A 45,157-nucleotide genomic window follows, 5' to 3' on the forward strand; every position below is an offset into this window, starting at 1 on the left:
ATTCTCGCGCATCCGGCGCGTCGTGGGGCCGGACGGGCGAATCCGCGCGGTGGGAGCGGCGGTTGCCGGGGTCAGCCGACGAGGCGGTCGAGCAGAAGCCGGTTGAATCGGATCAATCGGGCGTAATCGGCGCGGGAGATGCGTTCGTCCGTGCCGTGGATGCGCTCCAGATCGGCGGCGGTCAGGATGATCGGCGCGAAATTGCAGCGGGTGGCGGCGAGATCGTCGTAATAGCGGGAGTCGGTGGCGCCCGGGACGACGCCGACCGTGACGGCGATGCCCGGCGCCACTTCGCGCGCGACGGCGGCGACGAGATCGAAGTCCGGCCCCGCCGACGGGTCGGCCGAGGGCTCGGAGGTGGTGCCGTCGAGTTCGATGGATACGCCCTTGTCCCGCACCACCTTCCGGCAGTGGGCCAGCACGTCGGCCACCGAATCGCCCGGCAGGATGCGGAAGTTCACGAACGCCTCGGCCCGCTGCGGCAGCACATTGGGCTTCACGCCGCCGCTGATCATGGTCGGCGCGGTGGTGGTCCGCACCAGCGCCTCGGTCTGCGGCCGGGCCGCCAGCACCCGCGCCGCGATGACCCCGGCCACGTGCACCAGCCCGAGCAGGGTCCGGCGCGGTTCGGACATGAATTCCCGCACCCGCGTGAGCATGTCGACCGCGACCGGCGTCAATCGCAAAGGGAACGGATGATCCTGAATCCGCGCCACCGCCCGCGCCAGCCGCCCCACCGCGGTCTGCCGGCCCGGCATGGACGAATGCCCGCCCACATCGGTCACCGACAGCCGAACCGTCGCGAACCCCTTCTCGCCCACCATGATCGTGGCCACCGGCACGTCTATCCCGTCGGCCACGCCCGTGGTGATCACGCCGCCCTCGTCGACCAGCAACCGGGCCCGGACACCGGCGTCACGCAACCGCTGCGCCATCCGTCCCGCGCCCTCGGCGCCGAAGATCTCCTCGTCGTGCCCGAACGCGAGATACACCGTCTCCCTGGGGCGTACACCCGCGCCCAGCGCCCGCTCGACCGCCTCCAGAATCGCCAGCAACCGGCTCTTGTCATCGATAGCCCCACGGCCCCAGATGAATTCGTCATCCACCACGCCGTCGAACGGCAGATGCGTCCACGCCTCCAGATCGTCGACCGGCACGACATCCATATGCGCCAGCAGAATCGCCGCCACAGTGTCATCCGGCCTGTCGGCGGCCGCCCAGCGGTACAGGCGGCTGTGGCCGAAGGTCTCCCAGGTGAGGTGGGTGTGGACCAGCGGGAAGGACTGTTCGAGGTGGGCGATGAGGCGGTCGAATTCGGAGGGGTCGATGCGGTCGCGGTTCTCGTAGGAGACGGTTCGGCAGCGTAGCGCCGCGGCCAGCCGCTCGGCGGTGGCATCGTCGACGGCGCGGGCGTCGGTCGGCGCGGTGCTGGTCATCGGCCTAGCCGCCGGCCCTGGGCGGGAAGTTCACGGTCACACTGGCATTGTTCACCACATCGGGGGGCAGCGAGACCGACTTCTCGTTCCGCCACTTCGGAATGGCCTCGCTCAGATCGCCGGGCAGATCGGGGGTGCGGATCGCGGCGAGCAGCGGCAGGTGGATCTGGGCCGTGGTGACGGTGACCGGTGCGAAGGCCGGTGGGTGCGCCCACACGTCGTCGACCACGTCGGTGATGCGGATGCCGATCCGGTGGCCGGCGGCAAGGGGCCAGTCCTGGGCGAGCAGCCGGACCTGGGCGGTCGGGGTGACCGGGGCGATGCCGCGGGTGATGACGGTCGCCCGGTTGTTCGGGTCGATGTCGTAGACCTCGACGGTGACGGCCGCCGCGGCGGGACCGTCCAGGCCGAGGGTGGCCGTCGCCTGACCGGACAGGTGCTGGTCCTGGTCCAGAGGCTGGGTCACGGTCCAGATCTCGCGGTCCGCGCCCGGGATGAGGCCGCGGTCGTTGTAGCGTCCGGTGCGCAGATCGATGTCGACGGCGTGGCTGTCGGCGGGCGGCCACGCGGCCTCCGAGCGCCACCGGCCGTCGAACTGGCCGACGGTGATCCGGGGTCCGGGCACCGTCACGTCCTTGCCCGCCACGTGCCGGTCGAAGAACGCCAGCAGCTCGGTGGCGAAGTCGGGTGAACCGCATTTCTCGGTGCAGTCGCGGTGACCCCACTGCCCGAACCAGGCCCTGTGCTCGCCCGGGCCGAGCGCGTTCCACAGCGGGAAGACCCGGTCGGGGCGGGTGTTGTAGTCGACGAAGCCCTGGCTGAGGAACAGCGGAATGGTGTTGCCCCGCACCTTCTCCACCAGATCCCGGTCCCGCCAGAATGCGGAATTCGCGTCGTGGTTGGTGGTTTCGGCGAGGTAGTGCTGATAGCAGGCCGGATCGATGCTCGAAGCATTCGCCTTGTACTCGGCCGAATCGGTTGGATACGCGGGCGTGGAGGCGATCATCAGATGCTCGAAGCCGGCGAGATCGCCGGGCCGGAAACCGTTCTCACTGATCGGCTTGAGCGAGAACTTCCAGGCGATGCCCTGCATGTAGAGGTAGGTGTTGGGATCCACGACCGGTTCGAAGGCGGCCACCGCCGCCAGACCGGCGGGCTGCTCGGCCAGTCCCATGAGCCCGGTCCAGCCTTCGTAGGAGGTGCCGGCCAGCCCGACCCGGCCGGTCGACCACGGTTGTCCCGCAGCCCATTCCACCGCGGTCTTCACATCCGACCGCTCGCCCGGCCCGCCGAAATCGGGACAGCCGTTGGAGCCGCCGAACCCGCGCAGATCCACGATCACGTAGGTGTATCCGGCCTGCAGGAACATCGACGCCGGCAGATCGTCGGTGGACGGCCCGCCCGCGAGCCGCGGTTCGCTCAACCGCATGAGGTGCGCCCGGTACGGGCTGACGGTCATGATCACCGGTGTGCGTACATCGTCGGCGAGTCCGACGGGTCGCAGCACGTCCGCGTGCAATCGCGTCCCGTCCGGTGCGGTGATGAACTCCTCGTGCCATTGATACTGCGCCTGGGCCCCCGCCCGCCCCGGCACCGCCACAACCCCCACCACCAGTAGCAGCACGCTGATCAACGCGCGCCACAACACCATCCGCATGCTCACCATAGTGACCTTGGTGCTTGCGGCCGCCGCGATCCAGCCCCAGGAACCGGGGTGCGCGGTCCGCTTCCCGGTCGCCTCGCCACGCCGGGTTTGACCCTCCCGTCGCGGGAGACCGCATCCTCGAATCGACCCCGAGGAAGGAGCACCCATGAAACTGGACCTGGCCAAGACCGACAGGCACTACTACGACGCCCCCACCGAACCCGTCCTGCGTACCTTCCGGCCCTGCAACTACGCCACGGTCAGCGGTGTCGGCGCGCCCCTCGGCGACGCTTACACCGAGGCCGTCTCGACCCTGTACCGAGTCGCCTACGGCGCCAAGAAGATCGCCAAGGCCGAGGGCAACGACTTCGTGGTCCCCAAGCTGGAGGGCCTGTGGTGGGTCGAATCGGACCGCCCCGCCCTGCAGGTGCCGCGTGACGAATGGCACTGGACGATGATGATCCGCATGCCCGGCCCGGTGACCCCGGACATGGTCTCCGGGGCCACTTTCGAACAGCTCACCGAGGGCGACGCCATCCAGGTCATGCACCGCGGCCCGTACGCCACCGAGCCCGAGACCCTCGCCCGCATGGAAGCCTTCATGGCCGAACACCACCTGACCATGAACGGCCGCCACCACGAGATCTACCTCTCGGACCCGCGCCGGACCCAGGACGCCGCCATGCGCACCCTGCTTCGCCACCCGGTCCGGCCGCTGTCCTGACGGGGAGCTCTGACCGTGGCATCTCGCCCGGTTCCCTACGCTGAGAGCTCCCCCCGGTGATTACACGGGACGGAGGTTGATCATCTTGCGGAGGCGGGCGCGGTCGCGTTCGAGGCGGCGGGCCTCGTAGGCGATGGGGAAGTAGCGGACGCGCTCGGGGAGGAGAGGGACGGTGCGGCCGATGGTCCAGCCCAGGACGCGCAGGGCGCGTTCGTCTTTCGCGGTCCATTCCAGCCCGAGCTTGTCGCGGATGGCGTCGGGGGTGGTGCCTACGGTGAAGAAGTACTGGAGACGGCCAACGGGTTTGGTCGCGACGCGCCACACCGGGTGCAGGGGCGCGGGAATCTGCTTGGGCGGGGCGATGTTCCGGATGACCTTCAGGTAGTCGTAGGCCACATTCGTAGGTACCAGGTGGTTTTCGATCTGGTCCTCGAACCAGGGCAGCCAGTCGGCGTAAGTGGGTGGAATCTCCTTGGGGGCCACCGAGAAGTTGCGCATGAGCTGCACCACCTCCTGGTAATAGGACTCCTTCTGCGCCTCGGTCAACTGATCGCTGGAGAAGTACTTGTTGCCCTCGGTGAAGGCGAAGATGGCGGTGTGGAGCACCCAGGCCCAGGGGCCGGAGGACAGGGCGCGGTGCTTGACGCCCTGTGCGTCCGTGGAGTTCAAGGTGGCGTGCATCTTTCGCAGCCGGTCGGCTTCCGCGAGCCCCTCTTCGCCGCCGTAGATCCACATCATCACCGAGGCGATGCTGCGGGCCGCCCGGCCGAGTGCGTCGGTGCGGAACGTCGAGTGCTCGTCCACCACCGCGGCGATCGAGGGCTCCATGGTCTGCAGCAGGAATGCCGAGCCGGCCGTCAGCGAGAAGGTGACGAGTCCGGTGTCCTCCCACATCCGGCTGCCGGGTCCGAACGGGCGGCGTTCGGGGCGTGCACCTCGGGACTCGTGGTCGAGCGCGACGGCGGCGGTCATGGTGGATCTCCTTTGATCAACCGATCCTGTCGACTGCACAGGACGACAGGATGAGAGAGTTACTAACAAATCTTCTCATCATGTCGCGCGCGTGGCAACCGTCACTCGAGCATCGGTCCTCGGATCGAGATTCGGAGCGAGGTCGCATTGTTGACGGGCCTTCGCTTTCTGGCCACGATGTAAGTCGTGGCGAACGGCGGGCAAACTGCTGTTCGAGCATCCGGCCATGCATCACCAACCCACCCCGCTCGGAGGGGTAGCCGTCGTAACTGCTTGACCCGGAGGAGTTTTCGATGAAGCGTGAATCCGAATGCGCCACCCTCCACCGCGATCGAACCGCGTGGCGGGAACTCCAGGAGTTTCTGCCGCCCCGGTTGCGGATCACGGCCGAAGACGACCTGCCGGCCGAGGAATTCTGGGAGTGGAAGGGCAACGATATCCACCTCGATCAGTACCTGAACCCGCGCGCCCCGGCTGCTCGAGGAACCCGGCCTCACCCAGATGCGGGAGTCCATCGACGCATTCGTCCGAGAGGTCACCGGCACCAACCCCCGAACCGAGAGAGCTGGGTGCGCGCATGGCGAACGTAGAGGAGACGGTTCCGGCGAGCGTCCCGCGCAAGAGCGTGCGGGTGTGGCTGGCTCCGGCCGTGGTGGTGTCGCTGCTGATGGCGCTGCTGGCCACCATGTATCTGGCGTATGTGGTGGATCCGGCGAAGCATCTGCACGCATTTCCGATCGCGCTGGTCGATCAGGACTCCGGTGATGTGATCGGCGGGCAGCCCACCAATGTCGGCAAGCAGATCAGTGATGCGCTCGTGCAGCAGATTCCGGGCGACAAGGTCGATCTGCGGGTGCTCGGCATCAACGAGGCAGAGCACCAACTCGGCTCGGGGAAGGTGTACGGGGCGATCGTCATCCCGAGTGACTTCACCAAGCGGCTCGGCATTTTCGCCGCCGCGAGCGTGGTGTCCGGGGACGTGACGCAGCCGCAGATCACGGTGTACACCAATCCGCGCGCCGGCACCTTCAGCGCCCAGATAGTGCAGAGTATCGCCGGTACGGCGTTGAAACAGGCCAACGACACTGTCGGCCAACGTCTCACCGCAACGGTGAACACTCAGTTGCAGGCGCCCGCCGGGGCTCCCGCGCCGCAGCTGCCGGGGCTCAGCAAGCTCATGCTGGCCGCGCCGATCGACGTGACCGTCACACCGTTCCATCCGCTGCCCAGCGGCACGGGTAACGGCCTCACCGCCTTCTTCTACACGGTGATGGTCCTGCTGGCCGGGTTCACCGGCGCGATGGTGATCAATGGAATGGTCGATTCCGCACTGGGTTTCGCGCCCACCGAATTCGGACCCTGGTACGTCCACTATCCGCCGGTGCCGATCTCCCGGTTGCGGACGCTGTTCCTCAAATGGGGCATCATCACCGGTGTCGCACCCGTGGTGGCGGCGATCTTCATGGGGATCGGGCACTGGCTGGGCATGCCGATCGACCGCCCGCTACTGCTGTTCCTCTACAGCACGTTCGGCATCATCGCGGTCGGAGTCACCGCCCTGTCGATCGTGTCCGCGCTGGGGACCCTGGGCATGCTGGTGAACCTGGTGCTGTTCATCGTGCTGGGCCTGCCGTCGTCCGGCGGTACCGTCCCGGTCGAGGCGATCCCGAAACCCGTTGCGTGGCTGTCCGATTTCGAGCCGATGCATCAGGTGTATCTCGGGGTGCGCGCCATCCTCTATTTCAACGGCGACGGCTCGGCGGGGCTGAGTCACGCATTCTGGATGACCCTGCTGGGTTTGCTGATCGGTCTGCTGGTGGGCCTGGTGGTGACGGGCTACTACGACCGCAAGGAACTGCATCGCGCTCCGGCGATGTGATGCGGGTCGCTCCGGATGGGGTGTCTTCTCTGTCTGGGACGCACTGTTGACGGACGCCGCCTGGCGGGACACACTTGGTACCGTCGGTATCGGTACCGGCGGTACCAATAGGGAGTCTTCCCATCGTGAACGTCACTACAACCAGCGAGCAGCTCTATCCCGAACCCCTGATCTTCGACCCTGATCGCTATGGTGGCGGCAAGCCCGACTTCGCCTCCTGGCTGCCCTGCGGCGGCGGCATCGGCTGCCGTCGGTGAGCCCGAGAGCTGATCGGATGTCGGCACCGGCGCCCCGGCGGACGAGAACCGCCGCGACCAGGAAACGACCCCCGACCCGGCGTTCCATGATCTTGAACGCCGCACTGGACGCCTTCGCGCACGGTGGCTATCACGGCACCTCCATGTCCGATATCGCGGCGGCCGTGGGTATTTCGGCGCCGGCGCTGTACCGGCACTTCCGCGGTAAGCAGGAACTGCTCGGGCAGTGCCTGCTGGTCGGCCTCGACGACACCCTGACGCGGGTCGAGGCTGCGCACCGGGCCGACCCGTCGGGGGCGGCGGTACCGGCCGCTCTGGTCCGGGTCGCGCTCGAACTGCGTGAGCTGCCCAGGCTGTGGCAGTTGGAGTTCCGCAATCTGACGCCCGGTGACCGGACCGCGGTGCTGCTGCGCGCCGCCCGGCTCACCGGATACCTCAGGCACTGGATTCGCGGCTGCCGTCCCGAACTGAACGTCGCCGATGTCGAACTGCTGAGCTGGTGTGTGCTGTCGGTCGCGGTCAGCCCGTCCTATCACCGGACCGAGCTGCCGCTGCCGATCGCCGCGCAGCTGCTCGAATCCGTTGTCGCCGAAGTGATCCGGACCGAACTGCCGGATCGGACGGCGGGACGTCCGCCGACGCGATCCGCGCGGCTCGACGGTGCGAATACCGCACTGGATCGAGCGCTCCGGTCCGAGCGGATGCTCGCCGAGGCCGCCCGGCTTTTCAGCACCCGCGGTTTCGCCGCCGTCGGCATCGAGGACATCGGCGCGGCCGTGGGGGTCTCGGGACCCGCGCTGTACTACCACTTCTCGAACAAGGCCGAGCTGCTCGACCGGATCGTGCGCCGCCAGGACGAGTGGCTGCAGTTGACGCTGGTACGGGCGGTCGCGGAGACCCGCAGCGCCGAGGCGTCGATGCGCTCGCTGATGCGCAGCTTCGCGCGATTCGGCGTCGACGAACCGGACCTGCTGGCCATCACCGTCAGCGAAACCCGCCACCTGCCCACCGACGCGGTGCAGCGCTACCGGCGCGTCCGCCTGGACGGCATCGCCCAGTGGGGGCGCATGTTGCAGGCGGTCCGGCCCGAGATCCCGGCGGCGGTGGCGCGGCTGCTGATCCGCGCGTCCACCACGGTCGTCATCGAGGCCGTGCGCAATCCGCGGTTGCGGTGGCGTGACGATCTCGTCGACGTCCTGGTTGCTGTCGGCGAGCGGATCGAGGCGGCCCCGATCGGCGTCCGTGCGGCGGCCCGGTGAATTACACCACTTAGCGGCCATTCACTTAATCGATTCGAATTGCCTGCTACCAGTGCGTGAATGGCGTGAATTGATACGGGTTCCTTACTTATCGGTCATTAACAAGCCATTGTCAGCCCGTTCCGTTTCTCGAAAAGTGGTGACTCGTGAGCCATTACAAGAGCAACGTCCGCGACCTCGAATTCAACCTGTTCGAGGTGTTCGGGCTCGGGACCGTCCTGGACGCGGGCGCCTTCGGTGACCTCGACGCCGACACCGTGCGCACCATGCTGGCCGAGGCGGCCCGTCTCGCCGAGGGGCCGGTGGCGGCACCCTACGCCGAAACCGATCGCACGCCACCGGTTTTCGACGCGGCGGCACACGCGGTGCGGCTGCCCGAAGACTTCAAGCAAGCCGTCCGGGCCTGGTACGACGCGGACTGGTGGCGGGTGGGCAAGGCCGAGGAGATCGGTGGGATGCCGGCGCCCGCGATGGTCTCCTGGGCCATCTCGGAATTCGTGCTCGGTGCGCAACCGGCCGCCTACATGTACCTGATCGGCCCGATGATGGCCAATGTTCTCCACGGCGTCGGCACCGCGCAGCAGCGCCACTGGGCGAAGTTGATGACGGAGCGGAACTGGGGCGGCACCATGGTGCTCACCGAGCCCGACGCGGGCTCCGACGTCGGCGCGGGCCGGACGAAAGCCGTTCGGCAGGAGGATGGTTCCTGGCGGCTCGAGGGCGTCAAGCGCTTCATCACCGGCGCGGATTCCGACGATCTGTTCGAGAACATCGCGCACCTGGTGCTGGCGCGGCCGGAGGGCGCCGGTCCCGGCACCAAGGGCCTGTCCCTGTTCTTCGTGCCGAAGTTCCACTTCGATCCGCAGACCGGTGAGCTCCGCGACCGCAACGGCGTGTTCGTCACCAATGTCGAGCACAAGATGGGTCTCAAGGCCTCGGCCACCTGTGAGCTGACCCTCGGCGGGCACGGCGTTCCCGCGGTCGGCTGGCTCGTGGGCGAGGTGCACGACGGTATCGCGCAGATGTTCAAGGTGATCGAGGAAGCCCGGATGATGGTGGGCACCAAGGCGATCGCCACGCTGTCCACTGGCTACCTGAACGCGCTGGACTACGCGAAGCAGCGGGTGCAGGGCGCGGATCTGACCCGGCAGGCCGACAAGACGGCCCCGAAGGTGACGATCATCAACCACCCCGACGTGCGCCGATCCCTGCTGCTGCAGAAGGCCTACGCCGAAGGGCTGCGGTCGATCTACCTCTACACGGCCGGACATCAGAATGAGGTAGTAGCGCAACACATTTCCGGCGCGGGCCCGGAACTGGCCGCAGCCGTCAACGACCTGCTGCTGCCGATCGTGAAGGGGGTGGGCTCCGAACGCGCCTACCAGTATCTGGCGGAATCGCTGCAGACCCTGGGCGGTTCGGGCTTCTTGCAGGACTACCCGATCGAGCAGTACATCCGCGATGCCAAGATCGACTCGCTGTACGAGGGCACCACCGCCATCCAGGCGCAGGACTTCTTCTTCCGCAAGATCGCCCGCAATCGCGGCGTCGCCCTGGGACACGTGCTCGCCCAGGTGCGCCGGACCGCGGAAGCCGCCGGTCCGGAGCAGCTGAAGCTCGCCAAGGATCAGCTGTCGGTCGCGCTGGAACGGGTCCAGGACATGGCGGGGATCCTGACCGGCTATCTGCTGGCCGCCGGCGAACAGCCCGACGAGCTGTACAAGGTCGGTCTCGGCTCGGTCCGCTTCCTGCTGGCGGTCGGCGACCTCCTCATCGGGTGGCGCCTGCTCGCCGGCGCCGAAACCGCCCTCACCGCACTCGATTCGGACCCGGCCGAGACCGATCGCCGCTACTACGAGGGCAAGGTCGCCACCGCGACATTCTTCGCCCAGCAGGTGTTGCCCGGACTGGACGCCGACCTCGAGGTCCTCGCCGCGCTCGACAGCGAGATCATGACCCTCGAAGAATCGGCTTTCTGACCCCGGTGCGGAGTCACGAGTGGGCCATCGTCGAGTTCGCCCTGATCTGGCAGCCGTACGGTGGCCCCAACCCCGGGGACATCCTGGTCGAGTTCGGCATGACCGAACCCGTCTTCCGCGCGCGGATCCGTGCCGCCCTCTCGACTCGGGGAACGACGGCCGAGGAACCATTCCTCCGGCATGCGCGCTCGGCACTCTGGCCGTACCTGCGGGCGGCAGGTGTCGCCCGCTAGGCGGGTTGCAGCTGGCGGAAGGCGCGCGGGCCCATGCCCTTCCAGCGTCGGAAGGCCTGCGAGAAGCTCGACACCTCGAGATAGCCGAGGCGCTGCGCGATTTCGGCGACCGGCAGGCCCTGGGCCACCAGCATTTCTTCGGCGAGGCGTTCCCGTACCTCGTCCAGCAGGGCGCGGTAGCAGGTGCCCTCCTGGGCGAGGTGGTAGCGCAGGGTGCGTTCGCTCAGGTGCAGGGAGTCCGCGATGGCGACCGCGTCGGGGGGTTCGGTCAGGTGCTCGAGCAGGATATTGCGAACCTGTCCCGCGATGCCGGTGCGGGCACGGCGGCGGTCGAGCAGTTCGCGGCAGTGCTGCATGGCGATCGTGGCGGTTTGCTCGTTCGCCTGCGGCAGCGGGGCGTCGGCGAGCGCGCTGTCGAAGGCGATGATGTTCTCGTCCGCGTCGAATTCCGGTCGCATGCCGAAGATTTCCTCGTAGCGTGGCAGGGTGTCGGCCGGGGGAGCGGGGAAGGCGAAACTCACCCGGGTCAGTGCGGTGGGTACGGCGAGCAGATCGCGGTGCAGGGTCTGGATTCCCGCCATGTCGCGCTCGATGGTGAAGCGGCGCAACTCCGGCGGGATGCGCAGCGGTTCGAGGGCCAGCTCCAGACTCGCACCGGATTCCCGGTGGGTGGTCTCGCTCAGGGAGAAGCTCAGTTCGGCGAACTGGAAACCGACCCGGATGGCCGAGCGCAGGGTGGGGCTGCTGATCAGTGCGAAGCCCCACAGTCCGTAGGAGGTGAGCCGGAATCGGGTTCCCGCCGTGATTCCGAGGCCGGGCGGATCGCCGAGCTCCCGGACGAGGTTGGCGATGATGGCCAACTCGTCGGCCGCATCGACCTCCCCGCTGGGATCGGCCAGTTGCGCCTCGGTGATACCGCTTGCCCGCAAACAGGTTTCGGTGGAGAGCCCGTGCTCCTCGCCGAGCCGGGTCATGAGCAGTGCGCCCATCGTCGAGCGCGGTACATCCCAGTGAACCACGGAGCTCCCATGAACCGGTTGGACATGTCCTTGCCGATTCTAGTAACTCCGTGGTTCCGGGACGCGGTCCGTGTGACCGCGTGCACTCGCTACTGCGTGTACTTGGTGACGAACTCGGCGATGGCGTCCTGCATCTGCTGCAGGCCCGGCTCCTCGATCGGGTAGTGGCCGGCGTTGTCGAGCATGACCGTTTGCACCGGCACCTTGGTGATCGGATCGAGCACGGGCGTGCTCAGGTGCAACGGCGACCACCGGTCCTCGGCGGGCTGGGTGAGCAGTACCGGGCAGGCGTCGAAGTCCGCGGGTTCCACGGCCGGCTGGTAGCTCATGTAGGAGTCGAGGAACCGGATCGGCACCGAGTTGCCACCCGAGGTCTTGTCGCGGGTCATAACCTTCAGTGCCGCTTTGTCGTTCACCAGCGCGGACATCTTGGAAGCCAACGTCATGGGGTACTTGAACCCCTTGGCCGGGGTGTGGGCCAGTGCACCCATGAGCGGCCCGCCCAGCCGGGCGGTGACGATGTCGTGCGCGGTCTCGTCCTTGACCTGCTGACTGCGCTGGTCGAGGAAGGTCATGCCGACGATGCCGCGCAGCGTGCCCTTGGGGGCCTTGGCCGCCACGTGGTAGGTCAGCATGCCGCCCGCGCTCAGGCCGTAGAGCACGATCGGCCGATCGTCGCGGGACTGCTCGTAGGCCAGGAAGTCCACCACCAGATCGACCCAGTCGTCATAGCTGGGGATGGTGCCCGGCGCGAGCCGGGTCAGGCCGTAGCCGAGGTTGTCGAGGGCGACGGTCTCGAAGCCGCGCTGCGCCAGCGGTGCGCCGAGAATGAGGCTCATCTGCCGGCCATTGGTGCCGACGCCGTGATGCAGGACGACTTTCGCCGCGGCATTCGGATTGCGGTAACGGTCCAGGTGAACGGTATTTCCGCGCCATTCCCAGAAATCTTCTTCGGGCGCGGTGGTGTCGTCCAGACGTAGCCGGGGCGGCAGGAATTCCTGCAGGTCACGCCAGGCTTGCTGGTCCCGGTAGTACAGGGTCTCGGTCTTGGTGGTCATCGATTCGTCCTTTCGTTGAATACTGTCGGCGTCCGTCCGGAATTCGATTTCGGTATCCGGTTTCGCGATTCATCGAGCTGATACGAATTTATGAATTCCGGACGGTTCGCCACAGGTTGCGGACGGCCGATGAGTTACTCGATTCGGCAAAGGGGGTCAGGAGCGGGTGAGGACATGGGCATTCGTTGCTCCGGGGTCAGCAGGGGGTGGACTGTTGCCACCCGCAGCCCAGGCCGCAGGTGACGACCAGGGTGGATTCCTTCTGCGGATTTCGGGCGATCAGGGTGAGCCGGGCTCGGCGGGCTGCGAGGCCACGCGCGATCTCCTTGCCGATGCCGTTGGTCGCTCTGGTGATCACGATCTCGGCATTGCCGACGGAGCGTAGGGCGGGTGGAAGTTGAATCGGCGACGTCGCGCGCTACGCCGCAGGGCTGCCGCCCGCGCAGGTCAAGAGGCGGCGGCGAGCGGCCGGTCGAAATCGATGGTGACCCCGGCGGCGGTCGCGGCCCGCTCGATGATCGCGCGCACCACGGATTCCGTCACCGCGACGAATTCCTCGGCCGGGCCGGGCATTTCGGCGGCCGACCACCAGTTCGCCGCGCCCTCCACCGCCCCGACGATCATCGAGGCGTAGAGGGATGCGTCGACCGTCGTTGTGGCGCCGGACGATTCGATGATCAGGACGACCAGATCGGCGACCTCGGCGCGGATCGCCTGCCAATTCTCGAGCGACTTGGCCGCCGGGCTCTCCGTGCCGAGGAACAGGAACCGCGCGATCTGCGGATGATCCACGATCAGCGCGGCGTATCCGGCGAGCGCGGCGTGCAGCATTGCCCCGGCGCTGCCCGCCGGCTGCCGGCGCACCTCGGCCAGGCCGTGCACGATGTCCTGCTTGGCCCGATCCGCGATGGCGAGCGCCAGATCCGCCTTGTCGGCGAAGAACCGGTAGAGCGTGGGTTTGGAGACCTTCGCCTCGGCGGCGATGGCGCGCATGCTGGCCTGCGCTCCCTCGGCCTCGATCACGCGGATGGCCGCGTCGATCAGGGTGCGCCGCATCTCGACCCGATGTTCGGCCCATCGTTCGGTCCGGGCGTCGCCCACCATCCACCTCTCCGACCGTCTGGGAGCAACGTGTTCAGCGCGAATTCACGTCTCGACCAGCGATGTTAGCAGGGCTCGAACGTCCGTCCGCGGCTCGGCAGGCCCGGCTACAGCACCACCGACAACGATCGCGCGGCGCTGAAGTCCACCCCCTTCGGTGCGCAGTGGCCGTCGTGGAGAGCGTCGACGCCGCCCAGGCCGGTCGACCGCGCCGCTTCCTGATCCAGCGCGGGGAATGCCCGGCGTCACCAGGCTTTACGCAGGTGAGCCCTGTGTGGAGGGGGCGGTTTCCTGGCGTCGGTGTGGACCTCCGGTGGCAGAACTGGCCGCAGCGGCGGTGCCCAGAATCAAGGCCGCGCCATGAATATTCGCAGTTGCAGCGAGGACCAGGCCGACAAGCACGAGCAGACCGGCTACCGGCCGGCGAAGGTCCAGGCCACGCGCCGCCATCAGATTCGCGGGCCCGACGAGCAACGCGCATACCAACACCGCAGGCAACCACGCTTGGTCTCCCAGGGTGGCGAACATGGCTGCGCTCCATAGCATTACGACGGTCAGCGACCAACGTGGCAGGCGTTCGTCCCGCCGCCACAACGCCACTGCGAGCCCTCCGGCAAGACCGCAATCGGCGATGGAGTTCCCACCGCCGACCGGCTGCCAGGCGTACGCGATGAACTCGACCACCAGCCCGATCCCGAAATACTGGACCAGCCAACGGGACTGCGGGAGCACCTGCTCGGCAAGCATGCCGAGCGCCAGCAAGAACGCCAGGTTCACTGCTGCGCCGCCGAATCCGCCATCCTGCACGAACAGTGCTGTGCCCGAGCGCCACCAATCCCCCTGTAGCCCTGAGGGAGTCCGCTCCAGGTGCGCCAGCCTGCCTGGGACGAGCCATTGCAGGACGTTCACCACGGCCGTCACTGCGAATACTCCGAAGGTCAGTTTCGGGAACCGCCGCAACCCCATGGATTCGAGAATAGGCACGCCCGAGGCTAGCCGTAGCGACGCGAAAAGCCGGATGGCGGGAACCGGCCGGGTAAACCCGGTCCACGCCATCCGGCGTTCACCACCCGCCGCCGGGTGAGTACGGCTGCCGGTCGCGCGGAGTGGCATGGGTAACCGCGCGCGCCGGGTGGCGGGCGACGTCGTCCGATCCTGGATCGAAAACCGGACGGCGATCGGGGCGTGACTAGGTCACGATGCGCAGCGGATGCTCGATGAGCTCCTTCAACTGCTGCAGGAAGCGGGCCGCGACGGCGCCGTCGATGGAACGGTGATCGGCCGACAGCGTGACGCGAAGGATCTTGCGCGCCACCACCTTCTCGCCGTCCAGCTTCAGCTCGTCCTGGGCCGCGCCGACCGCGAGGATCGCGGACTCCGGCGGGTTGATGACGGCGGTGAACTGCTCGATGCCGAACATGCCCAGGTTGGAGATGGTGAAGGTGCCACCGGACATGTCCTCGCCGCGCAGCTTGCGGTCGCGGGCCCGGGCGGCCTTGTCACGGCCCTCGGCGGCGATGGCGGACACGCTCTTGCGGTCGGCGTCGTGGATCACCGGGACCAGCAGGCCCGCCTCGGTGGCGACCGCGATGCCGATATTGATCGCGTTGTGCCGCAACAGCTTGTCGCCCGCGAAGGAGACGTTGACCGCCGGATCCAGGCGCAGCGCGGTGGCGACCGCCTTCACCAGCAGGTCGTTCACGCTGACCTTGCCGGAGCCGGTCTCCTCCAAGGTCTTGTTGATCTGCGCGCGGAACGCGAGCAGCTCGGTCACATCGATCGCACTGGTCAGATAGATGTGCGGGGCCTGCTGCTTGGACTCGGTGAGCCGCTGGGCCGAGACGCGCTGGATGGTGGTCAGCGGGATCTCTTCGTAGTCGCCGGTGGCCGGAGCGATCGCGGGAGCCGGGGCGACGGGAGCCGGGGCGACGGGAGCCGGGGCGGCAGCGGCCGGAGCGGCTGTGCTGCCCGCGTTTTCGACATCCTGCTTGGTGACGCGGCCGCCGGGGCCGGTGCCGGTCACGGCGGCGATGTCGACGCCGAGTTCCTTGGCGACCTTGCGGGCCAGCGGCGACGACTTCTTGCGCTCACCGGACTCGGCCGGAACCGCAGGGGCACTGCCGTTTCCGGCGGGAGGAGCCGAATTTTCCTGCGCGGTATCGGCCGTCGGAGCCGGAGCCGGAGCCGCGGGGGCGGGGGCGGGAGCCGCGGCCGGAGCCGGAGCGGACGCCCCGCTGCCGTCACCGAGAATCGCGATCGGCTCGCCGATGGCGACGGTGGTGCCGGGCGCGGCGATGATCTGCTCGAGCACGCCGTCCTCGTAGGCCTCGAGCTCCATCAGCGCCTTGTCGGTCTCGATCTCGGCGAGGATCTCGCCGGCCTTGACCTGGTCGCCGACCTGCTTGAGCCAGGCCGAGACGATGCCCTCCTCCATGGTGTCGGAGAGCCGGGGCATGGTTACTTCAGGCATGATTCCTTCCGGTTCTCAGCGTCGCTTGCCCACGGCGGCAAGGGTTTCGAGGGCGGCCCTGTACAGGGAGTCCGGCGAGGGGAGCGCCAGCTTCTCCAGGGGCTTGGCGTAGGGCAGCGGCACCTCGGCCATGGCCACCCGGCGCACCGGGGCGTCGAGGTAGTCGAACGCACCGTCGGAAATGGAGGCCGCGACCTCCGCGCCGATGCCGTAGGTCAGCCAGTCGTCCTCGCCGATGACGGCGCAACCGGTCTTCTTGACCGAGGCGACAATGGTGTCGCGATCCAGCGGCCGCAGGCTGCGCAGGTCGACGACCTCCGCCGAGATGCCCTCCGCGGCAAGCTTTTCCGCGACCTGGGTGCACACGGTGGCCATGCGCGAGTAGCCGATGAGCGTGATGTCGGTGCCCTCGCGGGTGACCGCGGCCTTGCCGATCTCGGCGGGCGGCAGGTCGTCCGGCACCTCGCCCTTGGTGTTGTAGAGCGAGAGGTTCTCCAGGAACAGCACCGGATCGTCGTCGTCGATGGCGGCCTTGAGCAGCGCCTTCGCATCCGCGGGCGTGCTCGGCGCGACCACCTTCAGGCCCGGCACGAACGCGTAGTACAGCTCGATGTTCTGCGAGTGCGTCGCGCCGAGCTGCTGGCCGCCGCCACCGGGGGTGCGGATGACCATCGGCACCGACGTCTGCCCGCCGAACATGCCGTAGATCTTGGCGGCGTGATTGACGATCTGGTCCAGCGCCAGCAGCGAGAAGTTGATCGTCATGATCTCGACGACCGGGCGCAGGCCCAGCATGGCGGCGCCGATGGCCGCGCCGACGAAACCCTCTTCGGCGATCGGGGTGTCGCGCACCCGCTTCTCGCCGAACTCGGCCAGCAGGCCGGCGGTGATCTTGTAGGAGCCCTCGAAGACGCCGATCTCCTCCCCGATGAGGAGGACGTCGTCGTCGCGCCGCATCTCCTCGCGGAGGGTCTCGCGCAGCGCTTCACGGTAGGTCATGACAGCCACGGTGATGTCCTTAGGCGGTGAAGAGCGGATCGCCGGGCAGGCGATGGGAATCGCCCGCGACCGGGGTCGCGTAGTTGTAATCGAACAGGGTGGCCGGGTCCGGGTGCGGGGACTGATCGGCGAAATCGACCGCGGCGCGGACGCGTTCCTTGACGTCGGCCTCGATGGCGGCGGCGGAATCCTCGCCCAGCACGCCCGCGTCGAGAAGACGGTTGTGCCACAGCACGATCGGGTCGTGCTCGACGGCGGTGGAGACGGCGTCCTCGGTGCGGTACTTGGCCGGGTCGACGACCGAGTGGCCCTTGAGGCGGTAGGAGACGGCCTCGAGCAGCGCGGGCTTGCCCTCGCGGCGGGCGGTCTCGATGAGATCGCTCGCAACCTCGCGCACGGCCAGCACGTCGGTGCCGTCCACACGCTCACCCCGCATGCGGTAGGACGACGCACGCTTCCACAGATCCGGTTCGGCGGAGGACTTCTCGACGGTGGTGCCCATGCCGGTCTGGTTGTTGATGACCAGGAACACGACGGGCAGGTTCCACAGCGCCGCGATGTTCAGCGACTCGTGGAAGGCGCCGATATTGGTGGTGCCCTCACCCATCTGGCACACCACGACGTCGTCGCCCCCGCGGTAGTCGATGGCCAGCGCCGCGCCGATGGCGAGCGGAACCTGGCCGCCGACAATGGCGTAGCCGCCGAGCAGACGGGTCTCGGTGTCGTACATGTGCATCGACCCGCCCCAGCCCTTGGAGGTACCGGTGGAGCGGCCGTACAGCTCGGCCATGACGCGGCCGGGCTCGATGCCCTTGGCCAGCGCGTAGCCGTGCTCGCGGTAGTTGGTGAACAGATAGTCGTTGGGGCGCATGGCCTTTCCGACGCCGACGACGGTGGCTTCCTCACCCAGGTTGAGGTGGCAGTAGCCGCCGATCTTGGCCTGCTGGTACGCCTGCGCGGTGCGCTCCTCGAAGCGGCGGATGAACAGCATGTCGGTGTACAGCTCGCGCAGCGTGTCCGCATCCGCGCCGCCGAAATCGGCTCCGCCGAGGAGGTTTTCCGATACGGCCGCGTCGGCGGCCTGGTCGGCCGGGCGGGTCGCCTTGCGCGCCGTCTTGCGCGGCGCGGCGGTGGTCTTGGTCAGCTCCGCTGAAGTGGTCGTGGTCATGACGGAGCTCCTCAACGCTTCCGGGGCGGCGCGACGTGAACCGGCAGGCCCAGCCCGACCAGGGCGGCCTCCATGCCGATCTCGCCGAGGGTGGGGTGGGCGTGAATGGTGTCGGCGAGCTCGTCGAGGGTCGCCTCCAGCGAGATCGCCAGGGCCCCTTCGGTAATGAGATCGCTGGCCGACGGGCCGATGATGTGCACGCCCAGCACCTCCTGGTGCTGCTTGCCCGCGACGATCTTCATGAAGCCTTCTTGATCGCCGAACGACTTGGCCCGGCCCAGTGCCGCGAACGGGAACTTGGCGGTGATGACGTCGTGGCCCGCGGCTTTCGCGGCGTCCTCGGTGAGGCCGACGCTGGCGATCTCCGGGTGGGTGAAGGTCGCGGCGGGGATGACGTTGTAGTCGATGTGGGCGTCGTGGCCGGCGATGGTGTCGGACGCGACCAGGCCCTGATGCGAGGCGACGTGCGCGAGCAGCGCCTTACCGGTGACATCGCCGATGGCGTACACGTGCTCGACGGCGGTGCGCAGTTGCGCGTCGACGGGGATGAAACCCCGTGCGTCGGTGTCGATTCCGGCGACGTCCAGGCCCAGCCCGGCGGTATTGGGGCGGCGGCCGACGCCGACCAGCACCACGTCCGCGGCGAGCTCCTGCGCCTGCGGGCCGCCGACGGTGACGGTGAGGCCAGTGCCGCCCTGGGCGATGGCGGTGACCGTCGCGCCGGTCAGCACCCTGATGCCGCGCTTGGTGAACGAGCGCACCAGGGCGGTGCCGATCTCCTTGTCCTCCAACGGAACCAGGCGATCCTGCATCTCGACCACGGTGACATCGCTGCCGAACTCGTGGAACAGGTTGGCCCACTCCGCGCCCACCGCGCTGCCGCCGATGACGACCAGGCGCTTCGGCACCTCGGTGAGGCCGAACGCGCCGTCGGAGGTGATCACGCCCGGCAGATCCGCGCCCGGGATCGGGAGCACGGCCGGGATCGAACCGGTGGCGACGATGACATCCTTCGCGCTCACGGTCCGGACGGCGTTCGCGGTCGGGGCGGCGGCGTAGCGCGGGCCGCCCTCGAAGATCGGGGACGGACCGGCCTCGACGATCTCGACCGTGGTCGGCGACGTGCTGTCGACCTTTTCGAAGAAACGCGCGTGGCCCTCGATGACGGTCACGCCATTGGCCTTCAGCAGACCCGCGACACCGTCGGTCAGCTCCTTGACGATGCCGTCCTTGCGCTGCCGCACCGCGGCGTAGTCGAAGCGCAGATTATCGGCGTAGATGCCGAAATCGGCGGCGTGCGCGATGGTGTGGAAGACCTCGGCGGAGCGCAGCATGGCCTTGGTCGGGATGCAGCCCCAGTTCAGGCAGACGCCGCCCGGGCGTTCCTTCTCGGCCAGGGCCACTGTCAGGCCCCGCTGGGCGGCGCGGATGGCGGCGACGTAACCGCCCGGACCGCCGCCGATCACCAGAAGATCGAATTCCGGCACTCGTGGTGCTCCTCGTTCTCGATTGCTCTCGTAACCCGCCATCGGTTGTGATGCGAGTCATTCCGATCGAGTCTGTCGGTCACCAAATGCACAATCAATGCACTGGAAGCCCATATATGACAGGGCGCGGCTGGGCGCAGAGCACAATTAGTACCCGTGAGTAGCGGGCTTTCGGCGGCTCAGTCGCGGTCGGCGCCGGCCAGTCCCAGGGCGGCCAGGGCGAGGGAAAGCTCCAGGTAGGCCCGCTGCCCCTCGAGCGGGCGGCCGAGCAGCAGGGTGATGCGCTGCAGCCGGTTGATGACCGTGTTGCGATGGCAGTGCAACTTCGGCGCGGCATTGGCCGCCGAGCAGTCCTCGGCCAGCCAGACGGTCAGTGTGCGCAGCAGAATGTCGCGCTCCTTGGGCGGCAGGTCCAGCACCGGGCCGAGGGTGCGCGCGACGAGCAGATCGGTGAGATCGGGGGAGCGCAGCAGCAGCGCCTCCGGATAGCGCTCGTCCAGCGAAACCAGCAGCGCCTGCTGATCGCCGGGCACGGTGTCCAGCGCGAGCACCGCCAGCCCGTGCGCGGTATCGATGCCCGCCAGGCCCGGCACCGCCGGCGAGACCCCCGCCCGCCCGCGGATCAGCGGCCGAAGCTGGTGCAGCACAGCCGAACTCCCGCGATGCTCGAGCGACACCAGCCCCACCGTGGAATCCACCCGCTCGTGCCACACCGAGCGGATCCCCGACACTCCCAGCGCCGCCTCCGCCCCCATGTGCAGCCGCGGCCCGCCCTCACCGCGCGCCACCACCACCAGATACGCCCCGTTCGCGGGCAGATTCAGCTCGCGTCCCGCCCGCGCGGCGAAGGTGGCGTCGTGCGCCCGCCCCGCCAGCAGATCCTCGATCAGCGAATGCCTGCGCCGCTCATCGCTGCGCACCCGGTCGAGTTCGGTGTTCCGGTACGAGGTGACCAGCGCCGACGACATGCCGTCGACCACCGCCCACATCGCCGAACCGACCTGCCGGGTCTCCGCCGAGCCGATGTCATCGGCCTTGTCCAGCAACGCTTCCCAGACGATCTGGCCGCCCAGCCGGAAGGTCCGCAGCATGGCCTCCAACGGCACGCCCTGCTCGGCCCGCCGCCGCCCGATGGCCGCGGCCACATCGTCCCCGTCCGGATCCGGCGGCTGCCCGCCCAGCAGATCCAGGATCCGCGTCAGATACCGCCGGCACCCGTCCCGCAGGTCCGCCCGCGGCACCGCCGTGTAGTCCGTCCACCCCGGATTGTCGGTGAAGATGGCCGCGATCAGCTGCTTGGTCAATGCGGGCACCTCGGCCTGACACGCCGCGGCCAACCGCTGCGTGCCGACCGCCGGGATCGGATGCCTGGGTGCCGCCATGACCCTCAACCTACGCCGGGCCCGCGGCCGGCCGCCCCAGCCGGGCCGGTCAGCGGGTTTCGACGTTGCCCAGGACCGGCTTGATGTCGAGGACGGGGGTGCCGTCGATGGCTTCCAGGCCGGCTACGCCGAGGACCTCGGGGGACACCGTGGTGATGGTGACCTCGTGCAGGCCGATCGGGTTGGGGCGGTCGGGGGAGCGGGTGGCGAAGACGCCGGTGGGCGGCCGGGTGCGGTCGCCGCGGGGACGGACCGCGAGGACATCGCGGCTCCCGGCGTGCAGCCAGGTGAGCAGGACGACGCGCATACCCGGGTGCAGATCGGCTGCGGCCGCAGCGAATTCGGGGGCGAGGACGATATCGGCGGGTGGGGCGTCCTCGTCGGCCTGGCGCGGTGCGCCGGTGCGGTCGGTGAGCGGGGAGCGGACCCGGCCCACCGGTCGCACCTCGAAGTGATCGGGGTTGTCGGAGAGTTCCGAGGACAAGATCGTCTGCTCCTTCCACCGTGGCGATGCGGCGGCCATGCCGTGCCGGTCGAGGCCGGTGTTCCGGCCATTGCCGTTATAGCCGACGTGATGGGCGGCGTCCATGATCGGATCTTCGCCGCGGGCGATGGCGAATCGGCTCTCGACCCCTCCGAACTGGTGTTTCATCGACGCTGTCACATTCGGCCCGGTTGCTCGGTCGTGGAGATGTGGGCCCCGATTTTCCGGACGCGCCCGCACGGTTCGGATGGACCGACCGGTCGTGATCGAGGAGACTTCGGCAATGGGCAACGAGCGTGACGAACTGGACCTGGTGGCACGGGAATTCGAGCTGCAGCGCGGGCGGCTGCAAGCGCTCGCACAGCGCATGCTCGGCTCCTCCGCCGAAGCCGAGGACGCCGTCCAGGAAGCCTGGCTGCGGCTGAGCCGCTCCGAGACCGATGAGATCGACAATCTGGCCGGCTGGCTCACCACCGTCGTCTCCCGCGTCTGCCTGAACATGCTCCAGTCGCGCGGCACCCGGCGCGAGGACGCGCTCGCGGACTACGACGCGCCGGAAGCCGCCTTCGGCCCGGAACAGGAAGCGCTGCTGGGCGATTCGATCGGCGCCGCCCTGCTGGTGGTGCTCGACACCCTGACCCCCACCGAGCGGCTCGCCTTCGTCCTGCACGACATGTTCGCCGTCCCGTTCGAGGACATCGCCCCCATTCTCGGCAAAACCGCCGCCGCCGCCCGGCAACTCGCCAGCCGCGGCCGGCGCCGCGTGCGCGGCGTCGACGAGATCGCCGTCGACCGCGAACGCCAGCAGGAAGTGGTCAACGCCTTCCTGACCGCCTCCCGCGGCGGCGACTTCGCCGCCCTGCTGGAACTGCTCGACCCCGACGTGGTGGTGCGCGCCGATGCCATCGGCGTCACCATGGGCGCGGACCCCGAAGTCCGTGGCGCACAGGCGGTCGCGACCACCTTCGCGGGGCGTGCCAAGGCCGCTCGCCCGGCCCTCGTCGACGGCCTCGCCGGCCTGGTGTGGTCGACCGGGGGCACCCCGCGCGTCGTCTTCGATTTCACCGTCGTCGACGGCCGCATCACCGCCATCGAAATGCTGGCCGACCCCGATCTGCTGGGCGACCTGAATCTCGAAATCCTCGGCTGAGAGCGGCCGTCAGGGAATCGTCGATCCGCGCACCGGCGAGCAAATCTTCACGAGAGATTAACGGCCACACCGATGTTCGATGGGCAGAATGAATTGTCGAACATCCTGACACGTCGAGGGGAGTGCAATGAACGCAATGGCCGCTCCGGCGCCGGCTGCGTCGATTCCGGTCTTCGACTCGGTATCGCGGCGGGTGCGGGAATTGTTTGCCCGCCAGCTGCTCCCGTCGCGGGAAAGCGACGAGCGAATGCTGGCCCGCACGCCCCTCGCCGTACTCGGCCCCGCTCCGATGTCCCACCAGCGGTAAGCCGATCACCCGGAAACCGCGACGGTCCTCCAGTCGACGCCGCCGCGGTTTCCGCTGATCGGACTGGGCGCCACGGTTTTTCGCCGACGCCATGTTTTGACGGCGTATGATCGGCCGCGATGGGCACCCGGAGCCAGCCCCTGCAAGTTGTCACAACCGACTGGGACGTGTTTGTGCACGGCCTGGCCGGCTGCCTTGCGAAATTACCCTCCCGCGCCACCGTCATCCTCGCCGCGACCGGCAATCGCTACGTGCAATTCCAGCAGTTCGACATCAAACTCTCCGCCGAACTCACCGGCAATTACTATCTCGCCGAACCGATTTCCGAGACCGCCGACCGCCTCCTGCGCGAGCTGGGCTGGACCGCGCCCACCCTCCAGCACGAAATCGAGAACTGGCGCCGCACCATGCACTGGCCGATCACCCGCACCGGCTTCGAGGACCTGGCCCGCTCGGCCGCCCGCGGCCTGCACGAGGCCCTCGGCGTCCCCACCCCCGACGACCTGCGCGCCACCGGCTGGACCGAGGCCACCGCCCTGGACCTCTCCGCGTTCGCCGCGCCACCCCGCCCCTGATCTGCCCGCGGCCGGGGCATGTCCGGCGCTTCAGGTTCACTCGGGCCAGGTGGCTCGACCCCAATTGATCAGGGACACCATGTCGTCGCCGCTCGCGAGGGCATGGTCGAGGTCGCCGTCGACGCTCTCCGCGCCCGATACGACACCGCACAGCCGGACATCGCCGTCGTCGAACCAGGAGAAGAAGATCTCACTCGCGTCGCCGTCATCGAGGCTCGCCCCGGCCTCGATGTACCAGTCGTCGTCGTCCTCGTGATCGTGTTCCACGCTCTGGTTGATCCATACCGCCGGACGCGTCCCGCCACCCATGTCGGCCGGGTAGCCGATGCTGTGCCAGACCTGGAGCCCGCGCCAGTTGTCCGCGAACGAGGTGGCGCCCAGGAACCCGAGCCGATGGCCCATGGGCTCGAACAACCGGCACAGCATGAAGTCGTGCCCGGCGCCGTATTCGGTGTCGCGCCCGCCGTTGTAGTGCGCCAGATCGCTGACATTGCTCGAACCGAACGGCGCGTTCGGATCGGCACCGCTGTCGAAGTGCGGCGAGAAGGTCATCCACCAGCTGCCCCGGGCGATGCTCTGGCTCGGCCGCAGCTGGTCCGCGGTCAGCACGAGCCGCGCGCCGACCAGCACGCCGGATCCCGCCATGCCGTCACTGTTGGTGACCCGCCCGGTCAGAATCCACGGCCAGGTGTGATCGGTCAGCAGGTGCCGCCGATCGCCGGAAGACGCGAACGGCGGCCGGCAGTCACCGGTGAGTCCGCGCGTATGCGCTTGCAGCGCAACGGTTTCCGTGTGTGGGCGGGTATGAACCGGCATATCCTTCGGCAGGAATCCGGCCAGTTGCTCCGGTGCGTACTCGCCGCGTCCCCGGCGCGGCAGTGCGACCACGCCGCGACCGGTCCGGTGTGGCGTCGCCGCGGCTCTGGACCGGCCGCTCCGCTCGAACTCGCCCGCGCAGGTCTCGAACTCCGCGGCAGTGAGCCGTCGGCGTTCCGAGAGACGCTTCATGGTGCATCCCTCCCGAAATGAGTGACGAACAGGGTTGTGACGACTACGATCCTGCGCCGAACCGGTCGCACCGACACGGGTAGCGCGATACCCGAATCGGGCGGTTGTTGCTACTCGCGCGGATCGGGCCGCATCCTGGCCGCGAGCCGCTTTCCGGATGACCAGGGCCCCGCCGCAGCTGCTGCGACGGGGCCCGGTGGTGGTGGGCTCAGCCCACCAGGTTGTGGTGGAGGCGGAGGATGGTGCCGGCGTCCAGGCCCAGGCCCTTGGTGAGGAAGTGGTCGAAATCGCCGTACTGCTGGTTCATCTGGTTGACGGCGGTGTCCAGGTACTCGTCACTCACTACCTGCAGCGGGATCAGCAGGTCGGGGTTCTGCATGATCCCGGCCGCCTTCAGCTGGGCCCGCTGGGCGGCGTCGGCCGCGGCACGGTACTGGTTGGACAGCAGGTAGTCCTGGCGCGCGATGGTCTCCGGTACACCTACCGCGCGCAGCAGCACATACGTCATCCAGCCGGTCCGGTCCTTGCCCGCCGTGCAGTGGTAGAGCGTCGCCCCGTTGGCGGCCGCGATGTCCTTGATGGTCTGACCGAACTTGGCCACCGAATCCGCGCTCAGGAAGCTGACATAGGCGTCCTTCATCATCTGCTCGGCCTTGCCGTCGCCGAGCGCGGCCTGCTGCTGCACCGGATCCTTGGATCCGATGGCCTGCGCCATCTTCAAGTACATGCCGCCGTCGTCGATGGGTCGCGCCACCGCGGTCAGCCCGGCCGGCAGCCGGTCCGCACCCTGCGCCTGCACCTCGGCCTGCGTGCGGAAGTCGATCACCTTCTGAATGCCCAGCGTGCCCAGCTTCTGGACATCGGCATCGGTCAGCTTGTTCAGCGCATCGGCCCGAATCACCTTCCCGGACCGCGTCGGGTCCCCGGTATAGGTGACATACCCGCCCACATCCCGGACATTCACCGCCCCCTGCAGCGTGATCTGAGTGGCATCCGCCCGCATGATCGGCGCGGCCACAGCCGTCGGCAGCCCTCCTACGCCGAACACCGCGGCGGCAATAGCAGTCAAAGCGAACACTGAAACACGAAGTCGTGCAAAACGTTTGGTTTTCACAGCCCGGGACGCTAAGGGTGCTTACGCGTCCCCCGCAGTCCTACCCACGGTTCCTCCCACCCACCGAACCTCCCACCCCACCCACCGGGACCACGCCTGGTCCGCCCCCAATGCTCTTGCACCCCAGTGAATTTCGCGCAACCATGTGCGAGTTTCCTGGCCTGACAGCCCTCGGAAGTGTCACGGGGTGGCTTCGAGGATTTCCTTGAGCTTCTTCAGATCCTGACGATTGGCATGCCGCATGGCCGGCACCATCAGCGGGCCGACGAAACGGGAGAATCCGGCAGGCTCACCGCGATTGCGCAGAGTCACCGTGGTGGCGCCGCTCGCGGTGTCCTCGAACGCGTACGTGGTCTCCATCGGAAACGGCCCGTCGGCAGTCCGCATGACCAGCAGACGGCCCGGCTCGAACTCGGTCACCGCGTAGGTATAGGCGAGTGAACGACCCAGGAACCGAGCCTCGAACGCCATCTCGGACCCGATCGCCAGCGGTCCCGGCGTTCGCACCGCCACCGACCCGATGTTCTTGTACCAGACCGGGGCATTCGCCGGATCCATCGTGTACTCCGCGACCCGCGCCCGGGGCCGCGCGATCTCGATCGTGGTCACCACGTCCACAGGCATGGGCCGATCATAGGCCCGCACCCGGTCGTTCCGGGGTAGCGCACTACCCGCGTAACCGGCCCATTCACCAGGCGCAGGCGCGCCGCGGGCCAGTCTGTCTCGGCTCCGGCGACGTATGGAAAAGGGCGGAGCCCCAACCGCGGTGCGGTTGGGGCTCCTGAGATCGCTTGCGACCCGACGATTTACACGTCGAAGTACAGCTCGAACTCGTACGGGTGCGGCCGCAGGTTGACGGGCGCGATTTCCTGGGTGCGCTTGATGTCGATCCAGGTCTCGATCAGGTCCTCGGTGAACACGCCACCCTCGGTGAGGTAGTCGTGGTCTTCCTCGAGGCGGTCGATGACCGACGCCAGCGAGGTGGGGGCCTGCGGGATGTTCTTGGCCTCCTCCGGCGGGAGCTCGTAGAGGTCCTTGTCGACCGGGGCCATCGGCTCCAGCTTGCGCTTGATGCCGTCCAGGCCGGCCATCATCATGGCGGCGAAGGCCAGGTACGGGTTACCCGAGGAGTCCGGCGCGCGGAACTCGATGCGCTTGGCCTTCGGGTTCGAGCCGGTGATCGGGATACGGATCGCGGCCGAGCGGTTGCGCTGCGAGTACACCAGGTTGATGGGGGCCTCGTAGCCCGGCACCAGACGGTGGTAGGAGTTCACGGTCGGGTTGGTGAACGCCAGCAGCGACGGGGCGTGGTGCAGGATGCCGCCGATGTAGTGACGCGCCAGATCCGACAGGCCCGCGTAGCCGGACTCGTCGTGGAACAGCGGCTTGCCGTCCTTCCACAGCGACTGGTGGGCGTGCATGCCCGAGCCGTTGTCGCCGAAGAGCGGCTTCGGCATGAAGGTAACGGTCTTACCCTCCTGCCACGCGGTGTTCTTCACGATGTACTTGAACAGCTGCAGGTCGTCAGCGGCGCCCAGCAGGGTGTTGAAGCGGTAGTTGATCTCGGCCTGACCGGCGGTGCCGACCTCGTGGTGGCCGCGCTCCAGGTCGAAGCCCGCGTTCTGCAGGTTGGTCGAGATCTTGTCGCGCAGGTCGACGTAGTGGTCGTACGGGGCAACCGGGAAGTAACCACCCTTGTTGCGGACCTTGTAGCCACGGTTCGGGGTGCCGTCGGCGTTGTACTCGGCGCCGGTGTTCCAGGAGCCCGAGATCGAGTCGATCTCGTAGAAGGCGCCGTTCATGGCCGAGTCGTAGCGGATCGAGTCGAAGATGTAGAACTCGGCCTCGGCACCGAAGTAGCAGGTGTCGGCGATGCCGGTCGAACGCAGGTACTCCTCGGCCTTACGCGCGATGTTGCGCGGGTCGCGGGAGTAGGCCTCGCGGGTGAACGGGTCGTGCACGAAGAAGTTCATGTTCAGCGTCTTCGCGGCGCGGAAGGGATCGATCCGAGCAGTGCTGTAATCGGGCAGCAGCAGCATGTCCGACTCGTCGATCGACTGGAAGCCGCGCACCGACGAACCGTCGAAGGCGAGGCCCTCTTCGGCGAGATCAGCGGTGAACGCCTTCGCCGGGATCGAGAAGTGCTGCTGCACACCGGGGAGGTCGGTGAACCGAACGTCGACGTACTCGAGCTCCTCCTCCTTGATGTACTTGATGACCTCGTCGGCCGTGCTGAACGCCACTTAGTACTCCTTACGGATCGGTTCCCAGCCAGTGGTGACTGCATGGGTTCGTCGCGACCACACGGTATGGACGCGGTGTTTCCCTGCAATCAAGGCTGTGTTTCGCCAGTGTTACACGCACTGCTGGCCGGGGGTTCGGCGGTGCCCCCGGGTTCGCGAAGACGCCGCAGCGGTCGCCGAGCAATGCTCGACCAGCAGGGACATCCTGCCACCGACCTGCCCGAAGCGGCTGTTAAGACTCTGAAAAATTAGGGGCCTTGCCAAGTCCGGCCCGGCCATCGTGACAATCCTCACCGTCGGGCATCCACCTGGCAATCTCGGATGCCGAGCGATTGCGCGGCCGTCCGGGACCGGGTGAACAGCTAGGACGCACCCATATATGGTTCCGTCCTCGCACCCCGACCGGCAGGGGTGCGAAACCGGCCCGCCGACGCCGCATAAGCTGGGCCCATGGCTCGCATCACCGGTTCCTGGCTGTCCGGACCGAACGCCGAATCCGGAGACAACCCGCCCGGTGACTACCAGGGCAAGGAACTCGGCCTGCCGCCGTCCGGACCCGGCGCGCTCGCCCCCTTCACCCGCCGCGTCCTGGCGCTGCTCGTCGACTGGTTCATCTCGATGGGCCTGGCCGCGATCATCGTGCGGCCCAATGCCGAGCACATCATCTCGAAGATGACCATTCCGAAGGGCCAGCAACCGCCCTCGCACTTCGAGGTCATCACCCAGGCGCTGTCGACGCCGACGCTGCTGGTGTGGTTCGTGCTGGGGATCGCCGCGGTCACGCTGTTCGGCTTCACGCCCGGGCAGTACTTCCTGAAGCTGCGGGTCAGCCGGGTCGATGCCGAGGCGCCGGTCGGTTTCATTCGCGCCCTGGTCCGGCAGCTCATCCTGCTGTTCGTCATCCCCGCCCTGTTCACCGACAGCGACGGCCGCGGCATGCACGATCGCGCCACCGGCACCGCCCTCGTCTACAGCCGCTGACCCGCGCCGCGGACTTCCGCGCGGATTGATTCGAACCCCAGCACAACGCGCGCATCAGCCTGCGCCGGGCCTGTGACCTGCGATGCTGTTGGTGCAGTGTGCGGCAGGACGTTGCCAAATGTTCACCGCAGTTTGCTTTGGATCGGTATGGTGACGGCGATTTGCCGTGACGCAGCCGCCAGGTTGACGTCGGGCGGATAGCTGATGTTGTGCTGATGGAGGATCGATGGTCGAGGGCTACCCGGCTGCCGCGTGGAGAATCAGCCGGCGGTCCCTGTTCGCGGCCACCGGCCTGCTCGGCCTGGCCGGCGCCTGCGCGGCCGTCAGCGCGGGCGGCAATGCGGCGGTCGACCCGGCGGAGATCGGGCAGACCGCGGCCGGCATCACCCCCGTCGTCCGGGTGGAACGGGTCTACTCGGCCGCCCGCCGCCGCGACGTGGACCTGGTCACCATCCTGCCGCCCGGCGTCCCCACCGAGAACCTGCCCGTGTCGCTGCTGCTGCACGGCCTGCACGGCACCGCCCGCACCGCGGCCGTCGGCAATATCGGCGACGTGCTGGCCGCCGGGGTCGCCACCCGGTTGTCCCCGGCCTTCGGTTTCGTGGCGCTCGACGGCGGCGACAACTACTGGCACGACCACGGCACCGGCGACGATCCGATGTCCATGCTGCTCAACGAGGTTCCCGGCTGGCTGGCGCAGCGCCGCCTGGGCGCACCGGGCGGCCTGCCGTTCGCCTGCACCGGCACCTCCATGGGTGGCTTCGGCGCGCTGGTGTACTCGCGCCGCCGCTTCGAACAGGGCCGGCCGCTGAAGGCGGTTGCCGCCATGTCGCCGGGGCTGCTCACCTCGTGGACCGAAATGGCCAAACGGAACGCCTTCATCGACGCCGATCAGTGGGCGGCACTCGACCCGCTGCGCAATCTCGACAAGGCGGGCCCTGCCCCCGTCGGCGTGTGGTGCGGCGACCGCGACCGCTTCATCGACGGCTGCCGCCGCTACATCGCCACCGCCCACCCCGAGGTCGGCCTGGTCACCCCGGGCACCCACACCGACGAGTACTGGCGCACTGTCACCCCGGACGTCGTCCGCTTCCTCTCCCGCTACGTCGGCTGATCATCCGGTACGACCCCGCCGGGCGTGCGAGCGTCAGTGCTTGTGGCCGAACGCATTTCGGAAACGAACGAGGCCCGCGTCCTGGGGACGCGGGCCTCGAAGGTTCCGGTGGTCAGCGGCGGCGGATGCTGCGCTGCACGCCGCGCATCTTGGCGCCGCTCGGCAGCGGGCCCTTGGGAAGGGCCGGGCCGCCGCGGGTGGCCAGCGCGGACAGCCGGCCCTCGATGAGGTCCATGCGCTTGGTGTCGATATTGCGGGGGAGCTTGGTCAGGTAGCGCTGCAGTTCCTTCAGCGGCACCTGGTCCTGCTCGTTGCCGATCACCACGTCGTAGATCGGGGTGTCGCCGACCAGGCGGGAGACCTTCTTCTTCTCCTGCGCGAGCAGGGATTTCACGCGCTGCGGCGAACCCTCCGCGACCAGGATGACACCGGGCAGGCCGACCACGCGGTGCACGGCGTCGAGCTGGGTGGTGGCGGCGACGCCGGGGGAGACCCGCCACTTGCCCTGCAGGTTGTCCAGCACCCAGGCGGCCGCGCCGGCCTGGCCCTCGGCCTTGGCGTACACGTTCTTCTGGACCCGGCGGCCGAAGATGATGAACGCGGCCAGCGCGCCCAGCAGCAGGCCGATCGGCAGCAGGAACCACTGCATGCCGAAGATCAGGCCGATCACCAGGAACAGCACGGTCACGCCGACGAAGGCGCCGATCATCAGCGGCAGCAGCAGCTTGTCTTCCTTGCGCTGCATCTGGAATGCCTGCCAGAGTTGCTGGCGGCGCTCCTTCGACGCCTGTTTGCGCGCCGCCTTCGCCGCGGCCTTCGCTTCCTTCGACGGATTACCGCCCTTGCCTGCTGCCATGGCGTCCAGCTTAATGGCCGGGTGCGCCCGGTTCGCGACGGGATCATCGGGACGGCGAGCGGCCGCTACCGCGGCGACGGCCGTCATCTCACCCAGTGGGATCGGTGGCGGCCGGATTCAGCCGTTGCTCCCGGCCTTGTCCCGCATAGACTCCGCCAGCTGGGTGGGCATGGCCTCGTGCCGTGCGTAGGCGCGGGTGAAGGTGGCCCCGCCGTGCGCCAGTGAACGCAGGTCCACGGCGTAGCGGCTGAGCTCGAGCTCCGGCACCTCGGCACGAATCGCGGTGCGCCCCAGCCCGACCGGCTCGGTGCCCAGCACCCGGCCGCGACGGCTGGACAGATCGACCAGCACCGGTCCCACGTAGTCGTCCGAAACCACCACGTGCACTTCGGATATCGGCTCCAGCAGGTTGATGCGCGCCGCTGCGGCCGCCTCCCGCAGGGCCAGCGCCCCGGCCATCTGGAAGGCCGCGTCCGAGGAGTCGACCGAGTGCGCCTTCCCGTCGAACAGCGTCACCCGCACATCCACGAGTGGATATCCGGCCGCCACACCGCGCGCGGCCTGGGCGCGCACGCCCTTCTCGACCGACTGGATGAACTGGCGCGGAACGACTCCGCCCACCACCTTGTCCACGAACTCGATCCCGGACCCCTCGGGGAGCGGCGCCACCTCGATCTCGCAGATGGCGTACTGCCCGTGTCCGCCGGACTGCTTGACATGCCGCCCGCGCCCGGTCGCCTGGGTGGCGAAGGTCTCGCGCAGCGCCACCCGGTGGTCGATGACATCCACCTGCACCCCGAACCGGGACCGCAGCCGTTCCAGCGCCACATCGCGATGGGCCTCGCCCAGCACCCACAGCACCAGCTGGTGGGTGTCGGGGTTCTGTTCCAGCCGCACCGTCGGATCCTCGGCGATCAGCCGGGACAGGCCCTGCGAGAGCTTGTCCTCGTCGGCCTTGCTGTGCGCCTTCACGGCCACCGGCAGCAGCGGATCGGGCATGGACCACGGCTCGATGAGGAGCGGGTAATCCTTGGCGGACAACGTATCCCCGGTCTCGGCGTGCGACAGCTTGCTCACGCACACGATGTCCCCCGCGATGGCCTGCGGCAGCGGCCGCTGCTGCTTCCCGAACGGCGCGGACACCCCGCCGACGCGTTCGTCGGCATCGTGATCACCGGTGTCGCCCTGTCCGTGCCCGCACACGTGCACGGTGTCGTCGGCGTGCAGCGTGCCCGAGAACACCCGCACCAGCGACAACCGGCCCACATAGGGATCGGAGGCGGTGCGGATCACCTCGGCGGCCAGCGGCGCGGCGGGATCGCAGGCCAGCGCGGCGGCCTTGCCGCCGGACCCGGTCGCGGACACGGGATGTTCGGCGGGCGTGGGGAATCCGCGCGTGATCAGATCCAGGATCTCCACCGTGCCGAGCCCCTGCCGCGCGCCCTCCGGCGGCGGTGCGGCGATCAGCACCGGATGGAAACTGCCGCGCGCCACCGCCTTTTCGAGGTCCGCGACCAGCGTGGCCAGGTCGATCTCCTCGCCACCGATATAGCGGTCCATGAGGGTCTCGTCCTCGCTCTCGGCGATGATGCCCTCGATGAGCCGGTTGCGCGCCTCCTCCAACTGCTCCCGCTGCTCCTCGGAGGCGGGCGTTTCGAGGCGTTCCCCGGTGGCGTAGTCGTAGACGTGCTGGGTGAGCAGTTCGATCAGCCCGGTGACCGGCCGGTGCCCGTCGGCCCCCTTGGGCCCGTACACCGGAAGATGCAGTGGCAGTATGCTTTCCGCCCGCCCGCCGCCCAGAATCTGGCGGCAGGTCTCGGTCATGTCCTCGAAGTCCGCCCGCGCGGTGTCCAGATGGGTGAGCACGATGGCGCGCGGCATGCCGACGCGCGCGCACTCCTCCCACAGTGCCAGCGTCGCCCCGCTCACGCCCTCCACGCCCGCTGCGGCGGAGAGTACGAAAAGGGCCGCGTCCGCCGCTCGCAGACCGGCCCTGAGTTCCCCGACGAAATCCGCGTAGCCGGGGGTGTCGAGGAGGTTGACCTTGACGTGGTCCCAGCCCATCGGCACCACCGACAGTTGCACGGACCGGTGTTGTCGCTGCTCGATGTCGTCGTAGTCGGAGACGGAGGTGCCGTCCTCGACCCGCCCGGCCCGGGGTACCGCCCCGGCCGCCACGGCGAGCGCCTCCACCAGCGTGGTCTTCCCGGACCCGCTGTGGCCTACCAGCACCACATTCCGTATATCGGCCGGCCTTTCGGCCACGACCACCCTGCCGTTGACACCTTGCGACGTCGTCGTTCGCTCGACCATGGCTCGCTCCCGGGGTCGATCAATGCGGTCCTTCGAGCTTCCCACCAGCGCCGCGCACGCGTCCACGAATCGACCGAACCGATTTGGATGGCGCGCCGATACCCGCCGTTCACCTGGCGAGGTGTCGCAAAACGACTGTGGCCCGGACGGTGCGTCCGGGCCACAGTGCACGAATTAGATCGGCTAGGAGCCGAAGCGCGCCAGCACGCTGGTCGCCTCCTGCGCCGCGCTGCCCTCCTCGGCCAGATGGGCCATCTCCGGAGAGATCTCGCGCCCGTGGTGGCGCATGGCCTGGGCGTACAGGCGACCCGCACGGTAGGACGAGCGGACCAGCGGACCGGCCATCACCCCGGCGAAGCCCATGGCCTCGGCGGCCTTGGAGTGCTCCACGAACTCCTCCGGCTTCACCCACCGATCGACCGGGTGGTGGCGCGGGGAGGGCCGCAGGTACTGGGTGATGGTGATGATGTCGCAGCCCGCCTCGTGCAGGTCGCGCAGCCCCTGGGTGACTTCCTCCGGGGTCTCGCCCATGCCCAGGATGAGGTTGGACTTGGTGACCAGACCGGCCTCGCGCGCGGCGGTGATGACCGCCAGCGACCGCTCGTAGCGGAAGGCCGGCCGGATGCGCTTGAAGATGCGCGGCACCGTCTCCAGGTTGTGCGCGAGCACCTCCGGACGCGACTCGAAGACCTCGGCCAGCTGCTCGGGCACGGCATTGAAGTCCGGGATCAGCAGCTCGACGCCGGTGTGCGGGTTGAGCCGCTTGATGGCGCGCACGGTCTCGGCGTACAGCCACGCGCCGCCGTCCTCGAGGTCGTCGCGCGCGACGCCGGTGACGGTCGAGTAGCGCAGCCCCATGGCCTGCACGCTCTCGGCCACGCGCCGCGGCTCGTCCCGGTCCAGGGCGGCTGGCTTGCCGGTGTCGATCTGGCAGAAGTCGCAGCGGCGGGTGCACTGCTCACCGCCGATGAGGAAGGTGGCCTCGCGGTCCTCCCAGCACTCGAAGATGTTGGGGCACCCGGCTTCCTCGCAAACCGTGTGCAGCCCTTCGCGTTTCACCAGACCCTTGAGTTCGGTGTACTCGGGTCCCATGGTGGCGCGGGTGCGGATCCACGAGGGCTTGCGCTCGATCGGGGTCTCGGCGTTGCGGGCCTCGATGCGAAGCAGCTTGCGGCCATTGGGTGCGGCCGTGTTATCGGATGCCGGGGTATCGACAGAGGTCACTTGGTTCACCCTACGCTCATGATCATTCGGCCTCGGCGGGCACGGTTCGCGGCACCACCGGGAGCTGATCGGTCGTCGATGCGGGAAGCGGTTCCGGGCATTCGGCCGACGTCTTCACGCAGTGGGAGATGGTGTGGTCGGCCACCTTCAGATCGCCATCGAGGGCGCGCGCGATCGCATCGGCTGCCAGGGGCCGCACCTCGTCGACGGTGACCTCGCGCCCGAGTTCGCGGCTCAGGGTGGTGACCCCGGCGTCGCGAATCCCGCACGGCACAATGGCATTGAAGCCGTCCAGGCTGGAATTGCAATTCAGCGCCAGGCCGTGCAGGGTGACCCCGCGCTGGACGCGCACGCCGATGGCCGCGACCTTGCGCTCGGGCTGGGACTCCGTTGCCGGCACCCACACGCCCGAACGGCCTTCCACCCGGCCGGTTTCCAGTCCGAGCTGTGCGCAGACGGCGATGAGCGCCTCCTCGAGCCGGCGTACGTAGGCCACCACGTCGACGGGCTCGGCCAGCCGGATGATCGGGTAGCCGACCAGTTGCCCAGGTCCGTGCCAGGTGATCTTCCCGCCGCGATCCACCTCGATGACCGGGCTGCCGTCCAAGGGCAGATCCTGCGGCTCGGTGCGCCGGCCGGCGGTGTAGACGAAGGGGTGCTCCAGCAATAGCAGCCGGTCCTGCCCGATGCCGTCGGCACGTTCGGCGGCGATGGCGCGCTGAAGCTCCCAGGCTTCCTGATAGTCGATGAGGCCCAGATTTTCGACGGAAAGGGGTGTGCCGTCGAAGCGGGCCGATACCGCGCTGGGTAACGGTGCGGTGGCCGTACTGCTCGTGCTCACGGCTGCGACGTTACCCCTTCATCGAGAACGGTTTGCATCAGTGTGAGATCCATCCAGCGGCCGAACTTGTGCCCGACCTCCGGTAGCTGCCCGACGATCCGGAACCCGAATCTCTCGTGCAGGGCGATCGACGTGCGGTTACTCGACTCGATCGCGGCGATCATGGTGTGTACGCCGCCCCGGTGCGCCCGAGCCAGCAGCTGGGTCATCAGGGCCGTGGCCACTCCGCGCCGCTGGAATATATCTGACACGTACACCGAGTTCTCGACGGCGAACCGGTAGCCGGACTTCGGCCGGAACTGCCCGTAGCTGGCGTACCCCGCGACCTTGCCGTCGATCTCGGCCACCAGCACCGGATGTCCGGCTCCGGTCCGCGCCGCGAACCATGCCTTGCGCTCGTCCAGGTCGGCGAGTTCGGTATCCCAGATGGCGGTGGTCTCGGCGATGGCGTTGTTGTGGATCACCAGGATCTCGGGGAGATCGCTCTCGCGCGCATCCCGCACCAGCAGCTCGGACGGATGATTGGTCACGTTCCACACGGTATCGACGGGGCCGCTGTGACGTGCGCCGCGCCCACCGCAACGGGCCGGATCAGCCGGACTGACCGAGCGTCGCGGACAGTGCCGCGCCGATGGTGGGGTGTTGGAAGGGGTAGCCGGCGGTCTCGAGCGCGGTGGGAATAGCCCTGGGGCCGTGCAGGATTGCCTCTTCGGCGAACTCGCCGACGGCCAGCCGCAGCGCGAACGCGGGCACCATCAGGGGAGTCGGCCGGTGCATGACGCGGCCCAGCGCGCGGGTGAACTCCGCATTGGTGACCGGCGCGGGACCGACCATGTTGACCGGGCCGGAAAGGCTTTCGTGGGTGAGCGCGTAGATGATCGCGCCGACCTCGTCGTCCAGGGAGATCCACGGCACGTACTGGCGGCCGCTGCCCAGCCGCCCGCCGAGGCCGAGATAGTAGAGGGGATACAGCATTCCGAGCATGCCACCGTGCCGGGCCAGCACCACCGCGGAGCGCAGCAGCACCGTGCGCACGCCGGCGTCGGCGGCCTGCTCGGTGGCGGCCTCCCAGTCGGCGCACAGGCCGGCCAGGAAACCCGTTCCGGCGGGGGAACTCTCGGTGACGACGCGGTCGCCGAGATCGCCGCCGTAGTAGTGCACGCCGCTGGCATTGACCAGCGTCGGCACGCCCGCGGCGGCGCCCGCGGCGGCCAGCACGTCGGTGGGGACGATGCGGCTGTCGCGCAGCTCCTGTTTGTAGCTGCCGGTCCAGCGCCGCTGCCCGATGCCCGCGCCGCAGAGGTTCACCACGGCGTCGGCGCCGCGCAGCGCACGTTCGTCCAGATTGGAACGGACGGGGTCCCAGGTGAATTCGTCGCGGGCGTGCACGGGACGGCGCACGAGGCGGGTGACCTCGTGCCCGTCGCGGCGCAGCGCCGCGACGAGTGCCGTCCCGATCAACCCGGACGAACCGGCGATCACGACCTTCATCCGATCATTCCTGCCGCCCGTATCCGGTATTAGAGCCCGAGGTCACCTTCGAACGACGCCTCTTCCAGCCGGTGCTTGACGGTGGTCAGGAAGCGACCCGCGTCGGCGCCGTCGATGAGGCGGTGATCGTAGGTGAGCGGCAGGTAGGCCATCGAGCGGATGCCGATGAACTCGTTGCCGTCGTCGCTGATCACCATGGGGCGCTTGACGATCGCGCCGGTGCCCAGCATGGCGGCCTGCGGCGGCAGCAGGATCGGGGTGTCGAACAGGGCGCCCTGCGACCCGATGTTGGTGATGGTGAAGGTGCCGTTGGCGAGCTCGTCCGGCTTCAGACCGCCGGTGCGCGCCCGGTTGGCGATATCGGCGATGGCACGCGCCAGCCCGGCCAGCGACAGGTCGTTGGCGTTGTGGATGACCGGCGAGAGCAGGCCCTGCTCGGTGTCGACCGCGATACCCAGGTTGACCACCGAGTGGTAGGTGATCTCCTTGGTGTCGGAGTTGTAGGACGCGTTCACGTTCGGGTGCACGGCCAGTGCCTCGATGACGGCCTTGGCGTAGAACGGCAGGAACGTGATGTTCACGCCCTCACGCTGCTTGAACGCGGCCTTGGCGCGGTTGCGCAGCGCGGCGATCTTGGTCATGTCGACCTCGTGCACCTGTGTGAGCTGCGCGGTGGTCTGCAGCGACTCCAGGGTCTTGGTCGCGGTGATCTGCCGGATGCGGCTGGCCTTCTGGACCGTGCCGGTCAGGTGCGACAGCGACGGACGCGGCGCGGGCGCGGGCGCGGCCGGGGCGACCGGAGCAGCGGCGGCGGGCGCGACGGCAGCGGCGGGGGCCGGAGCCTTCTTGGCCTCCGCGGCGGCGAGCACATCCTGCTTGCGGATGCGGCCACCGACACCGGAACCGGTGAGGGTCGCGAGGTCAACGTTGTTCTCCGCGGCCAGCTTTCGCACCAGCGGGGTCACGTAGGGGCCGCCGTTGGTGGAGGGCTCCTCGGCCGGGGTGGCCGCGGCCGGAACCGGAGCGGGCTTGGGAGCCGGAGCCGGAGCAGGGGCGGGGGCCGGTGCGGGGGCCGGAACCGCAGCGGCCGGAGCCGGAGCGGGGGCCGGGGCGGGAGCCGGGGCAGGCGCCGGAGCGGGCGCGGGGGCCGGAGCGGGCGCGGGGGCCGGAGCGGGCGCGGGGGCCGGAGCGGGCGCGGCCGCGGCAACGCCGCTGCCGATGACGCCCAGCTGACCGCCGACGGCGATCACGTCGTCCTCCTGCGCGGAGATCTCCAGCAGGGTGCCGGCGACCGGCGACGGGATCTCGGTGTCGACCTTGTCGGTGGAGACCTCGAGCAGCGGCTCGTCCACGGCGACCTGGTCGCCGACCTGCTTCAGCCAGCGGGTGACGGTGCCCTCGGTGACGGACTCACCGAGCTCGGGCATCTTGATCGGGGTGCCGGAGGCGGCAGCGGCCGGGGCGGGCGCGGCGGGGGCCGGCGCCGGAGCGGCGGCGACCGGCTGCGGGGCCGGGGCGGGTGCGGGGGCCGGCGCGGGCGCCGGGGCAGGGGCGGCGGCGGGTGCCGGGGCGGCGGCCGGGGCCGGAGCGGAACCGGCCTCACCGATCACGCCGAGTTCGCCGCCGACCTCGACCACGTCGTCCTCCTGGGCGACGATCTTCGTGAGAACGCCTGCGACCGGGGACGGGATCTCGGTGTCGACCTTGTCGGTGGAGACCTCGAGCAGCGGCTCGTCGACCTCGACCGTGTCTCCTTCCTGCTTCAGCCACCTGGTTACAGTGCCCTCGGTGACGCTCTCACCAAGAGCCGGCATCTGGACGGAGAAGGTCATGTCCGTTGACTCCTCTGACTGCTCGTCGGGTTAAACAGTTCGTCTCTCCGCGGGCATGGCACCGCGGGTCGCGATGTCGTCCCGACGGCCACCGATCATTCTGCGGCACCGGAGATCCGTGTTGGTTCTTGTTCCAGCCACCCATCCTTGCACTCGTCCGGGTGCGGCGTGTCACAGGGCGGCCGTTGCGCCGACCTCTCAGTGTCGCGATCCCCCGCGTGAGCAAGAGATCTCCCTGGCGTGAGCGTGAATTGGCGGGAATGGCATGAGACGTATCACGTTTGCGCGCGACACCTCTGTCCGGGGTGCCGCTGGCCGGGAGTCATAGCAGCACTGAGCGGGATAGCCGACAGCTAGCTGAACCCACCGCCGCCCGCCGACGGGATGGCTGGGCGTCCATAAGGGAGTGCGGCGGTTACGTCGCGGGAGTGATGAATTCGCGGGGAGTGGTGAATCGGCTGAGGGCACGCAGGATGCCGGCAGCCTCGCCGCAATGTCGATGGGCGCCGTCGGCGCGCGCGAACGCCCTTTCGCATGTCTCTCGTGTCGGCGCATGGATTTGGCCCCCGCGGCATCGCCTCGCCGGTCCTGAATTGCCGAGTGCGCCACCGGGCTCGCCGAATCGCGTTCTGCGGTCGTCCCCGGGCGCGGGAGCCGGCGCTGGGCTGAGCCGGGGCTGAACGGATTCTGTGGGGCTGCTTAGGGGTTGGCCGGGGGACTGGCGAACGGTTCGGGAGCTGGCACTATCGAATTATCCGGCGGTCTTTCCGTGGCCGGAGAGGAGGTAGCCGGGATGGGTTTCCTGGATCTGTTCGGGCGCAGCGGTACCGCGCGCCGGGGTGATGCCGACCCCGAGGCGATGGCGCATCTGGTGGCCTGGACCCGAAGCCATTACGGCGTGGAGGCTTTCGTCGAGCCGCGCACGACGGTGTCCGATGTCTCGGTCGTCCTGGTCGCCCACGACGGGTCGTGGACCCGCCGCGCGGTCGGCGAGCGCGGCGCGCGACGCCTGTCCGCCACCTTGAATATCCCCGTCTACGACGCCCGCCGAGTCGGCTACCCCCAGCGCATGCGCGACTACGAAGCGCGCCGCCGCATCCTGGAACGCCGCGCGGCCCAGGACCTCTGACGCCGGGGCCCGGAACGTCCGGCGCGAGTCCGGCCGCGCCGAACGACGACGCCCGCCACCGCATCGAGCGGGGCGGGCGTCCGTGTGCGACTGCGCCGTTCGCTACTCGGCGGCGATGTCCTCGAGGGTGGCGATGAGGGTGCGGACCGGGACGCCGGTGCCGCCCTTGCCGATGTAGCCGAACGGCCCGCCGGTGTTGTAGGCGGGACCGGCCACATCCAGGTGGGCCCACTGCACGCTCTCGGAGACGAACTCCTTGAGGAACAGGCCGGCCGACAGCATGCCGCCCCAGCGGTGCGGCGCGACGTTCTGCAGGTCGGCGATCTTGGAGTTCAGGTCGGCGCGCAGCTCCGCGGGAAGCGGCATGGCCCAGGCGTTCTCGCCGACGGCCTGCGAGATGCGGGCCACCCGGTCGCGGAAGAGGTCGGTGCCCATGACGCCGGGGGTGCGGGTGCCGAGCGCGACCATCTGCGCACCGGTGAGGGTGGCGACGTCGATGACGTAGTCGGGCTCGTCCTGGCCCGCGCGCACGAGCGCGTCGGCCAGGATGAGCCGGCCCTCGGCGTCGGTGTTGATGACCTCGACGGTGGTCCCGCCGAACTGGGTGAGCACGTCACCCGGCCGCTGCGCGGTGGCCGACGGCATGTTCTCGGCCATGGGCACGGTGGCGATGACGGTGAGCGGCAGGCTCAGTCGTGCCGCCAGCAGCGTGGTGGCGATGACCGCCGCCGCGCCGCCCATGTCGGAGGTCATGTTCTCCATGTTCGCTGCGGGCTTGATGGAGATGCCGCCGGTGTCGAAGGTGATGCCTTTGCCGATGAGCGCCACCTTGGGGTCGCCGCCCGCGTAGGTGATACGGATCAGCCGCGGCGGCCGCGAGGAGCCCTTGCCGACGCCGAGAATGCCGCCGTAGCCCTGTGATTCGAGTTCCTTCTCGTCCAGGATCTCCACCTGGAGGCCTGCGGCCTTGGCCAATTCCGCTGCGCGGTTGGCGAATTCGGCCGGGAACAGGTCGTTGGGCGGGGTGTTCACGAAATCCCGCGCGGTGGCGACGGCTTCGGCGACGGCCTGCGCCCGGAACAGCGCCTCTTCCCCGAATCCCGGTTCGGGAACCAGGAATTCGACGCGCTTGACCGGCTGATCGTCGTCCTTGGGCGCGGTCTTGGCGGACTTGAACGTGGTGAACTGGTACGCGCCCAGGTAGAAGCCCTCGGCCGCCGCGCCGAGGTCCAGCCCCGACAGTGTGGTGACCGCGGTCGCCACCCCGGTCAGCGCCCGACCGGCCGCACCGGCCGACTTGCGCACCTGCTCGGCGTCGAGCTTGTCCTCGGCCCCGAGCCCGACCGCCAGCACGTAGTCGACGCCCAGCCCGGCCGGAGCCGGCACCCGCGTGACCTCCTCGCCCTTCCCCTTGGCCCCGACCGCCTGCAGCGCAGTCAGCAGCGCGGCCCGGGTCTCGCCGTCCAGCACATCCTCGAAGGCGTCGGCGGGCGCGATCTCCGGCCCGTCATCCGTCGAGGTGAGGCCGATGACGAGGACGTCGGCCTGCCCGATGCTCACGGTGCGTACGAGGTCCGGTCCGAGCGAACGATCTGCAACAGCTGTCATAACCGCCCACGTTACTTCCCCTGCTCACCCGAGGCGGGTTCGGCGCGTCTCCCGGGGACTCGCCGAGCGGAACACCACCCGTCAACAGTCCTGTACGTCCGGTTCGGACTGTTCTCGACCTGTGCGGGCCGGCGCCTGAATACCCTGGAACAGACACCGCCGTCGGGCATGACTTCGCGGTGTTCCCACCCTCCGGTGCCCTCTCGAATCGCGCGGGCGCACAGGAGGTTCCCAGTGGCGAAGGCGAAGTTCCAGCGGACGAAGCCGCACGTCAATGTCGGCACCATCGGCCACATCGACCACGGCAAGACCACTCTCACCGCGGCGATCACCCGGGTCCTGCACAACAAATATCCGGACCTGAATCCCTTCACACCCTTCGAGGCCATCGACAAGGCCCCGGAGGAGCGGCAGCGCGGCATCACCATCTCCATCGCCCACGTGGAGTATCAGACGGAGAACCGCCACTACGCGCACGTCGACTGCCCCGGCCACGCCGACTACATCAAGAACATGATCACCGGCGCCGCCCAGATGGACGGCGCCATCCTGGTGGTCGCCGCCACCGACGGCCCGATGCCGCAGACCAAGGAGCACGTCATCCTGGCGCGCCAGGTCGGGGTCCCGAAAATGGTGGTGGCACTGAACAAGTGCGACGTTGTCGAGGACGAAGAGATCCTGGAACTGGTCGAACTCGAGGTGAGCGACCTGCTCAGCGAATACGAATTCGACGGCGACAACACCCCCATCGTCCGTGTCTCCGCCTACCAGGCGCTGGAGAACCCGACCGGTGAGTGGGGCGACACCATCACCGAACTCCTGGCCGCCGTGGACGATTGGATCGATACCCCCACCCGCGAGGTCGAGAAGCCCTTCCTCATGCCCATCGAGGACGTCTTCACCATCACCGGCCGCGGCACCGTCGTCACCGGCCGCATCGAACGCGGGGTCCTGAAGGTCAACGCGGAGGTGGAGATCGTCGGCATCCGCCCGAAGACCACCAAGACCACCGTGACCGGCATCGAGATGTTCCGCAAACTGCTGGACGAGGGCCAAGCCGGCGAGAACGTCGGCCTCCTCCTGCGTGGTGTCCGCCGCGAAGACGTGGAGCGCGGCCAGTGCGTCATCAAGCCGGGTTCGGTCACACCCCACACCCAGTTCGAAGGCCAGGCCTACATCCTCTCGAAGGAGGAGGGCGGCCGCCACACTCCCTTCTTCAACAACTACCGCCCCCAGTTCTACTTCCGCACAACGGATGTCACCGGCGTGGTGACGCTTCCGAAGGAAGTGGAGATGGTCCTCCCGGGTGACAACGTCTCCATGGAAGTGGTCCTCATCCAACCCATAGCCATGGAGATCGGCCTCAAATTCGCCATCCGGGAGGGCGGCCGCACGGTCGGCGCCGGCCAGATCACCAAGATCCTCAAATAGCCGTTCAGCCCATTTCTTCCAGTGCCTTGCCCTTCGTCTCCGGAACCCACCTGAGCACGAAGGGAATCGAGAGGATGGCGAAGGCGGTGTAGATGACGTAGGTCCCCGACAGGTTCCAGTCGGCCAGGCTGGGGAAGCTGGCGGTGATGACCCAGTTGGCGATCCACTGCGCCGACGCGGCCACGCCGAGCGCGGCGGCGCGCAGCCTGTTGGGGAACATCTCGCCGAGCAGCACCCACACCACGACACCCCACGACATGGCGAAGAACAGCACGAAGCAGTGCGCGGAGATGAGTGCCACGATGCCCTGGGTGTGCGGCAGGCTCACGCTGTTCCCGGACCCGGACTTGTAGGAGAACGCCCAGCCCTCCAGTGCGAGCGAGAGCGCCATGCCCGTGGATCCGATGAGCGCCAGCGGTTTCCGCCCGATCCGATCGACCAGCACCATGGCGATCACGGTGCCGACGATATTGATGATCGAGGTGGTGAACGAGTAGAAGAACGAACTGGACGGGTCGATGCCCACCGACTGCCACAGCGTCGCCGAGTAGTAGAAGACGACATTGATTCCGACCAGCTGCTGGAACACCGACAGCCCGATACCGATCCACACCACCGGCAGGAACCCGAACCCGCCGCCCAGCAGATCCTTGAACGTCGACCGATGCTCGCTGTGCATGGCCTGCTCGATCTCGGCCACCCGCTCGTCCAGATTCCCCCTGTCGCCCTCGACCTGGGCCAGCACCTCCTTGGCCTTGTCGGTCTTGCCGATGGAGATCAGGTACCGCGGCGACTCCGGAATGGTGAACGAGAACAGCCCGTACAGCGCCGCCGGCACCACCATCACCCCGAGCATCCACTGCCAGGCCTCGAGTCCTGCGATGTGACCGCGCTGCTCACTGCCCGCCATCTTCAGAATCGCGAAGTTCACCAATTGTGAAGTGGCGATACCGATCACGATGGCCGCCTGCTGGAACGACGCCAGCCGCCCGCGATACGCCGGCGGCGACACCTCGGCGATGTACGCGGGCCCGATCACCGACGCCATCCCGATCCCGATGCCACCGATCACACGCCACATCGCCAGATCCCACAGCGCGAACGGCAACGCCGACCCGATCGCGCTACAGGTGAACAGCGTCGCCGCGATCCGCATGCACCAGATGCGCCCGATCCGGTCCGCGATCCGTCCCGCGATCGCCGCCCCCACCGCGCACCCGATCAATGCAATGGCCACCACCTGCGCCAAGGTCGCCGACCCGATGTCGTACCGAGACCGGATCGCCTCGACCGCACCGTTGATGACCGAGCTGTCATACCCGAACAGAAACCCACCCATGGCCGCCGCAGCGGTAATGAACACGACATAGACGAGGCCGTCCGCCCCACCCACCCGATCGCCGGGCGTTCGCTCACCCACCGTTGAATTCACGCAGACTCCTTCGTCCCGACCCGGAGCCTCGTGAGCCCGGGCCAACCACCCTGGGTAAGACCGAGATGACGCACAGAACCCCGTCAGACGGCGCACTCCGACGATCGTTGCTGCTCTGATGCTTGTCAACGCGGCCCGCAGGGCTAGTTTTCCGGTGATGTGGGCAGCCGGTGTGTCTGCGATGCGGTCTTCTCTGCCCGCGAGCAGTTCGGCCTCTCGGAGTAGTAGCGCCGCGGTCTGGACGTCGCCGGCTCGCGCGGCGTCCGTCGCTCGCGACACCGCATGCAGAACTCCGGACCTACCCTCGCGACTCTCCGTCCGCGCCCGAACAGCTGCGGCCACGAGACCTCCTCACCCATAGGCAGTGTTGTGGGGAGGTATTCGGAGCCGCGCGCTCTTCGACGTGTTCGTGCCACTCATCCGATGTGCCGGAAAAGCGCAGGTAGACAGCCGATTTGACTTTGGTTCGTCGCAACACGTAACTTATTCCAGGTCAGAGCGACACGGACACCGACCCGGAGCCCCAAGGGCCTGGGAAACGAGGTTGGACGAGGAGCGCCTGATGATCACACTAGTTCCACCTGACCAGCAGATTTGGTCTGCTGCATGATGCGAGCTAAGCTTGATAAGTTGCCTAGCTGATCGAACGGGCTTACCGCCCGGGAGATGGCTTGTGCGTGTGTTCTTTGAGAACTCAATAGTGTGTCGATGAATGTCAGTGCCAAATTTTGAAATTTGGTTCCGATTCTCACCCCCCGTGTGAGGGTCGGACATTTAAGTCGGCTAATTTCCAGCCGGCTATTTTTGCTAGGTTTTCGGACTCTGGTTCGAGATACTTCTGATTCGCCTTCGGGTGTTTCTAGAGTCTTCAACGGAGAGTTTGATCCTGGCTCAGGACGAACGCTAGCGGCGTGCTTAACACATGCAAGTCGAGCGGTAAGGCCCTTCGGGGTACA

The 45,157-nt window shown here is 68.3% G+C and carries 40 protein-coding genes and 1 rRNA gene; 14 read left to right on the plus strand and 27 right to left on the minus strand.

From position 1 onward, the window contains the following. Positions 1–71 precede the first annotated feature (71 nt). Together ACWEQQ_RS19530 and ACWEQQ_RS19535 are read right to left on the minus strand one after the other, a co-directional pair. Positions 72–1,436 carry a M20/M25/M40 family metallo-hydrolase gene (locus ACWEQQ_RS19530; RefSeq protein WP_452349150.1) on the minus strand — a complete coding sequence of 455 codons (1,365 nt, stop codon included), beginning with the start codon at positions 1,434–1,436 and terminating at the stop codon, positions 72–74. 4 nt (positions 1,437–1,440) lie between these two features. Continuing rightward, positions 1,441–3,093 carry a CocE/NonD family hydrolase gene (locus tag ACWEQQ_RS19535; RefSeq protein WP_452349151.1) on the minus strand — a complete coding sequence of 551 codons (1,653 nt, stop codon included), beginning with the start codon at positions 3,091–3,093 and terminating at the stop codon, positions 1,441–1,443. A gap of 154 nt (positions 3,094–3,247) precedes the next feature. On the opposite strand from ACWEQQ_RS19535, the gene ACWEQQ_RS19540 reads away from it, so the two are divergent. Beyond that, a complete protein-coding gene (locus tag ACWEQQ_RS19540) occupies positions 3,248–3,805 on the plus strand; it encodes a GyrI-like domain-containing protein (protein WP_452349152.1) in 558 nt (185 codons plus the stop codon). 60 nt (positions 3,806–3,865) lie between these two features. On the opposite strand, the gene ACWEQQ_RS19545 is transcribed toward ACWEQQ_RS19540, so the two are convergent. Further along, positions 3,866–4,777, minus strand: coding sequence for an oxygenase MpaB family protein (locus ACWEQQ_RS19545; protein WP_452349153.1), 912 nt, complete (start codon positions 4,775–4,777; stop codon positions 3,866–3,868). A gap of 577 nt (positions 4,778–5,354) precedes the next feature. Between ACWEQQ_RS19545 and ACWEQQ_RS19550 the strand changes: the two genes are divergently transcribed. The 5 genes from ACWEQQ_RS19550 (at position 5,355) to ACWEQQ_RS19570 (ending at position 10,384) form a co-directional block, all read left to right on the plus strand. Then, positions 5,355–6,656: a YhgE/Pip domain-containing protein gene (locus ACWEQQ_RS19550; RefSeq protein WP_452349154.1), complete on the plus strand. Its 1,302-nt coding sequence runs from the start codon at positions 5,355–5,357 to the stop codon at positions 6,654–6,656. 125 nt (positions 6,657–6,781) lie between these two features. Further along, positions 6,782–6,913, plus strand: coding sequence for a hypothetical protein (locus ACWEQQ_RS19555; protein ID WP_452349155.1), 132 nt, complete (start codon positions 6,782–6,784; stop codon positions 6,911–6,913). Positions 6,914–6,999: 86 nt separating this feature from the next. Beyond that, a complete protein-coding gene (locus ACWEQQ_RS19560; RefSeq protein WP_452349156.1) occupies positions 7,000–8,172 on the plus strand; it encodes a TetR/AcrR family transcriptional regulator in 1,173 nt (390 codons plus the stop codon). Positions 8,173–8,318: 146 nt separating this feature from the next. Then, positions 8,319–10,151: an acyl-CoA dehydrogenase gene (locus ACWEQQ_RS19565; RefSeq protein ID WP_452349157.1), complete on the plus strand. Its 1,833-nt coding sequence runs from the start codon at positions 8,319–8,321 to the stop codon at positions 10,149–10,151. Between the two features lie 5 nt (positions 10,152–10,156). Next, complete coding sequence (locus ACWEQQ_RS19570; RefSeq protein WP_452339462.1) at positions 10,157–10,384, plus strand: hypothetical protein; 228 nt, start codon at positions 10,157–10,159, stop codon at positions 10,382–10,384. On the opposite strand, the gene ACWEQQ_RS19575 is transcribed toward ACWEQQ_RS19570, so the two are convergent. The 11 genes from ACWEQQ_RS19575 to tsaA form a co-directional block, all read right to left on the minus strand. Next, positions 10,381–11,403 carry an AraC family transcriptional regulator gene (locus ACWEQQ_RS19575; protein WP_452349158.1) on the minus strand — a complete coding sequence of 341 codons (1,023 nt, stop codon included), beginning with the start codon at positions 11,401–11,403 and terminating at the stop codon, positions 10,381–10,383. The two genes, ACWEQQ_RS19570 and ACWEQQ_RS19575, sit on opposite strands and share 4 nt — an antisense overlap. Positions 11,404–11,492: 89 nt before the next feature. Beyond that, on the minus strand, positions 11,493–12,461 hold the full coding sequence (locus ACWEQQ_RS19580; RefSeq protein WP_452349159.1) for an alpha/beta hydrolase: 969 nt from the start codon (positions 12,459–12,461) through the stop codon (positions 11,493–11,495). A gap of 196 nt (positions 12,462–12,657) precedes the next feature. After that, positions 12,658–12,819 (minus strand): hypothetical protein, encoded by a 162-nt coding sequence (locus ACWEQQ_RS19585; protein ID WP_452349160.1) that lies wholly within the window; start codon positions 12,817–12,819, stop codon positions 12,658–12,660. Between the two features lie 89 nt (positions 12,820–12,908). Beyond that, positions 12,909–13,565, minus strand: coding sequence for a TetR/AcrR family transcriptional regulator (locus ACWEQQ_RS19590; protein ID WP_452349161.1), 657 nt, complete (start codon positions 13,563–13,565; stop codon positions 12,909–12,911). 252 nt (positions 13,566–13,817) lie between these two features. Further along, positions 13,818–14,546 carry a rhomboid family intramembrane serine protease gene (locus ACWEQQ_RS19595; RefSeq protein WP_452349162.1) on the minus strand — a complete coding sequence of 243 codons (729 nt, stop codon included), beginning with the start codon at positions 14,544–14,546 and terminating at the stop codon, positions 13,818–13,820. Positions 14,547–14,751: 205 nt separating this feature from the next. Further along, entirely contained in the window at positions 14,752–16,032 is a 1,281-nt protein-coding gene (locus ACWEQQ_RS19600; RefSeq protein ID WP_452349163.1) for a dihydrolipoamide acetyltransferase family protein, read from the minus strand. Between the two features lie 15 nt (positions 16,033–16,047). Continuing rightward, positions 16,048–17,031: an alpha-ketoacid dehydrogenase subunit beta gene (locus ACWEQQ_RS19605; protein ID WP_379378293.1), complete on the minus strand. Its 984-nt coding sequence runs from the start codon at positions 17,029–17,031 to the stop codon at positions 16,048–16,050. A 19-nt stretch (positions 17,032–17,050) separates the two neighbouring features. Further along, a complete protein-coding gene (gene pdhA, locus ACWEQQ_RS19610) occupies positions 17,051–18,199 on the minus strand; it encodes a pyruvate dehydrogenase (acetyl-transferring) E1 component subunit alpha (RefSeq protein ID WP_452349164.1) in 1,149 nt (382 codons plus the stop codon). Between the two features lie 11 nt (positions 18,200–18,210). Continuing rightward, a complete protein-coding gene (lpdA, locus tag ACWEQQ_RS19615) occupies positions 18,211–19,686 on the minus strand; it encodes a dihydrolipoyl dehydrogenase (RefSeq protein WP_452349165.1) in 1,476 nt (491 codons plus the stop codon). 179 nt (positions 19,687–19,865) lie between these two features. Continuing rightward, positions 19,866–21,068: a PucR family transcriptional regulator gene (locus ACWEQQ_RS19620; RefSeq protein WP_452349166.1), complete on the minus strand. Its 1,203-nt coding sequence runs from the start codon at positions 21,066–21,068 to the stop codon at positions 19,866–19,868. A 49-nt stretch (positions 21,069–21,117) separates the two neighbouring features. Then, on the minus strand, positions 21,118–21,720 hold the full coding sequence (gene tsaA / locus ACWEQQ_RS19625; RefSeq protein ID WP_452349167.1) for a tRNA (N6-threonylcarbamoyladenosine(37)-N6)-methyltransferase TrmO: 603 nt from the start codon (positions 21,718–21,720) through the stop codon (positions 21,118–21,120). A gap of 115 nt (positions 21,721–21,835) precedes the next feature. Between tsaA and ACWEQQ_RS19630 the strand changes: the two genes are divergently transcribed. The 3 genes from ACWEQQ_RS19630 (at position 21,836) to ACWEQQ_RS19640 (ending at position 23,584) form a co-directional block, all read left to right on the plus strand. Next, positions 21,836–22,702 carry a sigma-70 family RNA polymerase sigma factor gene (locus tag ACWEQQ_RS19630; RefSeq protein ID WP_452349168.1) on the plus strand — a complete coding sequence of 289 codons (867 nt, stop codon included), beginning with the start codon at positions 21,836–21,838 and terminating at the stop codon, positions 22,700–22,702. A gap of 127 nt (positions 22,703–22,829) precedes the next feature. After that, positions 22,830–23,009, plus strand: a complete 180-nt coding sequence (locus ACWEQQ_RS19635; RefSeq protein ID WP_452349169.1) for a hypothetical protein — start codon at positions 22,830–22,832, stop codon at positions 23,007–23,009. Positions 23,010–23,128: 119 nt separating this feature from the next. After that, on the plus strand, positions 23,129–23,584 hold the full coding sequence (locus ACWEQQ_RS19640) for a TY-Chap domain-containing protein (RefSeq protein ID WP_452349170.1): 456 nt from the start codon (positions 23,129–23,131) through the stop codon (positions 23,582–23,584). Between the two features lie 36 nt (positions 23,585–23,620). On the opposite strand, the gene ACWEQQ_RS19645 is transcribed toward ACWEQQ_RS19640, so the two are convergent. The 4 genes from ACWEQQ_RS19645 to glnA all read right to left on the minus strand — a co-directional run bounded on the left by ACWEQQ_RS19645 (position 23,621) and on the right by glnA (position 27,949). Further along, positions 23,621–24,592 (minus strand): hypothetical protein, encoded by a 972-nt coding sequence (locus ACWEQQ_RS19645; RefSeq protein WP_452349171.1) that lies wholly within the window; start codon positions 24,590–24,592, stop codon positions 23,621–23,623. A 208-nt stretch (positions 24,593–24,800) separates the two neighbouring features. Further along, on the minus strand, positions 24,801–25,670 hold the full coding sequence (locus ACWEQQ_RS19650) for a tyrosine-protein phosphatase (RefSeq protein WP_452349172.1): 870 nt from the start codon (positions 25,668–25,670) through the stop codon (positions 24,801–24,803). 216 nt (positions 25,671–25,886) lie between these two features. Further along, the gene (locus ACWEQQ_RS19655) at positions 25,887–26,330 is read right to left on the minus strand and encodes an SRPBCC family protein (protein WP_452349173.1); all 444 of its coding nucleotides are present in this window, start codon (positions 26,328–26,330) and stop codon (positions 25,887–25,889) included. A gap of 182 nt (positions 26,331–26,512) precedes the next feature. Further along, entirely contained in the window at positions 26,513–27,949 is a 1,437-nt protein-coding gene (gene glnA / locus ACWEQQ_RS19660; protein WP_452339445.1) for a type I glutamate--ammonia ligase, read from the minus strand. Positions 27,950–28,399: 450 nt separating this feature from the next. Between glnA and ACWEQQ_RS19665 the strand changes: the two genes are divergently transcribed. Beyond that, positions 28,400–28,930: an RDD family protein gene (locus tag ACWEQQ_RS19665; RefSeq protein ID WP_452339444.1), complete on the plus strand. Its 531-nt coding sequence runs from the start codon at positions 28,400–28,402 to the stop codon at positions 28,928–28,930. A 226-nt stretch (positions 28,931–29,156) separates the two neighbouring features. Continuing rightward, positions 29,157–30,044, plus strand: coding sequence for an alpha/beta hydrolase (locus ACWEQQ_RS19670; RefSeq protein WP_452349174.1), 888 nt, complete (start codon positions 29,157–29,159; stop codon positions 30,042–30,044). 112 nt (positions 30,045–30,156) lie between these two features. On the opposite strand, the gene ACWEQQ_RS19675 is transcribed toward ACWEQQ_RS19670, so the two are convergent. The 7 genes from ACWEQQ_RS19675 to sucB all read right to left on the minus strand — a co-directional run bounded on the left by ACWEQQ_RS19675 (position 30,157) and on the right by sucB (position 38,601). Then, the gene (locus tag ACWEQQ_RS19675) at positions 30,157–30,900 is read right to left on the minus strand and encodes a DUF4191 domain-containing protein (RefSeq protein WP_452349191.1); all 744 of its coding nucleotides are present in this window, start codon (positions 30,898–30,900) and stop codon (positions 30,157–30,159) included. Positions 30,901–31,017: 117 nt separating this feature from the next. Then, positions 31,018–33,213, minus strand: a complete 2,196-nt coding sequence (locus tag ACWEQQ_RS19680; RefSeq protein ID WP_452349175.1) for an elongation factor G-like protein EF-G2 — start codon at positions 33,211–33,213, stop codon at positions 31,018–31,020. Between the two features lie 183 nt (positions 33,214–33,396). Continuing rightward, positions 33,397–34,437 carry a lipoyl synthase gene (lipA, locus tag ACWEQQ_RS19685; protein ID WP_354838470.1) on the minus strand — a complete coding sequence of 347 codons (1,041 nt, stop codon included), beginning with the start codon at positions 34,435–34,437 and terminating at the stop codon, positions 33,397–33,399. Between the two features lie 22 nt (positions 34,438–34,459). Next, positions 34,460–35,278 (minus strand): lipoyl(octanoyl) transferase LipB, encoded by an 819-nt coding sequence (gene lipB / locus ACWEQQ_RS19690; protein ID WP_452349176.1) that lies wholly within the window; start codon positions 35,276–35,278, stop codon positions 34,460–34,462. Continuing rightward, positions 35,275–35,787, minus strand: coding sequence for an N-acetyltransferase family protein (locus ACWEQQ_RS19695; protein ID WP_452349192.1), 513 nt, complete (start codon positions 35,785–35,787; stop codon positions 35,275–35,277). The genes lipB and ACWEQQ_RS19695 overlap by 4 nt, the downstream gene beginning before the upstream one ends. A gap of 82 nt (positions 35,788–35,869) precedes the next feature. Beyond that, complete coding sequence (locus tag ACWEQQ_RS19700) at positions 35,870–36,769, minus strand: TIGR01777 family oxidoreductase (RefSeq protein ID WP_452349177.1); 900 nt, start codon at positions 36,767–36,769, stop codon at positions 35,870–35,872. 29 nt (positions 36,770–36,798) lie between these two features. Beyond that, positions 36,799–38,601, minus strand: a complete 1,803-nt coding sequence (gene sucB, locus ACWEQQ_RS19705) for a 2-oxoglutarate dehydrogenase, E2 component, dihydrolipoamide succinyltransferase (RefSeq protein ID WP_452349178.1) — start codon at positions 38,599–38,601, stop codon at positions 36,799–36,801. 793 nt (positions 38,602–39,394) lie between these two features. On the opposite strand from sucB, the gene ACWEQQ_RS19710 reads away from it, so the two are divergent. Beyond that, positions 39,395–39,730 (plus strand): oxidoreductase, encoded by a 336-nt coding sequence (locus tag ACWEQQ_RS19710; protein WP_452349179.1) that lies wholly within the window; start codon positions 39,395–39,397, stop codon positions 39,728–39,730. 102 nt (positions 39,731–39,832) lie between these two features. On the opposite strand, the gene ACWEQQ_RS19715 is transcribed toward ACWEQQ_RS19710, so the two are convergent. Continuing rightward, on the minus strand, positions 39,833–41,338 hold the full coding sequence (locus tag ACWEQQ_RS19715) for a leucyl aminopeptidase (RefSeq protein WP_452349180.1): 1,506 nt from the start codon (positions 41,336–41,338) through the stop codon (positions 39,833–39,835). A 234-nt stretch (positions 41,339–41,572) separates the two neighbouring features. On the opposite strand from ACWEQQ_RS19715, the gene tuf reads away from it, so the two are divergent. After that, positions 41,573–42,769, plus strand: a complete 1,197-nt coding sequence (tuf, locus tag ACWEQQ_RS19720; RefSeq protein WP_452349181.1) for an elongation factor Tu — start codon at positions 41,573–41,575, stop codon at positions 42,767–42,769. Positions 42,770–42,773: 4 nt separating this feature from the next. Here tuf and ACWEQQ_RS19725 read toward each other — a convergent pair whose 3' ends face one another. Then, a complete protein-coding gene (locus tag ACWEQQ_RS19725) occupies positions 42,774–44,201 on the minus strand; it encodes a sugar porter family MFS transporter (RefSeq protein WP_452349182.1) in 1,428 nt (475 codons plus the stop codon). 868 nt (positions 44,202–45,069) lie between these two features. Here ACWEQQ_RS19725 and ACWEQQ_RS19730 point away from each other — a divergent pair. Continuing rightward, positions 45,070–45,157 (plus strand): 16S ribosomal RNA (locus ACWEQQ_RS19730); the annotation flags it as partial.

The organism is Nocardia sp. NPDC004123 (assembly GCF_053603795.1).

Bases quoted from the DNA above. Each gene is read 5' to 3' on its own strand.
- ACWEQQ_RS19530 (WP_452349150.1), bottom strand. From the start codon at position 1,436: ATGACCAGCACCGCGCCGACCGACGCCCGCGCCGTCGACGATGCCACC.
- ACWEQQ_RS19535 (WP_452349151.1), bottom strand. From the start codon at position 3,093: ATGCGGATGGTGTTGTGGCGCGCGTTGATCAGCGTGCTGCTACTGGTG.
- ACWEQQ_RS19540 (WP_452349152.1), top strand. From the start codon at position 3,248: ATGAAACTGGACCTGGCCAAGACCGACAGGCACTACTACGACGCCCCC.
- ACWEQQ_RS19545 (WP_452349153.1), bottom strand. From the start codon at position 4,777: ATGACCGCCGCCGTCGCGCTCGACCACGAGTCCCGAGGTGCACGCCCC.
- ACWEQQ_RS19550 (WP_452349154.1), top strand. From the start codon at position 5,355: ATGGCGAACGTAGAGGAGACGGTTCCGGCGAGCGTCCCGCGCAAGAGC.
- ACWEQQ_RS19560 (WP_452349156.1), top strand. From the start codon at position 7,000: ATGATCTTGAACGCCGCACTGGACGCCTTCGCGCACGGTGGCTATCAC.
- ACWEQQ_RS19580 (WP_452349159.1), bottom strand. From the start codon at position 12,461: ATGACCACCAAGACCGAGACCCTGTACTACCGGGACCAGCAAGCCTGG.
- ACWEQQ_RS19590 (WP_452349161.1), bottom strand. From the start codon at position 13,565: ATGGTGGGCGACGCCCGGACCGAACGATGGGCCGAACATCGGGTCGAG.
- ACWEQQ_RS19600 (WP_452349163.1), bottom strand. From the start codon at position 16,032: ATGCCTGAAGTAACCATGCCCCGGCTCTCCGACACCATGGAGGAGGGC.
- ACWEQQ_RS19605 (WP_379378293.1), bottom strand. From the start codon at position 17,031: ATGACCTACCGTGAAGCGCTGCGCGAGACCCTCCGCGAGGAGATGCGG.
- pdhA (WP_452349164.1), bottom strand. From the start codon at position 18,199: ATGACCACGACCACTTCAGCGGAGCTGACCAAGACCACCGCCGCGCCG.
- ACWEQQ_RS19620 (WP_452349166.1), bottom strand. From the start codon at position 21,068: ATGGCGGCACCCAGGCATCCGATCCCGGCGGTCGGCACGCAGCGGTTG.
- tsaA (WP_452349167.1), bottom strand. From the start codon at position 21,720: ATGAAACACCAGTTCGGAGGGGTCGAGAGCCGATTCGCCATCGCCCGC.
- ACWEQQ_RS19630 (WP_452349168.1), top strand. From the start codon at position 21,836: ATGGGCAACGAGCGTGACGAACTGGACCTGGTGGCACGGGAATTCGAG.
- ACWEQQ_RS19635 (WP_452349169.1), top strand. From the start codon at position 22,830: ATGAACGCAATGGCCGCTCCGGCGCCGGCTGCGTCGATTCCGGTCTTC.
- ACWEQQ_RS19640 (WP_452349170.1), top strand. From the start codon at position 23,129: ATGGGCACCCGGAGCCAGCCCCTGCAAGTTGTCACAACCGACTGGGAC.
- ACWEQQ_RS19645 (WP_452349171.1), bottom strand. From the start codon at position 24,592: ATGAAGCGTCTCTCGGAACGCCGACGGCTCACTGCCGCGGAGTTCGAG.
- ACWEQQ_RS19655 (WP_452349173.1), bottom strand. From the start codon at position 26,330: ATGCCTGTGGACGTGGTGACCACGATCGAGATCGCGCGGCCCCGGGCG.
- ACWEQQ_RS19665 (WP_452339444.1), top strand. From the start codon at position 28,400: ATGGCTCGCATCACCGGTTCCTGGCTGTCCGGACCGAACGCCGAATCC.
- ACWEQQ_RS19670 (WP_452349174.1), top strand. From the start codon at position 29,157: ATGGTCGAGGGCTACCCGGCTGCCGCGTGGAGAATCAGCCGGCGGTCC.
- ACWEQQ_RS19675 (WP_452349191.1), bottom strand. From the start codon at position 30,900: ATGGCAGCAGGCAAGGGCGGTAATCCGTCGAAGGAAGCGAAGGCCGCG.
- ACWEQQ_RS19680 (WP_452349175.1), bottom strand. From the start codon at position 33,213: ATGGTCGAGCGAACGACGACGTCGCAAGGTGTCAACGGCAGGGTGGTC.
- ACWEQQ_RS19700 (WP_452349177.1), bottom strand. From the start codon at position 36,769: ATGAAGGTCGTGATCGCCGGTTCGTCCGGGTTGATCGGGACGGCACTC.
- sucB (WP_452349178.1), bottom strand. From the start codon at position 38,601: ATGACCTTCTCCGTCCAGATGCCGGCTCTTGGTGAGAGCGTCACCGAG.
- ACWEQQ_RS19710 (WP_452349179.1), top strand. From the start codon at position 39,395: ATGGGTTTCCTGGATCTGTTCGGGCGCAGCGGTACCGCGCGCCGGGGT.
- ACWEQQ_RS19715 (WP_452349180.1), bottom strand. From the start codon at position 41,338: ATGACAGCTGTTGCAGATCGTTCGCTCGGACCGGACCTCGTACGCACC.